Source organism: Cupriavidus sp. 207A1 (assembly GCF_057798955.1).
Genome location: NZ_JBYOJO010000010.1, coordinates 1 through 57,671 on the forward strand (window position 1 = coordinate 1; position 57,671 = coordinate 57,671).

Below are 57,671 nucleotides of genomic sequence, written 5' to 3' on the forward strand. Positions count from 1 at the left end.
CGCACATCGCCCGCCACGCGGCGGCGCGCCCCGATGCCGTCGCCGTGATCTGCGGCGAACAGGTGCTGCGCTACGGTGAACTGCTGGCCCGCGCTGACCGCCTCGCCGCCGTGCTGCACGCCCGCGGCATCGGCGCCGAGCATCGCGTCGGCATCGCCCTGTCGCGCTCGCCCGACCTGGTCGTCGCGTTGCTCGCGGTGATGCGCTGCGGCGCCGCCTACGTGCCGTTCGATCCGGCGTATCCCAGGGACCGGCTGGCCTACCTGTTCGACGACAGCGCCATCCGGCTGCTGGTCACCGAACCGGCGCTGCTCGACGCGCTGCCCGCGCCGGCGGCGCTGCCGGTGCTGACGCTGGATACGCTCGCCGATGGCATCGCGCCGCTGCCCGAGCAGCCGGTCCACCCCGGCCAGCTTGCCTACGTGATCTACACCTCCGGCTCCACCGGCCGGCCCAAGGGTGTTTGCGTCGCGCACGGACCGCTGGCCATGCATGTGGCCGCGACCATCGACGCCTACGAGATGGGCCCGCATTCGCGCGAGCTGCACTTCCTCTCGTTCGCCTTTGACGGCGCCCACGAGCGCTGGCTGTGCGCGCTTGCCTGCGGCGGCTCGCTGCTGCTGCGCGACGATGCGCTGTGGACGCCCGAGCAGACCGCCGCGGCCATGACCCGCCACGGCGTCACCAACGCCGGCTTCCCGCCGGCCTATCTGCGCCAGCTGGCCGAGTACTGCGAACAGAGCGGCGAGCGCCCGCCGGTGGCGCTCTACTCCTTCGGCGGCGAGGCCATGCCGCGCGCCGCCTTTGCGCAGGCGCGCCGCGCGCTGGCGCCGCGCACCTTCATCAACGGCTATGGCCCGACCGAAACCGTGGTCACGCCGATGGTCTGGAAGGTGCGCGCCGATGCGCCCGCAGCCGGCTTCGCCGGCACCTACGCGCCGATCGGGCGCCCGGTGGGCGCGCGCCGCTGCTACCTGCTCGATGCCGAGCTGAACCTGGTGCCGCCGGGCGTGGCCGGCGAGCTGTACATCGGCGGCGAAGGCCTGGCGCGCGGCTACCTGAACAAGGGCGGCATGACCGCGGAACGCTTCGTGCCCGATCCGTTCGCCGGCGATGGCGCGCGCCTTTACCGCACCGGCGACCTGGCGCGCTGGCTGCCTGGCGGCGAGCTGGAATACCTGGGCCGCATCGACCAGCAGCTGAAGATCCGCGGCTTTCGCATCGAGCCGGGCGAGATCGAGGCGCGCATCCTAGCGCAGTCCGGTGTCGCCAACGCGGCGGTGATCGCCGCCGAAGGACCGTCCGGGGCGCGGCTGGTGGCGTATGTGGTGCCCGTTGCCGGCGCAATGCTCGATAGCGCGCAACTGCGGAGCGCACTCGCCGCGGAACTGCCCGACTACATGGTGCCAGCCGCCTTCGTGGTGCTCGATGCCTTGCCGCTGACGCCCAACGGCAAGCTCGACCGCCGCGCCCTGCCGGCGCCCGGGGCGGAAGCGTCAGACCAGCATGTGCCGCCCCGAACCGAAGCGCAACGCTGGCTCGCACAGGTATGGCAGGACGTGCTCGGCGTGCCGCGGGTGGGGCTGGACGACAACTTCTTCGCGCTCGGCGGCGATTCACTGCTGAGCCTGAAGGTGATTTCCCGCGTCCGCGCCAACCGGGCGCTGGGGCTGGACCTGAAGCTGCGCGACCTGATGCGCACGCCTACCATCGGGCAGTTGCTGCCGGACGGCGAGCCTGCCGCCGCCATGCCCGCCGCCACGCTGCGCGTGCTCGCATCGGGACCGGCAAGCGCCACGCTGCCGCCGGTGGCCTGCGTCCATGCGGCGCTGGGCACCTTATTTGACTACGACGCCATCGTCGCGCAATTGGGCACGCAGCGCACGGTCTATGGCTTCCAGGCGCGCGCGCTGGCCGATCCGGCATGGCGCGATGCCTCGCTGGCATCGATCGCGGCGGACTATGTGCGGGAATGGCGTGCGGCGCAGCCGCAAGGGCCTTACTTGCTGCTGGGCTGGTCGCTCGGCGCGGCGCTGGCCACGCTGATGGCGCGCGAACTGGAAGCACAGGGGCAGACGGTCCAGTGGCTGGGCCTGGTCGATCCGTTTGTACCGGAGGCGCGTTCGCACGCCGGCGCGGCGCCCGGCTGGCCCGCCGCCCTGGCGGCATTTGCCGATCGCCTGTTGCCCGCTGCGGAACCGCTGGCGCTGCCGTCCAATGCCGCGCCCGAGCCCGACGCAGAAGCCGTACGCGCCCTGCTGGCGCCGCGCATTGCAACGTCGTCGGCGCCGCAGGCAACGCTGGGTGCCGACGAGCTGGCCCACATGTTCCTGGCAGCGCACCGGCTTGGCTTGCTGGCCGCGGCGCAGCGCGCGTTACCGGTGGTACAGGCACCCCGTGCGGTCTGGTGGCGCACCGGCCGTGACGGCGCAGCCGCGCGGCTGGCCGCCTGGCTGGGCGCGCCGCGCGAAGAGACCGTGCTGGAGGCCGTGGACCACCACGCCATCGTCCGCGACCCCCGTTTGCTGGCGCAGTTGCAGCGCAGCGTCGAGTCCCGCCCGGAGCCGGACACGGAAGCGCGGCACCCGGCTACAGGGGCCACCCTCCCGACGTAGGAGGCTGCGAATGAAATTTTTTAACGCAAATAACAATGATTTGCATTTACACTACGGCCGAAATCAAGAAAGCCGAAATCCAGGAGGAATATGTACACGGGTAGAACGGGTCGCGCGGGCCGGGGTCGGCCAGGCCATCAACCATTTGCGCTGACGGCGCTGGCGCTGGCGGTCTCCATGCAGTGCGCGCAGGCGCAGGACAGCGGCACGGCGCAGGCGGGCAGCACCGCCGTGGTACAGCTGCCGACCGTGAGCGTGCGCGCCGACGGCGTGGAGAACTACGGGCCGGCGAACAAGAAGTCGGTGTCCGCCACCAAATCCGACGTGCCGATCGCCGACACGCCCCAGTCGATCAGCGTCATCACCGCCGACCAGATGCGCGCCCAGGGCGCGCAGCGGGTCGAGGAAGCGCTGCGCTACAGCGCCGGCGTGCGCACCGAGCCGATCGTCGATACGCGGCGCAGCACCTACATGATCCGCGGTTTCACCGTGTCCCAGAACAGCCAGTACTGGGACGGCCTGAAGCTGCCGGCTTCCGGCGGCTACGGCGGCTGGGAACTGGAGCCGTACAGCCTGGATCGCGTCGACGTGGTGCGCGGTCCGTCGTCGGTGCTGTACGGACAGACCTCGCCCGGCGGCCTGATCAACCAGATCAGCAAGCGGCCGCAGGCGGAGACCGCCAACGAGATCAACCTCAGCTTCGGCAACTATGACCGCAAGGAGGTCTCCGGCGACTTCACCGGGGCACTCGACAAGGACGGCAAGGTGCTGTACCGCCTGACCGCGCTGGCGCGCGACAGCGGCACGCAGACCAATATGGCCGGCGACGACCGCTTCTTCATCGCGCCGCAGATCACCTGGCGCCCCACCGATGCCACCAGCTTCACGGCCTACGCGCAGATCTACCACGACAATGCCGGCAACAGCGCCAATTTCCTGCCGGCGCTGGGCACGATCACGCCGCTGGCCAACGGCTCCAGGATCCCGACCGACCTGTTCACGGGCGAGCCGGGCTTCGACCGCTTCAAGCGCGAGCAGTACCTGGCGGGCTATGAATTCTCGCATCGCCTGAACGACACGGTGACGCTGCGCCAGAACCTGCGCTACGGCCACATGTATGTGAGCTACGAGAACATCGGCGGCAACGGCGGGCTGGTGGCGAATCCGCCCAACGGCCCTTACCTGCTGCGCCGTATCGGCTTGCGCTCGAACGAGTCGTTCGACCTGTTCACGGTCGACAACCAGGCGCAGATCAAGGTCAGGCATGGCATCTTCGACCATACCATCCTGACCGGCATCGACTACTCGCGCTCGACCTTCGACCGCCTGCGCGGCCTGACCGGCAACACGCCGGCCGCCCAGCCGCCGCTGAATATCTTCAACCCGGTCTACGGCAATTTTGTCGCGCCGAACTACCAGACCGACGAAGACACCACGCGCAGCCAGATCGGCTTCTACCTGCAGGACATGGTGCGGATCTCCGACCGCTTCATGCTGCAGCTGGCCGGGCGCTATGACAAGGCCAAGGTCAGCACCGACACGCGCGCCCTCTCGACCAACGCGGTCACTCGCACCGGCAGCGACGACGGCAAGTTCACCGGCCGTGCCGGCCTGCTGTGGGAAGGCCCGTACGGCCTTTCGCCCTACGTGAGCTATTCCACCTCGTTCGAGCCGGCCACGGCCGTGCCGCTGTTCGGCGGCGGCACGCCGCAGCCCACCACCGGCAAGCAATACGAGGCCGGGCTGAAGTGGCAGCCCGCGGGCAGCCGCAGTTTTGCCCAGCTGTCGCTGTTCGACCTGACCCAGGCCAACGTGCTGACGACATCCCCGGTCAGCGGCTTCTCGTCGCAACTGGGTGAAGTCCGCTCGCGCGGCGTGGAACTGGAAGGCACGTGGTCGGTCACGCCCAACTTCAACATCCTGGCGTCGTACACGTACACCGACGCCGAGGTCACGAAGGCCGGCCCGAACGCGCCCAACGCCGGCAAGACGCCGCAATACGTGCCGCGGCACATGGCCTCGCTGTGGGCGGATTACCGGCTCTCCAGCGGCTTCCTGGCGGGCGTCTGGCTGGGCGGCGGGGTGCGCTACGTCAGCAAGACCTACGACCAGACCAACGTGACCGAGGTGCCCGGCTTCACGCTGGTCGACCTGGCCGCGAGCTATTCGTTTGCGCGGCACTACACGCTGCGGCTGAACGTCAACAACCTGTTCGACAAGACCTACGTCGCCGCATGCGACAGCGCCACCAACTGCTACTACGGGCGCCGCCGCACCATCATCGGCACGGTGACGTACCGCTGGTAAGCCGGGCATGGCCTGGCATGCCAACCCATGGCGGCAGGCACGGCCCCGCACCCGCAACACGGGTGCGGGGCCGCGGCCTTGCAGGAGTCCCATCACATGAAAGCCCCCACGCTACGCTTCTGGTACGCGATCCACCGCTGGACCAGCCTGCTCTGCACCCTGAACCTGCTGGTGCTGTGCCTCACCGGTCTGCTGCTGATCTTCCACGAGGACATCGACGCGCTCGCCGGCCAGGAACACCACGGCCTGGTGTCGGCCGAACGCACCCTGCCCGTGCCGGCGCAGCGCCCGCCGCTGCAAGGCATGGTCGATGCGGCGCGCGCCGCCCATCCTGGCCAGGCGCCCAAGTCGATTGCCTTCGCCGAGGATGATGCCGATGCCGTCGGCGTGCGCGTCGGCCCGCCCGGCGAGGCCAAGTTGCGCCACGGCACCACGGTCCAGTTCGATGCCGCCACCGGCGCGCCGCGCAAGCCCGGCCCGGCCGGCGAGACCGTCAGCGGCTTTATCCTCAAGCTGCACCTGAACCTGTTCCTGGGCCTGCCCGGCCAGTTCTTCATCGGCTTTATCGGCGTGCTGTTCGCGCTCAGCCTGATCAGCGGCCTGGTGCTCTACGGGCCTTTCATGCGCAAGCTGGCCTTCGGGCTGGTGCGCTTCGGCAAGCCGGTGCGCGTAGTGCAGGCGGACCTGCACAACCTGTTCGGCATCGTGGTGATGGTGTGGGCCCTGGTGGTCGGGCTGACCGGCACCTTCCTGTCGTTCTCGCCGCTGATCATCGGGCTGTGGCAGAAGACCGAGCTGCAGCACCTGATCGCCACCCTGCCCGGCCCGACACCGCCAAAGCTGGTGCCGGTCGACCGCGCGCTGGAGGCGGCCCACCAGGCCGTGCCGGGCAAGGATCCGGCCTTTGTGTTCTACCCCGGCACCGAGTTCTCCACCGGCCGCCACTACGGCGTGGTGCTGCGCGGCCATACCGAGCTGCAGAAGCGCGTCTATGCGATCGCGCTGGTCGACGCCGGCGACGGCAGCGTCGCCGCGGTGCGCGGCATGCCGTGGTACCTGCAGGTGCTGCTGCTGTCGGCGCCTTTCCACTTTGGCGACTATGCCGGCCGGCCGCTGCAGATCCTGTGGGCGTTGCTGACCGTGATCACGGCGGGGGCCACCGTGACCGGACTGATCTTCTGGCTCAAGCGGCCGCGGCGCAGCCGCGAGGAAGCGCGCGCACCGCTGCCGCCGCAACTGTCGGGAGACCAGGCATGAAGCTGATCGACGATACCTGGCCGATGCCGGTGCTGCTTGGCGCGCTGTCGCTGGGCGGCCTGGCGGCCGGCATTTTTGGCGACGGCGCGTGGGATGCGCTGTGCTGGATCGGCCTGGGCGTGCCGGTGGCGGTCACCGCGGGCTGGCTATGGCGGCAGTGGCGCGCACCGGAGCAGTCTGCGCGGCGCTGAGCGGCGCGCGTGCCCGCGCATCCGCCACCAGCGGGCACGTGCCGCAATACCCCTCGCCAGGCAAGCGGTGGTTCAGGCAGCAGATGCGCCGCACCGCCGCCACGCCGGGCAGCCCGGGCTCCGCGCCCGGACGGAAGGCACCGTGGAACGGATTGCCGAAGCCATCGGCGGACACGGCATTGCCGCTCCATGCCAGCACTTCCGCCCGCGGCGCGGCGGCCAGCGCGGGATGTGCGGCCAGTTGCCGCGCCACGCCGGCGGCGGCAACGCCGCCAGTACACCAGAGCAGCCGCGGCGACACGCGCGCGGCGGCGGCAAACGCCGCCACCACCTGCGGCAGGTGCCGCACCAGCAAGGGCGACAGCAGGCATGGCAGCGTCGCCGCGGCCGGCGCGCCGTCATCGGGCAGCACCAGGCGGGCGAGCCGGCCGTCCGCCGCGCCTTGCCATCTGACGGCCGGATGATCGAACGGCAGGCTGCGCCGATGCAGCGTAGCGGCCACCAGCGCGCCCGGCAGCACCGCCAGGGTGTAGTCCCGAAACCATGCCGCGGCCAGCGCGCGCCGGTCATCGCAGCCCAGCGCCTGCGCCAGGCTGGCCAGGCAGGCGTCCGCCCAGCTGCGGTCCAGCGCCATGGCGCGCACTGAGGGCTGCGCCGACTGCGCGGCAATGGCCAGGCGCTCGCCAAACGGGCGCAGCGGTCCGGTAAAAAACGGCGCAAGCAAAGCGATCATCGGGTTCCTGGTACGCATACCCGCGCCAGATGCGGGCCTGCACCACGCATGACGAATGCGCCGGGCGGGAAATTACCGGCGCGCCGGGTTGCCGCTAATTTTCCCGGGCGGCCGCACGTCATCCGGTCAGTAACGACCCTCCCTCCAAGCCCGCATGACGCTATTTGCCTCCCTGCCGCGCACGCTGCGCCTTACCATCGTCCTGGCCGCCGCGGCCAGCCTGGCCGCCGGCCTGTGCGCGGTCAGCATGGTGGCGCTGATCAACCGCGTGCTGGCCACGCAGGGCGCCGAAGCGCCGCGGCTGGCGCTGCCGTTCGCAGCGCTGGCGATCGCCGTGCTGGCGTGCCGCACGCTGGCGTCGACCCTGTTCGTGCGCGTCAGCCAGAGCGCGCTGGCGCGCATCCGCGCGCAGATCTGCGAGCGCTTTATCGGCGCGCCCTATCCGCATATCGAGCAGACCGGCAATGCGCGCGTGCAGGCGGCGCTGGCGGACGACAGCACCCATGTCGCCAACGGCCTGTCGGTGATTCCCGTGGTGCTGACCAACGCCATGGTGGTGCTGGGCTGCCTGGGTTACCTGGCCTGGCTGTCCTTGCCGACCTTCGCCATTGCCTGCGCGATCCTGGGCGTGGGCTCGTGGATCTATCACCTGAACCACCGCCGCGCGCTGGTGCACCTGAAGCAGGCCGGCATTGCCCAGGACTCGCTGCACGGCCAGTTCAAGGCGCTGGTGTCCGGCGCGCGCGAACTCAAGCTCAACCATGACAAACAGCTCAGCTTCCTGCGCGACAGCCTGGGCGCCACGCTGGAAGCGGTGCGCGCGGCGCGCACGCGCGGCCTGTCGATATTTTTCGTGGCGCTGGGGTTCGGCAGCTTCCTGTTTTTCGCGGTCATCGGCGGCGTGCTGTTCGCGCCGCGCGCAACGCCGCTCGATCCGGCGGTGATGACGGGTTTCACCATCATGTTCCTCTACATCATGTCGCCGCTGGAATCGCTGCTGAACGCGTTGCCGGCGCTGAGCATGGGGCGCGTGGCCTACGCGCGCATCGAAGCGCTGGGCGCCGATGCCGATCCCGAAGCGCCGCCGGGCGCCCCGCCCGCGGCGCCGTTCTCGTCGGTCGCGCTCGACGGCGCCAGCCACCGCTATTTCCACGAGGGCGAAAACACCTTCTTCGCGCTCGGACCGGTCGACCTGGTGCTGCGCGCCGGCGAGATCGTCTTCCTGGTGGGCGGCAACGGCAGCGGCAAGACCACGCTGGCCAAGCTGGTCGCGGGCCTGTACCCGCCGCTGTCGGGCCGCCTGCTCCATAACGGCAAGGCGGCCGACCCGGCGCGGCTGGCCGACTACCGGGCGCTGTTCTCGGCCGTGTTCTCGGACTTCCACCTGTTCGACACGCTGCTCGCGCACGATCCGCAGGACGAGGCCGTGGCCAACCGGCTGATCGAGCGCTTCCGGCTCGGCCACAAGGTCAGCGTGCGCGCCGGCCGCTTCACCACGCAGGCGCTGTCGCAGGGCCAGCGCAAGCGGCTGGCGCTGATCGTCGCCTGCCTGGAACGCCGGCCGGTGCTGATCCTCGACGAGTGGGCCGCCGACCAGGACCCGCTGTTCAAGGACATTTTCTATCGCGAGGTGCTGCCGGAACTGCGCGCGCAGGGCAAGGCGGTGCTGGTGATCTCGCACGACGACCGCTACTTCGGCCTGGCCGACCGCGTGGTCAGGATCGAGAACGGGCAGATTGCGGGCGACGCCGCGCCGCACGACGCCACGCCGCTGCCCGCAGTGTCCGCCGCCTGACTCCTTTTTCCCAACCGCATCGATCATGGCACTGCACCCCGATCTCGAAGCGCTGCTCGACATGGTGGAAATCGCCACCGCGACCGGCAAGCGCCCGGTCATCCATCAACTCACGCCGGCGCAGGCGCGGCGCGAATTCGACGCCGCCTCGGCCGCGCTGGACCTGCCGCCCGAGCCGCTGGCGCGGGTCGAAGCGCTGCTGCTCCCCACCCGCGACGGCCAGCAGCTCGATGCCCGGCTCTATGCGCCGCGCGCGCACGGCGACGGGCCGGCGCTGCCGGTGCTGCTGCATTTCCATAGCGGCGGCTTCACCGTCGGCAGCCTGGACTCGCATGCCGCGCTGTGCAGCGCGCTGGCGCAGCGCACGCCCTGCGCGGTGCTGTCGGTGGCGTACCGGCTGGCGCCGGAGCATCGCTTCCCCACCGCGGCCCACGATGCCATCGACGCGCTGGCGTGGCTGGGCGCGCATGCCGCCACGCTGGGACTGGATCCGGCCCGCATTGCCGTGGGCGGCGACAGCGCCGGCGGCACGCTCAGCGCGGTGCTGGCACTGGCCGCGCGCGACAACCCGGCGCTGCCGCAGCCCTGCCTGCAGGTGCTGTGCTACGCGGGACTGGGCGGGCGCACCGACACCGATTCGCACCGCCGCTACGGGCAGGGCTACCTGCTCGATACCGAAACCATCGAATGGTTCTACCGCCAGTACCTGCGCGATGCCGGCGACCGGGGCGACTGGCGCTTCGCGCCGCTGCTCGCGCCCGATCATCGCGGCGTGGCGCCGGCCTTGCTGGTGCTGGCAGAGTGCGATCCGCTGCGCGACGAGGGCCACGCCTACGCGCGCAAGCTGGCCGATGCCGGCGTGCCGGTTACGGTGCGCGAGTATGCGGGCATGGTCCATGAGTTCCTGCGCATGGGCAATGTGGTGGCCGATGCCGCGCAAGCGCATGAAGACATCGCGGAAGCACTGGCGCAGGCATTCGGGAACCTGCCGGGCCGCCCGCACCCGCTCGCGGCGAACCTAAATCCGGCGCCCGCTGCCTCGTCTCGATAGGCATGACGGAAAGCGCCCAGTGCGCCGCCCGCAACGTTCGCTTCGCCTGCACAGGACTTCGATGCCGTCTACGCTCTCTCCCTTCCCTCGCCACGTTTCCTTCGCCGCGGACGCCGCACTGCGTTGCGAAAGCCGCTTCGACGGCGCGCAGCTTACCGTCACGCAAGCCGCCGCCGCGCCGGTCCGTTTTGCGCTCGACGGCGACGCCCTGCGTCTGCTCGATACCGAGGCCGATGCCGCCGCGCTGGCGCATGCCGCGATGGCGGCGCTCGACGCTGCGTTCGCGCACGGCGCGCCGCGTGCGCTGCGCGTCCAGTTCGAGTCCCGCGACGCCGAGCGACGGCTGCATGCGCTCGGCGTGCTGGTGCGCGACGCGTCCGGCGCGCGCGGCAGCGTGGCCCATGCCGAGCTGCTGTGGCAGCGCCCCGAGCTTTACCTGGCGCCATCGGCCGGACCGTATCCGTTGCGCTATGCGCTGACCGACGGCAAGCGCCACCCGCAACGCGCGCCCAAGCCGCAGGGCGTGGTCTATGCCCGCCATATCCCGTGGCTGGACCGCACGCTGACGCTGCGCGCCGCCGAGCTCGAGCTCGACCTGCCCCTGCTGCACCGCTGGATGAACGACCCCGAGGTGGCGTACTTCTGGAACGAGGAAGGCGACGAGACCAAACATCGCGCCTACCTGCAGGGGCTGATCGACGACCCGCACATGATCCCGCTGATCGCCGCGTTCGACGATGCTCCGTTTGGCTACTTCGAGGTGTACTGGGCCAAGGAGAACCGCATCGCGCCGTTCTACGACGCGCACGACCACGACCGTGGCTGGCACGTGCTGATCGGCGAGCCGGCATTCCGCGGCAAGGCCTTCCTGACCGCATGGTTTCCCGCGATCCAGCACTACCAGTTCCTCGACGATCCGCGCACCCAGCGCATCGTGGGCGAGCCGCGCGCGGACCATGTGCGCCAGATTGCCAACCTCGACAAGGCCGGCTTTTCCAAGGTCAAGGAGTTCGACTTCCCGCACAAGCGCGCCATGCTGGTGATGCTGCTGCGCGAGCGCTTCTTTGGCGAACACCTGCTGCTCCCCTCCCTGGCCTCTTCTTCGACTGCTCAGCAAGGACCGAACCCATGACGCTACGCGAGATTTCCCCGGCCACCCATGACCTGATCGGCATCGGCTTCGGCCCCTCCAACCTGGCCCTGGCGATCGCGCTGCAGGAGCAGGCCGCGGCCGGCCGCCCGCTCGACGCGCACTTCATCGAGAAGCAGCAGGACTACCAGTGGCATGGCAATACCCTGGTGGCCCAGAGCGAGATGCAGATCTCGTTCCTGAAGGACCTGGTGTCGATGCGCAACCCGACCAGCCCCTACAGCTTCATCAACTACCTGCACCGCCACGGGCGGCTGGTCGATTTCATCAACCTGCGCACGTTCTACCCCAGCCGCATGGAGTACAACGACTACCTGCGCTGGGCCGCCAGCCACTTTGCCGGGCAATGCAGCCACGGCGAGGAAGTGGCGCGGATCGAGCCGGAAGCCCTGGGCGGGCGCATCGGGCGCGTGCGGGTGGTGTCGGTCGATGCGCAGGGGCGCGAACGCACCCGGCTGGCGCGCGCCATCGTGTTGTCGACCGGCGGCACGCCGCGCATTCCGGAAGCCTTCGCCGGCCTGCGCGGCGATCCGCGCCTGACCCACCACAGCGGCTACCTCAACTGGATCGGCACGCAGCCCTGCGCCAGCGGCAAGCCGATGCGCATCGCCGTGATCGGCGCCGGACAGAGCGCCGCCGAGGCCTTTATCGACCTGCACGACAACTATCCTTCGGCCAAAGTGGACTGGATCATCCGCGGCGCGGCGCTGAAGCCGGCCGACGACAGCCCCTTCGTCAACGAGATCTTCGCGCCGGCCTATACCGATGTGGTGTTCGAACAGGCGCAGGCGGGCCGCGACCGGCTGATCGACGAATACCTGAACACCAACTACTCGGTCATCGACGCCAACCTGATCGACCAGATCTACGCCATGCTGTACCGCCAGAAGGTGTGCGGGCAGTTCCGCGTCAACCTGCTGACCGGCAAGGCGGTGCAGGCCGCGCAATGCGGCGCCGGCGGCATCGAGCTGGCCATTGCCGTCACGGCGCCGGGCGCGCCGGCCGACACCGACACACGCCGTTACGACGCGGTGGTGCTGGCCACTGGCTATGAGCGCGAAAGCCATCGCCGGCTGCTGGCGCCGCTGGCCCGCTACCTGGGCGACTTCAGCGTGGACCGCAATTATCGCGTGCTGGCAGCGCCGGAACTGGCGGTGCCGGTGTACCTGCAGGGCTTCTGCCAGAGCAGCCACGGCCTCAGCGACACGCTGCTGTCGGTGCTGCCAGCGCGCGCCGAGGAAATCGCCAGCGACATCCACGACGCGCTGGCCGGCGAGCGCCCCTGGATGGCCCAGCCGGCTCAGGCGGGCGGCACCCAGGCGATCGCCGCCGCGTAGCCGTCCGGAGCCGCAAGCCGGTACAGCCGCATCCGGGCAAGTGCCGCCGCATGCCCGGCGAGCTGGCCGGCTTCCGGCACCACGGCAAGGCGGCCCGCGCCGCCCCGCCCATCCGCCACCACCGACACATGCTGCAGGTGGTCGGCGATCCCCAGGCCCAGCGCCTTCAGCAGGGCCTCCTTGGCCGTCCATAGCAGGAAAAACGCGCGCGGCCAGGCGTCGGCCGGCAGCAGCGCCAGCCACGCGCGCTCGCGCGGCGTGAGGCAGTGCGCGGCCAGCTCGCGCATCGCCGCCCGCCCCAGGGCCGGATCGATCCGCTCGATATCGACGCCGACCTGCCCGCCTGCCTCCGCCAGCGCAATCCACGCGTAGTCCCCCGCATGCGCGACGTTGAACACCGGTGCCGCGATGCCCTCGAGATAAGGCTTGCCGTGGCTGCCCGTGCGGAAACGCAGGGTGGACGGCAGGCAATCCAGCCGCTGCGCCAGCACGGTTCGCAAGGCCACGCGCGCGCCCGTGAAACGCCGGCGGTCAGCGGCTTGCCGCAGCGTGGCGCAGTGCGCCTGCTCGGCAGGGCAAAGGCAGCTGGCTGCCGCAATCGCCGCCGCATGCACCGGATCGGCCAGATCCACCTGCCATAGCCACAACTGCGGCAGCGGCGCCGGGAGGCGGCGTGGAAACCCGGCTTGGCGAAGTTTTGGACAGTCCATCCGAGTCAGGACGAATGGCGGCGGCAAGGATTTAGGGAGCCTGCACCGGACTGGGAAACCGCCTAGCGCCAACGGGGCTCGCACCTAGACGAAGCATCCCCCGGGAAATTTAATTTCTCTCGTATCCCGAAACCGTGGCATTAATTTCAATCCCGATAACATCTGCGTTACGTTTTTCTTTATTGCGAATCATTCGCATTCGTATTACCGTACGACTCCGCACTGCAGCAATCCGAGGAGCCGCCCGCATGATTTCCATCACCGACCCAGGCTTACGCCCCGCCCCCGTGCTGGCCGGGGACTCCCTGCTCGGATTATTCGTAGCCAACCGGCGCGCCCTGGTGGGTGCCGCCGCCCGCATCGTAGGCACCCGCGACCAGGCCGAGGACGTGGTCCAGGACGCCTTCCTGCGCCTGCGCGGCATGGCCGACGAACCATCGATCCGCTGCCGGCTCAGCTACCTGTTCCAGGTGGTGCGCAACCTCGCCATCGACACCTACCGCCGGCAGACGCTGGAGCAGAAATGGATGGCCCCCGAAGACGAAGGCATCAACGCCCCTTCGCCGACGACAACACCCGACATCATCGCGATGGACCGGCAGGCGCTGTGCGCGCTGGCCGGCGCGCTGGCGGAACTGCCCGAACGCACCCGGCGCGCCTTCGAGATGTGCCGCCTGCAGGGCATGACGCAGAAGCAGATCGCGTCGGAGCTGGGGGTCTCGCCGACGCTGGTGAATTTCATGGTGCGCGACGCCTGCATCCATTGCCGCGCCAGGCTGACACGGCAACAGGCGATCTGACCGTGCGGCGCCGGTCCTGCCGCTAGGCCGATGCCGCGAACCGCTCGGCCAGGAACGCCGCGCATGCCGCCCACGAGCGCCGGTCGGCCGCGGCGTCATAGACAATGCCCCGCTCCGGGAAGTTGGCGCCCTCGAAAGTAAACGCATGGCGCGCATGGCCATAGGCATGCAGTTGCCAGTCGGCTCCGGCCTGTGTCAGCTCGGTGGCGATGGCGAGCACGTCCGCCGGCGGCGCCACGGGGTCTTCCCAGCCATGCAGCAGCAGCACGCTGGCACCGATGGGACCTTGCGGGCCGAGCCGCGGGGGCTGCAGCACGCCGTGGAAGCTGGCCGCGGCCACCAGCCCGGGCGCGGCGGCGCGCGCCAGGTCCAGCGCGCACAGGCCACCGAAGCAGTACCCCACCGCGGCCATCCGCCCCGGATCTACGTCCGGCAGTCGCCTGGCCGCTTCAAACCCGGCCAGCAGCCGCTGCCGCAGCAGCCGGCGGTCGGCCAGCAGCGGGTCCATCAGGTGCGCGTTGTCGCCCCGCTCGTCGCCGCGCACGCCCTTGCCGTACACGTCGGCGGCAAAGCACAGATAGCCCAGTGCCGCAAAGCGGTCGGCGCAGCGGCGCATCGCCGCGTTCAGGCCGCTCCACTCATGGGCCAGCACCACGCACGGCGTGCGTGACGCGGCCATGCCGGCAGGCCTGGCGAGGTAGCCCTCGAAGACCGTGGTGCCATCCGTGTAGGTGATCAAGCCGCGCTCCGGCGGCAACTCTGCAGCGTTCATGGTTTCCTCCATTCAGGCGGCCAGCATGGCGCTGCGCGCAAACGCTGTATTGAACGTTTGGGACGTGGCTGGCACGCGCCGCTCAGAGATAAAAGGCCGGCGCGCCGGCCGGACGCTGCCCGAAGGACACCGCCAGCGGTGACTGACCGCTGCGCGCATACGTGCCCGGCGTCTGCGCCATGCGGCGGCGCCATGCGCGGATCTGGTGGGCCTGGTCGCTGTAGCCGTCCAGCGCATCGCCCGTGCCGCGCTGCAGTGCCTGGATGCTGTGCTGCAGGCGTTCCAGCTCCATCAGCTGCTTTGGCCCCAGCCCCAGCTGCTGCGCGAACCAGCGGTTCAGCTGGCGCCGGCTGACCGCCATCAGGCTGGCGACTTCCTGTACCTGCCGCCCCTCGCGCAACAGCGCGTGGGCCGCGCGCATCGATTGCAGCGCCGCCGGCTCCCGCAGCGCCGCGAGCCGCCGCAGCAGCCACGCATCGAGCCGGGCAACGATCCGTGCCGGCATCCAGGCGGCGCTAAGGTCGGCGCTGAGCGCATGGCTGGCCCGGTCTCCCAGGTACCCCGCGAGGTCCAGCAACTGGTCCTTGCACTCAGGCCCGACGCCGGGAAACAGCCGCGCCAGCCCGGCGCCGCTGAGCATGGCCATGACGAAGTACGTATCGGACCACGACTGCCAGCGCCGGCTGGCCGACTGCAAGCCCAGCAGCGACACCGTCGGCACGGCAGGGCCGCCCACCATCGCGTTCGGACGGCCGAAGTTGACCGACAGCACCGCACCGGGGTACGGACAGGTGGTGATATCGCTGCCGGCGTAGGCGCCTTCCAGGTCCTGTACGAACCAGTAGCCGTCGACATAGGGCGTCAGGGATGGGCACGGGGCGAGGACCTGGAACATGACGGCGGCGCGCATGGGAGGCGCTGGGGTGGGCACGGGCATACCTTTATCACAGGCGCCCCGCTGCCGTCGCAAACACCCGGCCCCATGAAAAAAGCGGGCTTCCGACGAAGCCCGCCTTTTGTTGCTGCGAAAGCCCTGCAATGACTGGCGTCGCCGCCGTCATCCCCGCTCAGGCCGGTACCTGCGATCCGGCTGCCGCCGCCTCCTTCGAGAACAGGCTCCGGGCGTTGGCAACGTGGCTCTTCAGCACCGGCCGCAGCACCATGATCGCCAGGAAGGCCGCGGTCAGGTCCATCGCTGCCACCGTGTAGAGCACGGTGGACCAGGTGCCGGTCGCTTCCATCATCAGGTTGCCGATCGGCACGAACAGTGCGCCGATACCCTTGGCGGTGTAGAGCACGCCGTAGATCTTGCCGATGTGCTTGGTGCCGAAGGCATCGCCGGCGAGCGCCGAGAACAGCGAGTAGACCTCGCCCCAGGCCAGGAACACCACGCCGGACAGGATCAGGAACGCGTACGGGTTGCTGCCGAAGTAGCCCAGCGCGATGATGCCCAGCCCTTCCAGCGTGAAGGCGATCACCATGGTCTTTTCGCGGCCAATGTTGTCCGAGATCCAGCCGAACAGCGGACGCGAGATCCCGTTCATGATCCGGTCCAGCATCAGCGCCAGCGGCAGCGCGGCCATCACGAAGAAGTGGAGGTCGACCTTGAACTCCTTCACGCCGAGGTCCTTGGCGATCACGCCCAGCTGCGCCACGGCCATCATGCCGCCGGTGACCACCAGCACGAACATGATCAGCATCAGCCAGAACAGCTTGGTGCACAGCGCTTCCTTGAGCGTGTAGTCGCGCGTGGCCTGGACCAGCTTGGCCGACGCCTTGACTTCATGCGACTTGGGCGAACGCAGGAACCACGCCGCGACGAAGGCGAGCGAACCCTGCAGCAGGCCGAAGAACAGGAAGGTGTGCTGGAAGCCCTGCGACTCGATCATCGCCGCGATCGGCAGGATGGTTGCCGCCGAGCCCGCGCCGTAGCCGCCGGCGGTCAGGCCCACGGCCAGGCCGCGGCGGTCCGGGAACCACTTGAGGGCGTTGTTGATGCAGGTGGCGTAGATCGAGCCCACGCCCAGCCCGCCCACCGCCGCGCCGACGTAGAAGCCCATCAGCGTGGTCGCCTGCGAGTTGATGCACCAGGCCGCGCCGATGAACACCGCGCCGAACGCCACCATCATGCGTGGCCCGAACTTGTCGATAAAGTAGCCTTCGATCGGTGCCAGCCAGGTCTGCACCAGCACAAAGACGGTAAACGCGATCTGGATGCTGGCGCGGGACCAGCCGTAGGTGTCCTGGATCTCCGGGACGAACAGGGTCCAGGCGTACTGGATGTTGGCGGTGGCGATCATGCAGATCACCCCCACGATCAGCTGCATCCAGCGTGTACCTTCCGGGACCTGGTGATTGACGCCCATCCCCATTGCCGATGGATTACTCATTGCGCGCTCCTTGAATAGATTGGCCATTAACTCGCGACAGGGCGGAGGAATATACGGTCGCGCTGCGCCTCAGCTTAGGGATGGCTGCTGGCATTTCATGTCTCCTAATGTCATTGGCATTTGTTTGCCTCTTATCACGACGCGACCTGAGGTCTCCGCCCTCACCTCTCTCACAAACTAGGAGCGGCGATGGGATACACAGTATGTGATATATCAACGAAGTCAAGCGAAAGCCGGGGCAGGGTTTTCACTGAATTAATGCGGGCCATGGATGGGCGCCTGATATTCACGACAAAACCGCATCAGAAGCTGTATGCAAAACCTGGCGGCGGTAGCGCCCGCCGGCTTCAATCCCTTTGCTGGCGGGGAAATCCGGCGCACCCTCCGACATCAATGAGTATTGCTTCTGAATCCGACGCGGTCACAATGGCGCATTATCATTACAACATTGTCATGATGACGGCAGCGTCATGATGACAGAATTGTCATGATTATCCCCCGCCGCCCCGGCAGATTCAGGCTAAATGCCTCCGATTAATCTCGTGCCGACATATAAAAAAAATGCCCGCAGGCGAACCTGGCGGGCTGAGGCATGGTGCGTGACATCGGCCGCAACATGTAGTTGCAGTTATAGGCGATAAATGGAGTTGGTCAAATAACCGAAATGGGTTTTACGCCGATTAATTGGCAAACTCAGAGAAAACCCTGAGCTACTCCTTGGGCCATGCCGGCGATTATGTGGCAATACGGCTTGATTATGACAAGGCTGTCATTTTCAGGTGACATTTACAAGTCCTTGGCCGCTGGCGGCGCCGGTTGACCCATGTAGACGAAAACGTCATCGCCTGCGCCTGGAATAGACAAAACAGCAAGCGCAGTAGAGCGCCTCGTAAAGCCGGTCTGCTGGCCGGCTGGCCTGCCCCGGTGGCGCGCCGGCTTCATAGATGAAATTGCCAAAAATCCGGCGCGAAGTAGATGTTTTGGTAAGTCCGGTAGAAGCTATGGTAAGCTCCGCGGGCATCAGCCCCACGTTTCACCGACCTCCGCATGGCTCATGCACCACTAGGCTACGACGCCCTGATCCGCCAGTTCGGCCTGCGCGTGCCGCCGCTGCGCTGCACCTCGGCGCTCGGCGACAAGACCGGCGTGCTCAGCACGCATACCGGCCCGGATGGCACCACGCGCACGGTCTACCCCCGCAACCGCTACCGCGGCGGCGACACCACGGTGGACCACCTGACCTTTGCGCTGAAGAAGGAACAGCTCGACCTGACCGTGCTGGCGGCGCTGTTCGAGCAGCCCCAGGCGGTGCAGGATGTGCGCGCCTGGCTGGCAGCCACGCCGACCTCGCGTTATGCCCGGCTGAGCGCCTTCTATGCCAAATGGCTGGCCGGGGCGCAGTTCGATTACAAGCTGCCGGCCGGCGCGCCGCGGGTGCTGGCGCTGGATGAGGCGGAATACGTGACCGGCCCGTCAACGCCGGACCTGCAGTTTGGGATCCAGAACAATCACCTCGGGCCGGCGGCATTCTGCCCGGTGGTGCGCCGTACCGAGAAGCTGGCACGCTGGATTGCCGCCGACCTGCCCGGCCGTGTGGGCAGCGCCATCCGGCGCCTGGAGCCGGAGTTGCTGGCGCGCGCGGTGGATTATCTCTACCTGGCCGAGACCCGCTCCACGTATTCGATCGAGCATGAGATTCCCGATAACCAGCGCGTCGCCAAGTTCCGGCGGCTGCTGGAATATGCCGGCCAGCGCGCGCCGCTGACCGAAGCGCAGCTGTGCGAATGGCAGAACGAGATCATCTCCGGCCTGCGCGCCGAGTACAGCTTCCGCGACCAGCAGAACTGGCTGTCTCGCGGCGGGCGGCTGCGCAATATCGCGGACTATATTCCGCCGCCGCCGGCGCAGCTGGGCGCGATGATGGACGGCATTGCCGCGGTCGCGGCACTGGTCGAATCCCACGCGGCAAACCCGATCGTGGTGGCGGCGTGCGTGTCGTTCGGCTTTGTCTTTGCGCACCCGTTCTATGACGGCAACGGCCGCCTGCATCGTTTCCTGATCCACCACCTGCTGCGCCAGGCCGGCGTCACGCCCGAAGGCGTGGTGCTGCCGGTGTCGGCGCGCATGCTCAAGCAGCTCGACCTCTACGCCGGCCTGCTCAAGGCCTATTCCGCGCCGCGTACCGCGCTGCTCAACTACGCGCTGGATGCGGACAGCGACACCATCCTGATCAAATCGCCGCAGCCCTACTGGCTCTATGCCTCGTTCGACGCCACCGCGCTATGCGAATTCGTGTTCGAGTGCATCGAGCAATGCGTCGAGCAGGACCTGGCGCAGGAAATCCAGTACCTGCGCGCCTACGACGCCAGCGTGACCCGGCTCGAAAGCTGGCTCGACCTGCGCCAGTCGCGGCTGTCCAACCTGATCGACCTGGTCGTGCAGAACCACGGCGAGCTGTCGCGGCGCAAGCGCAAGCTGTTCGAGGACATCACCGACGACGAGCTCGCGCGCATCGAAGCGGTGGTGCGCGACGAGTTCGCGGACTACCTGGAGCGCCACGGCAGCCGCTGAAGCGCGGCGCGCCAGCTGCCCTATCGCGTCACGTCCAGCTCCCAGCCTGGCTCCAGGTGGTCCGGGTTGTCTGCCAGCCGATAGCGCGGATTCAGGTTGATCAGTTCGCGCAGCGCGAAGTTGGCCACCTGCTGGTCCGGCGTCATCGCCTGCGCCCGGGCCTCGGCCTTCTGGCCGTCGGACAGCAGCGTGTCGAGATGCGCGCCGGCGATGCCCCATAGCGTGGAACCGGCGACGTGGTCCGGGCTGTAGGGCTGCACCCGTACCGATCCGGAGGCCGGGCGCTCCCTCGGGGTCTCGCTGGGCGGTTCTGCCGGGGTCTCTTTCGGTGGCTCCTTCGGCGGCGCCGGCGGGGTCGACGGGCCGCCGCTGGGCGTCGGCGTTGGCGTCGGCGTTGGCCGCGGCGCGCCCTTGTCCTCGTCCTTGAGCAGCTCCACCAGGATCTTGGCGCCGAAGTTGACGATCACGCCGCCGCCCAGCAGCACCAGCCCCTTGGGCATGGCGCGGCCGAAGAAATCCCATTTCTGCGCCAGCCATGGCGTGACCGGCTTGTCCACGGCGTCGGGATCGGCGGCCTTCGCCAGCCGGTTTTTCTCGGCATTGATGAGCTTCTGCTCGTTGCGCGACTGCAGGTGCGCACCGATGCCGAACACCGCCAGGCTGCCCGCCTCGATCGCGCCGACCACGCCGCCGGTATGCACCATGTCGGCCACGGCCAGCGGCACCGCGCCGACCGAATAGGCATTCATCACGAACTTGCGCAGCCTTGCACCCAGCAGCGCGGGCTGGGCCAGGCCGGTGTGATAGCCCGCGCGGGCGGCAAAGTTGACCGTGCTCAGCACCGAATTGGCCGCCAGGAACACCGCGCTGCTGTAGGTCAGCGGCTCGCCGATCTGGGTCACGCCGTGCTCGCCGAACCACAGCATGGTGTTGCCGTTGTTGATCGCCAGCGTGGTCAGCTGCAGCGCGTCGTTGACCTGGCCGGCCCGGGTATCGGGCGTCAGCAGCGAGGCGCCGATGGTGCCGATCACCGCCTGCGCCTCGCGGATCTTGTCCGGGGCCTCCGCCAGGTCCTTCTTGTCGGCGTGGTGGGCGTAGGCCTCCAGCTGGTCCAGCGCCTTGGCAAACTTCTGCTGGTTCTTGTCGTTGATGCCCCACACCGCGGTGCCGGGCTTCTCGGTCAGCGCGCGGCGCAGCCAGGCGATATCGGCCGGCGTGTGCGTGCCGGCGCGCCGGATCACCTTGTTGGCATGCACGGTGCGCCCCATCGCCACGCTGCCGCGGTAGATAAAGCAGCCGGCGCTGGTCAGCACCAGGTTGGCACCGGTCTGCGCCGAGATCGCCGCGGCGCCGGAGGCGGCGGCGAAGGTGCCGGCCGCCGACACCGCCAGCGCGGTGCGCACCTTCCACGGCCGCGGGCCATTGCTGCCGGGCGGCGGGGCATTGCCGGCCGGGCCATGCGAGATGGTCGCGCGCACCACTGCGCCCTCGCCGCCCCGGGTGCCGTCGTCACCCCTGGCGCGCCCTGCTTCCTGCATCCGGTCCAGCATGCGGTACACCGCGCTCCCTTGCGACGCATCCGAGCCGGTCTCGACATGGGTCAGGTCGGCCACCTTGACCGTACCGTCCGGGAACAGCGCGAACTCCACGTCGCCCAGGTGCAAATTGCGCGTCTTCATGGTGTCGACCAGCGCAGCGATATCGCGCGCGGAGCGGCCATTGAGCAAGGCGGCATGCTCTGGCCGCAACTGTCCGGCGGCGTCGAACAAGTCCTTGGTGCTGGCCGCGTAGCGTTCATAGCCGATGGCCGGGCGCCCGAACGCCTCGAACGACGCCGGCCCGAAGCTGCGCACGGTTTTGAGCCCGTGCGTGCCGGCGGCCTCGGCCATGGCGGCGCGCTCGCCGTGCACCATGTCGCCCAGCCAGGCTTCGTTGGCAATGCCGACCGCCAGGTCCTTGCCCAGCGCAAACACGGTCTTGGCGCCGCCGCTGCCCAGACGCGGGCCGAGGTAGGTTTCCAGTTGCACCCGTTCGCGGGTGCCATCGGGCCGGCGCAGGAACACGTTGCCGTGGTGGTCGATCTTGAAGCTGTGGCCGGCGTAGGGATCGGGCTGCGGCGACAGGCGGCGCCAGCGGCCCGGCTGCGCCAGGTCGATCTGGCTCCTGGCCGGATCCTGCGCGTAGGCGCCGCGGCGCAGCGCGAACTCCGGCACCAGCACCTCGGTGCCCATCACGTCGGCCACCTGCTGCGCCAGCATGCGTCCCTGCGGTGCATGCGCGCCGTCCAGCGCCAGCACGATGGGCTGGCCGGGCTCCCAGTCGTGCGCCAGCAGGAAGGCAAGCTCATGGGCGCCAACGCCCTCGCCCCCCTCGCCCCGCAGCCCGCCCTCCGGGCGCACGGCGCCGACTACCACCAGATGATCCCTGGGCGCGTTGACGCGCACCGCCGGCTCGCCCAGCGCCAGTTCGGCCCAGCGGTCCGGCACCTGCTGCCAGCCGGCCGGCGCGGGATCGCCCGCGGCACGCGTGCCAGGCTGGCGCACCGGCTTGCCGCCGCCGGTGACGGATACCACCGGCAGCGCCGGCATGGCGCCGTGGAAGCGGCCGCCGTCCCGGACATGCACCGGCGCGCCCGAGCCGGCCATGGTGGCGGGGTCGGCGGCCACGCGCAGGCGCGCGCCATAGGCCAGGTCGCTGCCCGGCGCGCGGAATGCATCCACGTCGAGCCGGCCGTCGGCGCCGTAGACGCGCGCGTTCAGGCCGGTGGCCAGTTCCTGCACCAGCGACACCGCGCCGTCCTGCCCGTAGCAGCCGTACAGCACCACCGGCATGCCCTGCTGGTAGTCCGGATGCGAGCGGATGCGGTCGATCACCGCCGTGGCGTCGATCAACGACGCCGGACCGTCGTCGGCCCGCATCGCGATGCCGCCGAACAGGCCCTCGGCACGCACGGTGAAATGCCCGGGGATCTGCGGCACCGACACCGCCACCGCCTCGTCGCCAAAGGTCTTCTGGCCGGCCTGTTGGGCCAGGTCCAGGTCGGCACGCCCGCGCGGAAACTGCTCCAGCCGGGCCAGCACGTCGATGCGACGGCCGTCCTGCTGGCGCACCAGCGGCAGGCCGGCGCGGAAGTCGTCGGGCAACGCGGCGCGGATCTCGCCGTGGTAATCCGGATTCAGCGCAAACCCGTCCGCGTGCGGCTGGTGCCCGCGCAACGACAGCGGCACCGTGCCGATCACGCTGCGCGCGTCGACCGCGCCGTGCCGCGCCGCCTCGCGCTGCGAAACGATGGCGAGGCGGAAGTTGCCCCCCGCCTGCAGCGCCGGGCCGAGCTCGCGCATGGCCTGCTGCAGCGACAGGAACGATGCTTCCGGCAGCCCCGCGCGCAGCGGCACCGACAGCCCATCGCCATGGGTCACCACGTAGTGCACGCCGGCCAGGCGCCCGCCGGAGGCATGGATGCCGTCGATAGTGGCCGCTATCGCGCCGCGACTTGGCGCGCCGTCGCGCACCGACCAGCTGCCGTCGCGAATCTCCGGCCGCGCCGCGGGCATCGCCGCCGGCTGGCTGCCCGCGTCATCGGCGCGGCTTGCGGAAGCGGCCTTGCGCGGCAGCTGCCCCCCGTGCGCGACCACCGCTTCGGCGGCGTCGGCCAGCGGCGTGCGCGCCAGCGCCGGACCGCCCGGCAACGGGGCGCGCGCGGCACCCGGTCCGCGCGGCTCGCCGCCGGCGGCAGCGCGTCCGTACAGCGTGATCACCGCCTGGTGCACCTCGGTCGAGAAGCCATCCACCGTTGCCACCCGCTCGCGCGAAACGCCGTCGACGGCGCCGGCATCGGCCGCGGCCTGCAGCACGCGGCCCAGTTCCTCGGGGCTCTGGAAGCGTTCCGGCATATTGCCCCGGCGCAGCAGCAGCGCCGAGACCGCGTACGCGCCCCAGTTCGACACGCTGGCGGTGACCACATGGTCCACCGGCACCACCGCGGCGATATCGCTGCCGTCGAGCGCGCGCGGGATCAGCCCGCCGACGCCACCCATGCCGGCCTCGTTGCCGCCATCGCCCACGCCCAGGGTCTCGATGCCGTCGATGGCATTGGCTTCCAGCACGATCTGGTCCAGCGCCGGGTTGAAGTCGTCGATGCCGATGCCGCGCATATTGTGCTTGGTGCCGCGCGCGCTGCGCGACGGCAGCTCGATCGCCATCACCCGGTCGGGGCCGACCTCGCGCAACAGCGCGCGCGCCGGCTCGGCGGCGCTGGCGATCGGTTCATCGAACACGCGGATATTGTCCAGCGGCTCGCCCATCTCGCGCAGGATGCCTTCCAGGATCGGCCGGTTGGCCGAATCCACCACGTAGGTCACCTGCTTGCCGCGCAGCCGCAGCGCGCGCCCCAGTTCCGCGGTGCCCGGGGGGCCGTCGGTTTCGGGCATGTCCTTGGCCACCGAAAAGCCCGTCACCAGCATCACGTTGCCGGCGTCCTCCAGCGACGCGGCCGCGCGTTCGGCGCCGCCCGGCATGTAGAACTCGCGCAGGCCGCGGCCGATGTAGTTGAAGCTGACGCGGTCGACCGGCGACAGGTGGCGCCCGCCGTCGACCAGCGCCAGCGCCGGCGACACGTCGGCGGCCTCGCCGAAGGCGGTCTTGAACACGCGGATATCAGGGCGCCGCCCCATCGCGTGCGCCAGCCCGGACACCCGCGACGGCTGGCCGGTGGTGAAGACGATGGTCGGCAGGGTCTTGTCGTCGGGCACCGCCGACGGGTCCAGCGGCTGCTCCAGCAGTGCGCTGCGGTCGATCAGGCCCTGGTCGACCAGCATCTCCACGCCCTTGCGCGCCTGGTACTGCATCGGGTCGATCAGCCTGACGTCGCTGCGGCCAATGGCATCGAGCTGCTGGCGCACCAGCGTCTCCAGGGCCGGGTAGTGGGTGCAGCAGAACCATAGCGAGGTGGCGTCGGCCGGGATCTGCTCGGCGTTGATGTACTTGGCCACCAGCCCCTTGAGCTGTTCCAGCTGCTTGCCGTCGGCCAGGTGCATCAGGTTGTTGACCGCATCGGCCCACTCGGTCGCGCCGATTTCCTTGACCGTGACGCTGCCGCCGCTGGCCTCGGCCACTGCTTCCAGGTAGGCGTGCAGCTTGACCGTGCCGGGCGTGGCCACCACCACCGGGCGCGCCCCGCCCTCGGTGACGATCTTGGGCGCGGTCTGCATGATCAGGTTGACCACCTTGGCCTGGTGGGTGCCGGCCAGCGCCTCGGGAAACGCCGTGCAGGCGGTGTTGCAGGCAAACAGGTCGACCGCGCCCCTGGCCTTCTGCGCCGCAATCACGCCGGCATGGACCAGGTTCACCAGGTCACCGCGCTCGCGCCCGCCGTAGGTGCCGGCGGCATGGTCGGTAAAGGCCACCACCTGCACTGCCTTGCCGGTCATGGCATAGGTGTGGCGCGCGATGTTCTGCGCGGCCAGCAGGCCGCCGTTGCTGGAATCGAAGGCGGTGATGACGATTGCATCGTCCTGCACGCGGATGCCGAAGTCGGCCGGGTCGATGCCGTCGGGCAGGAAGCGCCGCTGGATGCCCTCGAACAGCTGCGCCATGTCCAGGCCCGCGGGCAGGCGCTCGGACGCCTTCTGCAGCAGCTCGTAGACCCCCTTCTGCACGGTCTTGTCGTAGCCGCGCACGCTGGTGGCGCCGACTTCCAGCGTGACGCCGTCGCGCGCCTTGTGGCGCGCCATGGTGTCGAGCAGCGCGCCCACGGTTTCCACGCTGGGCATGCCACTGTCGCGGCCCAGCGCGCGCTGCACGCCGAAGCCGATCGCCTGCGCCGCCAGGTTGGAATTCATGCCAGTCACCAGGTGGTCGGCGCCGACGTCGGACCAGCTGTCGGCCAGTTGCTCGGTCACCGCCATGTCGCGCAGCAGGCGGTCGCGCGCGGCGCGCATGCCGGCCTCGTTGCCGTGGTCGCCCACGGCAATGGTGACCATGTCGGCGATGTCGTTGGCGTCGATCAGCAACTGGTCGAGCATGGCATTGCCGCGTACCCGCTCGCCGTTCTGCAGCCGGTATTCGTTGTTGGTGTTGCGCCCGGCCACTTCCACCGCCACCACCGCCTGCGGCTTGTGCATCGCCAGCAGCGCGCGCGACTGGCGCCCCGCGCTGGCAAAGTCCCGTGCCGAGAAGGTCTCGACGCGCGCATTGGGCTGGTTCAGGTCCTGGCGCAGCATCTTGCGCAGCGTGCGCGCATGGGCGCGGTCGGTGACATAGACCACGTCCTTGCCCAGCGAGGCCAGGTAGGCGCCCAGCGAGGCCGCGCCGACCGGGCCGTTGGTCTCGGCGCGGCCATGGGCGGTCAGCGGGCCGGTGACGATCATTACCGAGTCCAGGTCCGCCAGCGCGCGCGCGGCCATCTCGGCGCCGTAGGGCACGCCGATGTTCTCCATGCTGCCGTCGATCCACAGCACGTTGTCCAGCGGCGAGATCGCGTTCTGCCGCAGCGACATGCGCGCGGGCGCTTCGGGCCCGTCGGCATGCGCCACCACCGCGGGGCCGTGGCTCACCGTGCGGCGCTGCACGCCGGCCTCGCCGTCGCCCGCGGGGTGGCGCGGCGCGCGCGCCGGCGCCGGCGTGCCGTGCGTGCCACGGCGGCGCGACGCCGCCACCGGCGCGTCGGTGCGGCCGCCGCCGCCGCGCTCGCCCGACGGGTTGCGCGCGGCGGATTCCGTCACGTAGCGCGCCATGGCGCGGCTCATGGCGCGGTCCATCATGCCGTGGATCACGCGTTCCTGCAGCATCGTCCCGCGCGTGACCGCCATGTCGAAGGCCGCGGCGGTGCTGAGCCTGGCCGATTGCCAGGGCGTGAGGCGGTGCGGGGTGCGCAGGTCGCGCGCCGGCGTGGCAGCGCCGTCGGTGGTCGGCCGGCCGCCGTTGCTGCGCGCCGGCGTCGCGGGCCTGGCTGCGCCCGGGGCGGGTTCACCGTCGGCCTGCCTGCCGGAGCGGCCGGACTGGCCGTCGGCATCGGTGCGCGCGAGCGGCTGGCCCTCGGCGTCGCGGCCGGCCGGACCCCGGCGCGTAGTCGGCCGCGTCGCGGCTGGCACGCCATCGCCGTCGCGGTACGCGCCCAGCGCGTCCGGTGCGACGCCCCGCGCCGCTCCGCCGATGCCGGCTGGATCGCCGGCGCCGCGCCCGCGCATGGCCTGGTAGCCGTCGCGCACGGATTCCCCGATACGCTTCTGCACCGCCATCGGCAGCATCTGCGTGGCGCCCATCAGCAGCATGGCGCCGTTCTGCAGCTTCTCCGACACGCTCATCTCGCTGCCATGCTCGGCGAACATGGCGGCCTGCTGCAGCGTCTGCACGCCACCGATGCCGAAGCCCACGCCATTGAGCACGCGGCTGGCGCTGCCGTAGTGGCCGGCGCTGTGGGTCAGCATGCCGCCCGCCATCTGGCGCAGCGGATTGGTGCCGCCGGCCAGCCGGGTGCCGGCGTTCATCGCCAGCGCACCGGTCTTGGCCAGGCCCATGCCACCCATGCCGGCCAGCGAGCCGGCGACGTTGAGCCACTGCGCCATCGCTTCCTGGCTGGCGAAGGGATTGACCGAGCGGCCATGGTCCGAGATATTGTCCAGCGCGGCCCACGAGGTGCCGACGCCGTAGCCCATGCTGCCCACCATGCCAACCCAGGCCGCGGCCACCAGCGGCGTCAGCGTGCCGCCCGAGGCCACTGCCAGCACCCCGCCCGCGACCGCGCCGACCGCGGCCACGCCGAGGTTGACCCAGCCCCACACCTTCTCGCTGGTGGTGACGATATGGGCGTCCATCGCGGCGTAGTCGACGTGGCCGTCACGGCCAAGATCCAGGTTTTCGGCGAAGTAGACCGTGCCCTTGTCGGAGAGCAGGTTGTTTTCCTGGAAATCGCGCTTTGCGTCCAGCTCCTCCTTGCCGTAGACCGCGCCCTGGTCGTCCACCCACAGGGTCTTGCCGTCCTTGCCCTCGAACTCGAACACCGCGGTCTGGTACGGCACCCCGCCGGGGCCGGCCACGTACATCGGGATGGCCTTGACGGTGGTGCCCGGCTTCGCATCGTCGGCGATCTGTTCGCGGATTGCGTTCGCGTCGCCCTGCGGCGCGCCCAGCGCGATGGCTTCGGACAGCCCTTTCTCGTCCGAGGCCTTCGCGCTGAGCGCTTCCTTGCGCATCGCCAGGCTGTCGAAGGTCTGCCGCAGGATCTCGTCCTTGTCGAGCTCGAAGCGCTGGTTGGCTTCCTTCGCCTCGTCGGTGCCGGCGTAGTCCTCGCTGCCGCGCTGCACCGCGTTGCGCAGGTAGACGTCGGACATCACCGGCGCCTCCTTGCTCGACTTCAGCGACTGCTCGAAAGCGGCCGACAGGCCGATGTGGCCCTTGGCGGCGGCGTCCTGGGCCCCGCCGTAGATGCGTCCCTGGCGCGACGAGCCGCCCTGGTTCATCATCATCAGCATGCTGACCTCGTTGTCGCGGTCGGTCAGCCAGCTGGCCGTGCCGGTCGCGGCCGGGGCCGTGCCGGCCTGGGCCTGCGGATTGCGCGCGTAATACCCCGCATCGGCGGCATCGACCACCGCCGACAGGCCATGATAGAAGTCGTCCCAGTCGTTGTAGCCCGGCGACTGGCTGTTGTTGCGCCCGGTCCAGTCGTTGCTGTATTCGGTCTTCACCGTATCGAGCAGCGTGCCGGCGTCTTCCTCGATCAGGTGCGGCGCCACTTCCTGCAGGTAGACGCCGACCTTGTCGGCGTACATCTTCTCCTGGCCGATGATGGGCCGGCCCTGGTCGTCGTGGGTCTTGTTCTTCAGGTCCTTGTCCATCGACGCTTCGATCTGCGCCTTGAACAGGTCGCCGCTGAAGCGGTCGTTGTGCACGTCGACGTAAAGCTGCCGCTCCTCGGGCGTCTGCGCGGCATCGGCACCGGCCTTGCGGATCTGCAGCGCGCCGGTGACGTCGCCGCGGTCCAGCTTCTGCGCGATGCCGCGGGTCATGGCGTCCACGCGCAGCGGCACCGAGCCCTCCATGAAGCCGAGCATCCGGTTCAGGCCGCTGGCGGCCTGGTCACGCTGCGCCTGGCTCAGCTTGGGGTCTTCGCTGCGCGCCTTGAGCTGCTCGACGGTGTAGCCGAGCAGGCCTTTCTCGGCAACGCCCTGGTCGTAGGCGGCCCGGGCCGGGTCGGTCGCCGGCAGGTCCGCGTCCGGCACCAGGCTGTCCGCGCCCAGCGCCTTGTACATGACGTAGCCGGCCGGGTTGTGTTCCATCAGCGCGCGCTCTGCCTGCGGCAGGTCGCGCGGCGTGGCGGCGTTGGGATCGGTCTTGGCCTGGGGATCCAGCGTCAGCCCCTGCGCCTGCGCCATCGCCAGCGTGGTGGGGTCGTTCTGCGCCAGCTTGCGCTCGAACTCGGTGGACGGCGTCAGGTGGTCCATCTCGCCGGCGATGCGGCCGCGCAGGTCGATCCGGTCGATCAGCTGGCCCATGCCGCCGTCGGTGCCGTAGCGCGCCTTCAGGTCCTGCACCGCCTGCTGGCGATAGCTGTCCGGCACCTTGACGCCCTGGCCCGACGCCAGCGCCTGCAGCTGCGCGTCGGCGTCGCCGACCTTGCCGTTGGCCAGGGTCAGGTCGTACGAGCGGTCCGCCATCGAGAGGGTGCGGTCGTGCGGATCGTTGCGCAGGTCCTTCAGCGCCTGGTCGGCGTCCTGCTTGTAGCCGTTCGCCGCGATCGTGTCGATCTCTTTCTGCATGGCGGCGAGGAAGGTATCCTCGGCCTTTACCCGTTCCTGCTGTGCTTGCTCGTGGGCGTCGCGCGCGGCCACCAGCTGGTCGTCGGCCTCGAGCTCGAAGCGCCGGATGCCGCCGGGGATCTTCAGGTAGGCGGCCTGTTCCTGGTCGACCCTGGCGGCGGCCTGCTGCTCTTTTTCCTGCGCCAGCACCACGTTGAAGCGCGCGCCCTGGGTGTCGCGCGCCTGCTGCGTGCTCTCGTTCTTCAGGAATTGCGTCTTGGTTTCTTCGATGTTCAGCGCGACGTTGGGATCGTCATAGCGCTTGCGGATCTCCTCGGCCTTGGCCTCGACCGCGGCCTTGACATCCCCGCCGTTGGCCGCGGCGTTGTTGGCGGCCACGCGCAGCTCGTTCTGCGCGCCGCCCATCACGTTGCCGTACTTCAGGCCCAGCGGCTGCCACTGCTTGTCGGTCATGGCGCGGCCGTCGAGGTCGGCCACCACCTTGTCATAGGCGTCCTGCGCTTGCTGCTGCCAGCCATCGGTCAGCGCCCTGGCATCGTTTTCCTTCTTCTTGCGCGCTTCATCGGCGGGGTCGGTCTTGGGCTTTTCCGGCGCCGGCGCATCGACCTGCGTCGCCTTGGGCGACTGTGCGCCTGGGGCGTTGGCGGTGTAGAGCGCCGGCGTCACCACCACCGCCTGCGGCTTGTCGGGCTGGTCCGCGGGCCTGGCCTGCTGATTTTGTTGGGTTTGTTGCGACTGTTGCGACTGTTGCGCCTGCTGCGTGTTCTGGGTGTCTTGCTGGCGCTGGGTCTCGCGCGCCTCGGCGGCGCGCTGGGCGCGTTCGGCGGCTTCGCGGGCGGCGCGTTCGGCCGCCTCGCGCGCGGCTTCGGCGGCGGCGCGGGCCGCGGCCTCGGCGGCCGCGCGCGCGGCAGCCCGGATGGCATCCATGAAATCCAGCATGACGCAAGTCTCCTGGCGAGGCCGGCGCGTGCCGGCAGGTCAGACGGTTGCCGATGCCCTGGCACGCGGCCGCGGCCACGCGCCAGCAGCGGGCAAGCCGCGGGCATCATGCGCGCCGATTCTGCGCGCGTCGGCGGCGCAGGCCAACTATGGGAATTCGTAGGGCCTGCGCGGGGCAGGTTGGCTACAGGCGGTTGTTGTCGAGGTCGGTCACCAGCATGCAGCCGGGCGCATGGGTGATGCAGATCTCGGGCCGCGCCTCGCGGATCACCGCCTGGGGCGTGACCCCGCAGGCCCAGAACACCGGGATTTCATCGGCGTCGAGCGGCACCGCGTCGCCGTAGTCGGGCGATTCGATATCCTCGATGCCGATCAGCCGCGGGTCGCCGATATGCACGGGCGCGCCGTGCACGTCGGGGTAGCGCGCGGTGATCTCGGTGGCCAGGATCGCATCGGCGGCCTTGAGCGGGCGCATCGACACCACCAGCTTGCCCGACAGCCGGCCGGCCGGGCGGGTCTCGATGGCGGTGCGGTACATGGCGACGTTGCGGCCCAGGTTGATATGCTTGAGCGGCACGTTGGCCGCCAGCAGCGCCTGCTCGAACGAGAACGAGCAGCCGATGGCAAAGGCGACGAAGTCGTCGCGCCACAGCTCGGTGATGCCGGTGGTCTCGTGGTACGCGCTGCCGTTGCGATAGACCCGGTACATCGGCACGTCGGTGCGGATATCGACATCGCGCCCGAGGTTGCGGAACACCGGGTCGCCCGGATCGGTCACGTCGATCAGCGGGCAGGCCTTGCGGTTGAGCGCGCAGAACTGCAGGAAATCATAGGCCCAGTCGCGCGTCAGGATCACGATATTGGCCTGCACGTGGCCGCGCGCCAGGCCGCTGGTATGGCCGTGGTAGCGGCCCGCGCGGATCAGCTGGCGCAATGCGGCGGGGTCTTCGGGCAGGAGCGAGGCGGCGTGCTGGAGCGGCTGGTTCATGGTCGGCAGGCAGGCGCCGGGCGGCGCGCAAAGTCGGGTTGACCTGCCGATTCTGGGCGCCCGCCGGCGCCGGCGTCCAACAAATCTTTCGGATCGAGCGCGATAAAGGAATCCGATGACTACGAGCCCGCGTGGGGCCCCGCGGCTTGCGGCTGCGCCGCCACCGCCATGTCTTCGCCCACCTCGGCACAGAACTCCGCCACCACGCCGGTGGCCAGCCCGACGATCGACTCGTTGACCTCCAGCCCTGCGCCGATGCGCCACGAGGCGACGATGTCGAGCGCGGGCGGATGGTTCTCCACGTCCACCACCGACAGCGCGCCGTCGGCCAGCTCCTTGCGCACCAGTGCCGGCGGCACCGCGCCGATGCCGAAGCCGTCGCCGATCAGCCGGGTCATCGCCGCCACCGAGTTCACGCAGTTGATGCGCGGCGAGGCCACGCCGTTCAGGTGGAACAGGCTCAGGATGTCCTGGTGCGGGCGCGAGTTCTTGACGAAGGTGATGACGCGTTCGGCGGCGAGTTCTTCGAGCGAGGCATAGGGCCGGTCGCAGGCCGAGCCGGTGGCGACGATCCAGCGGATCGGGTAGCGCGCCAGTTCGATATTGCGCACCGTTTCCAGCCGCAGCAGGTCGGTCTGGAAGATCACGTCGAGATAGCCCTTCTGCAGCTGGTCGCACAGGTTCAGCGCGGCATCGGCGGTCAGTTCGATCTCCAGCGCCGGGTAGGCCTGCATCGCGCGCTTGACCACGGTGGACAGCCAGGTATGGATCACCGAGTCCATCGCGCCGATGCGCACGCGCCCCGCAATGGCGCGCGAACGGTCCAGCGACTGCCGCATATGGTGCATGGTGTTCACCATCTTCTCGGCGTACTCCAGCACGCGCTGGCCCTCCGGCGTCAGCGTGACGCCGCGCGAATCGCGCAGGAACAGCTTGACCCCCAGGTCTTCCTCCAGCACGGCGATACGGCTGGAGATCGAGGCCTGCGTGCTGAACAGCTTCTCCGCGGTCAGGCGGAAGCTGCGCAGGCGGGCCACCCAGACGAAGGTTTCGAGAAAGCGCAGGTTCATGGGCGATGGGAGGCGGGACAATCGCTGCGGCGGCGCATCAGGACAGAATCCAAGCCACAGAATCTACGCGATGGCACGGCGGCAAACAAGCGTTTGATAGCGGCGCTCGGGAGCGTGCCATGCTGCCGAGCAGCATGGCCGGCGCGCCGCGCTCACGCCCCCAGCGGCGACGGCTGCGACGGCGTCGGCGGCTGGCGCGGCGGGATCAGTGCCGGACCGCGCGCGGCCTCCTCTTCGGCCTCATGCTGCGCCGCTTCGGCCTGCGCCTTCAGGCGCTGCAGCGCGGCCAGCATGTCGTCGCCCAGCGCCGCCGGATACTCGGCGCGCGCGCCGTCGGGTACGGCCGACGGGTCCAGCCACATCTGCCAGGTCACGTGCGTGGTGCCCACGTCCTGCCCCGGCGTGGCCTGCAGCCGCCCGCGCGTATGGCTGGAGAGCTTGCGGTAGCTGTAGGAGAACGGCCCCCTGTCGGTCAGCACGTCGACCGCAGGCAGGCCGCCGGCCTTGTGGGCCATGCGGCGTACCGTGCCCGGGCTGCCGCTGCCCAGCACCACGCGGCAGTCCTTGTAGAGGCTGTCCCAGTCCGGCACCGCGCAGTAGCCGCCGGCCAGGTCCCAGACGCGCGCCGGATCGGCCAGCACCTCGACCGAGCGCTCCACGGGGATCAGCTGCGCGTGCGCCGGCGCCTGCCACGCCAGCAGCAGCGCAGGCACGGCGAGCCGGAGCGTGGACGGGGTCAGGCGGGCAAGCATTGACATAGGCTAGGCGGCACGCGCACGGTCGGGGCAATGGGTGCAAGCCTAGCCGAGCGCGGCGGCATGTGCCATTACCGAAGGCTCGTAGCGGCCGCGCCGCGCACCGACCGGCCCTACGTGTTTCCGTAGGGCCGCGGCCAACCCGTGCGCGCTGGCGCGCCGTATGCTTATGCCCTCGCGGCTGCGCCCCGCGCACGCCGCCCCGGCATCGGGGAAAACCCGCGGGCCGTGGCGATGGCGCCACGGGACGAAACGGCGCCAGCCGCGCATTCACGGGCGTTCAGCACAGGAATCAATTTTTCTTATCGGCCGCCGCCCGAAAAACTAGTTGGACGCGGGCCGCCGTGCCTTTCAAGAATGCTGTCAGCGGGCGCACCACAGGAGACGCTGCAACCGCGCACTGCCGCGCCATCGATGCGCGCCGGCGGCAAGCCGGCAGCGCACGCCGGGACATCAAGGCTGGCGCCGCGCCCAGCGCGCCCCGCCAGGGCCGAGCCAGAGATACCACGAGAGGAATGCATGGAAACGCAGATCGGCAGTATCCAGAGCCCCCAGCCATCATCACCCGCCAGCGCCGAGGCCGCACCGTCGCGCGGCTTTTTCTCCTGGTACCGCGACATCACCGCCAATGAGCGGCGCACCTTCTGGAGCTGCAAGGTCGGCTATGCGCTCGACGCCATGGACACGCAGTTCCTGAGCTTCGTCATCCCCACGCTGATCGCCACCTGGGGCATCAGCCGCGCCGATGCCGGCTTTATCGGCACCGCCACGCTGCTGACTTCCGCCGCGGGCGGCTGGGTCGCGGGCATCCTGTCCGACCGCATCGGCCGGGTGCGCACGCTGCAGCTGACCATCCTGTGGTTTGCCTTCTTCACCTTCCTGTGCGGGCTGGCGCAGACCTATGAGCAGCTGCTGGTGGCGCGCGCGCTGATGGGCTTCGGCTTCGGCGGCGAATGGACCGCCGGCGCCGTGCTGATCGGCGAGGCCATCCGCGCGCAGGACCGCGGCAAGGCGGTGGGCATGGTGCAGGCCGGCTGGGCCGTGGGCTGGGGCCTGGCGGCGCTGCTGTATGCGCTGGTTTTTTCGCTGCTGCCGGCCGAAACCGCATGGCGCGTGCTGTTCCTGATCGGGCTGCTGCCGGCGGTGTTCGTGATCGTGCTGCGCCGCCTGGTCAAGGAGCCCGAGGTCTATACCGAGCACAAGGCGCGCGAGGCCCAGGCCAGCGAAAAGACCTCGTTCGCGGCGATCTTCTCGCCGCGCCTGCTCAGCATCACGCTGCGCGCGGCGCTGCTGACCACCGGCGCGCAGGGCGGCTACTACGCCATCACCACCTGGCTGCCGACCTTCCTCAAGACCGAGCGCGGCCTGACCGTGCTGGGCACCGGCGGCTACCTGGCGATGGTCATCGTCGGCTCCTATATCGGCTACGTCACCAGCGCCTACCTGACCGACCGCATCGGCCGCAAGCGCAATTTCATCCTGTTCGCGCTGGGCTCGATGACGATCGCGCTGGCCTACACGCACATCCCCGTCAACGACACCGTGATGCTGCTGCTGGGCTTTCCGCTGGGCTTCTTTGCCTCGGGCATCTTCGCCGGCATGGGCGCGTTCCTGACCGAGCTGTTCCCGACCAGCGTGCGCGGCTCGGGCCAGGGCTTCTGCTACAACGTGGGCCGCGCCATCGGCGCGTTCTTCCCGTTCCTGATCGGCCATGTCAGCCAGCAGATGTCGCTGGGCCACGCGATCGGCATCTTCGCCGCGGCCGCGTATGGCGTGCTGATCCTGGCCGCGCTGACCTTGCCGGAAACACGCGGCAAGGCGCTGGAAGCATAGTGGCGCGAAAAACCCTACCTGCGGCAGGGATGCCGCCGCAGGAGATCGACAACCGCCGGCGACAACTGCCAGCATGACACCGCCGCGGCCTGGCGCCGCGGGCGGCACAGATCACAACAACAATCACGGCGGCCCCGCACGGGGCCAGCCCAGTCTTCTTCCGACGGGAATCGGGTCAGCAGTATGTCGGGCTTGCCAGCTCGACGGCAATGCAGCGCAGCAGCGATACGCGCTGGCGATGGCCAGCCGCCGTGCAGTACCGGCGGGCGGCCACGACCGGCACGACGCGCCGCGCCCCGCAGCGCCGCCGCGCAGGCCAGCCCCATTTGCACGCGTGGACCGGCTCACAAGGCCGTGCTCGCACGCCAAGACTCGTTGTCGGAGGCCTACATGATCAAAGATGTGGAAGTCGTGCCGTACCGTGACGCGGGGGCGTCCGGGCATGGCACCGCAGCAACCGCCGCACGCCCGGCCACCGCGCCTGGCAGCGCCCCGGCACTGGTGGCCAACAACGGCATCAAGGTATTCGGCGAGCGCCACCTGGTGCCGGTCAGGCAGCGCGTGCGCCATGGCGCCACCCCCGGACTGGTGACCGCGCTGCAGGCCGAGCCGACCCACGAAGGCCGCAGCGCCGTGATGCAGTCCGCCATCCGCGCGATCGGCTTCGACTGGCTGGGCTACGCCACCGCCGCGCATGTCGGCGGCCAGCTGCAGCCGCGCACCTTCTTTGAAAGCTATTCCCCGCCGGGCTGGCGCGAGCGCTATTTCCGCGAGCGCTACTACGAGATCGACCCGCGCACGCCGCAGCCGGGCACGTTCTGCCTGCCCACCGTGTGGGACGCCGACGACCTGGCGCAGACGCCGCTGGGCAACGTGCCGCCGCTGCGCCGCCGCCGCTTCCTGGAGGACCTGCGCGACGCCGGCGTGCGCAGCGGCATCTTCCTCAACCTGCCGATGCCGGGCAACAGCGAGTTCGTGCTGATCAGCTTTATGTCGGGCATCGAAAGCCGGCGCTGGATCGGCGATTCCGTGGTGGGCCAGGCGCTGGCGATGGGGCTGGCGCTGCATGAATTCCTGACCTGCCACGTCGAGATCCCCGCATTTGCCGGCCGCCATCGCGAAGGTCTGTCGGAGGTGCAGCGCGATATCCTCGCCTGCCTGGCGCAGGGCCTGTCGGACAAGGAGATCGCGCGGCGCATGGACATGTCGATCTTCAACGTCGACTACCACATGCGCCGGCTGCGCAGCCACTTCGGCGTGCGCAACCGCGTGCAGCTGGCCAGCGCGGCGACATTGCTGCGGCCGCCGGGGGCACCGCTGTCGGTGGACAGGGACAAGGATGCGGCGGGGGTGATCGCGGCTTAGTTTGCTGGTTTTCGTTTTGGCATTGGCATTGGCATTGGCATTGGCGTTGCCTCCACCGACGGTGTACTCCCTCTCCCGCTAGCGGGAGAGGGTTGGGGTGAGGGCCGGAGCATCAACGAAGTGAAGGCCGTCGCTATTGGACGCGCCCGCCCTCACCCCCGCCCCTCTCCCGCTCGCGGGAGAGGGGAGAAAACCGGCAGCGTCGACATGCCCCCCCTCACTCCCCCTTCGCCCACCGCATCAACTCCGCCACCCGCTCGAACAACGTCCGGTCGATAAACCGGTCCAGCGGAACATTCAAGTACAGCCGCTGCGCCAGGTCCGAATCGAACGCCGACGGCACCAGGTAGTCCGCCGCGGCCTGGCGGATGCGGGCCGCCACCTGGCCGCTGCCCTTGGCCACCACCCGCGGCAGCGTGCCGGGGCCGTCATAGCGAAGCGCCACCGCGTACTGGGTGGAATACACCACCGCGGTCGAGACCCGCACCCGTTCGCTGACGCCGAAGAACGCGGCCTCGAAGAAGGCCGCGCGGCGGCGCCCGGCCATGATCGGGTCGCCCTGGGTCTCCTTGTATTCGCGGCGGTACTCGTCGACGCTCATGCGCTGGCGCTTCATGAACTGGTGGCGCTCGTGCACGTAGTCCACCACCGCCATCACCAGGTAGATCACCGCGGCCCAGCAGCACATGCGCAGGATGATGTAGGCGACCAGCAGCAGGATTTCGGCGGGGCGGGCATAGCCGGTGCGCACGCCATCCTCGATCGCGCCCAGCGCCAGCACATAGACCAGCCCGGCCAGCAGCGCGATCTTGACCAGGATCTTGGCCAGGTTCACCAGGTTGCGCACGGCGAACATGCGCTTCAGGCCCTCGGCCGGGTTCAGCCGCGCCAGGTCCGGCTTGATCTGCTCGAACGCCACCAGCGGGCCCACCTGCAGGAACGCGCCGACGATGCCGCATACCAGCGCCAGCGCAACGATCGGCAACACGCCCATCAGCAGGAAGCGCGCCGCGGCCTCGCCCAGCACCAGCATCTGCTGGTCCGCCAGGTGCTGCGGCACGCTGCCCATGGCGCTGTGCCACAAGGCCTGGAACAGCCGCACGAAATAACGGCCCAGCAGCCACAGGCCCGCCAGCACGCCGAGAAACACCACCGCCGAAGTGACGTCGCTGCTGCGCGGCACCTCGCCGCGCTTGCGCGCCTCGTCCAGCTTGCGCCGCGTTGCCTCGAGGTTCTTTTCGCTGTCGCTCATCGGGTGTCGATATGCCGCCGCCGATGCTAGCGTGCCGCGCCCCGGCGCAGCATCTCGATCAGGATATTGTCCGGGCGCAGGAAGCCCTGCAGCGTATCCACCATCACCGCCAGCATCAGCACCAGCATCAGGAACGCCACCGAGATCTTGACCGGCTGCGCGAACTGGAACACGTCGAACTGCGGCACGAAGCGCGCGATCAGCGCAAAGCCCAGCTCGACGATCACCAGCAGCAGCAGGATTGGCGCGGCCAGCTTGACCACCCACGAGAACAGCGTGCCGGCGTAGAGGTTGGCAAAGCCCATCGACGCCAGCGACATCTCCGGCCCGAACGACATCACCGGCCAGAACGCGAACGACTCCACGATCACGCCGGTCATGGCGATAAAGCCGCCCAGCGCCGCGAACAGGGCGATGCCGAAGTGCGACAGCAGGTTCTCCATGGGCCCGTCCTCCTGCTGCGTCACAGGATCGAAGAAGGTGGCGTTGCCCGAGCCGGTCTGGAAGTCGATCAGCTCGCCGATCATCTGCAGGGCCACGAAGAACAGGCCGAACGCCATGCCCAGCAGCAGCCCGATAAAGGCTTCCTTGAAGATCAGCACCAGCCACAGCCCACCGGCGACGGCGTCCAGGTCGATGCGCGCGCCGGGCGACACGAACAGCGCGATGGCCAGCACGATGCCATTGCGCGCCACCCCGGGGATGGCCTGCTGCGACAGGAACGGCAGCACCGTAAACGCCGTCAGCAGCCGCGGCATCACCATCACGATCGGCATGATGACCTCGCGTCCCCACTGGAACAGCAAGGCGGGATCGAGCAGTTCGCCTTGCATCTCAGGCATGCCGCGCGTCGTGCCGGGCAGCGTGCCAGCGGCGCGCCGCGGCTTCGTCGATGGCCTCGTCCTCGCGCCGCCCGGCGCCCGCGCGCAGCGCGCGGCGCTCGCGCAGCGCCAGTTCGCGCGCGCCGTCCAGCCGCGCCTGCGCGCGCAGCAGCGCGCGGCGGGCCGCGTCGAAGGCGGCGCGCCGCTGTGCCACGTGGTCGAGCACCGTGGCCAGGTTGGCATTGGCGCGGGCAATGCGGGCGTCGAACGCACTCTGCCAGCCTTGCGCATCGAGCAACCCCGATACCGACACCCCGCCCTGCGATGCGCCCTGGCGCAGGCGTTCGATGAACGCCGCGCGCTCGGCCAATGCGGCCTGCACCGCCTGCTGTGCGGCCTCGGCCTGCTGCAGCCCGGCCATCACCTGCGCGCGATGCTGCTGCAGCGCACGCAGCGCCTCTTCCTGGCGGCGCTGGCGCACCGCCTCGAGCTGGCCCAGGCGCGGGTCGGCGCCGGCGGCCGTCATTGCGCGGCTCCGGCAAGCGGTGCGGGCTCGCGCACGCGCAACGCCTGCGCCAGCTTGTCGACGGCGCCGGCGAAGGTATCGAGCCGCGCCGCCGGCTGCGCCAGGTAGGCGCGGATATCCGGCATCGCGGCCACGGCGGCGTCGGCGACCGGGTCGGCGCCGGGCCGGTACTCGCCGATCTGCAGCAGCAGCTCCAGCTCCTGGTACCGGGCCAGCAGCTGGCGCAGCCGCGCCGCGTCGCGCGCGTGCGCGCCGGCCGCCACCTGCGGCATCACCCGGCTGACCGACTGCAGCACGTCCACCGGCGGATACTGGCCGGCGCTGGCCAGCTTGCGCGACAGCACGATATGGCCGTCGAGGATCGAGCGCACCTCTTCGGCAATGGGATCGCTGTCGTCCTCGCCTTCGGTCAGCACGGTATACGCCGCGGTGATCGAGCCCTGCACGCCGGTGCCGGCGCGCTCCAGCAGCTGCGGCAGCATCGAGAACACGGACGGCGGATAGCTGCGCCGCGTCGGCGGCTCGCCGCTGGCCAGGCCGATCTCGCGCTGCGCGCGCGCCAGCCGCGTCAGCGAGTCGACCAGCAGCAGCACGCGCCGGCCCTGGTCGCGGAAATGCTCCGCGATCGCGGTGGCGGTATAGGCGCAGCGCACGCGCTCCATCGGCGAGCGGTCGGAGGTCGAGACCACCAGCACCGTGCGCGCCATCCCTTCGGGGCCCAGGTTGTATTCGATGAACTCGCGCACCTCGCGGCCGCGCTCGCCCACCAGCGCGACCACGTTGACATCGCTGGACGCGCCGCGCGCCAGCATCCCCAGCAAGGTGCTCTTGCCCACGCCCGGCGGCGCGAAGATGCCCACCCGCTGGCCCTCGCCCAGCGTCAGCAGTCCGTCGATGGCGCGCACCCCGGTGGCCAGCGGCTCGCGGATCAGGCGGCGCGTGAGCGGGTCGGGCGGCTCGTTGTCCACCGGCACCCGCGCCACGCCGTCGAGCGCGCCCTTGCCGTCGATGGGCTCGCCCAGCGCGTCGAGCACGCGGCCCAGCAGCGCGGCGCCGGCCGGGCACTGGTGGCCATGGGCGGATGGGATGACCTCGGTCAGCGCCGATACGCCGGTGGTGCGCCCCAGCGGCGTGAGCAGCGCGGTCTGCTGCACGAAACCGACCACCTCGGCCAGCAGCGGCGGCTCCCCGGGCGTGACCAGCTGGCACAGCTCGCCCACGTGGGCCTGGATGCCGGTGGCGTTGATCAGCATGCCAACCGCCTTGCTGACGCGCCCGCGCATCGCCACGGGCGTGAAGTGTTCGAACGCGCGTTCGAGGTCGGCGGCGGCATGCTGCAGCGCGGCTTCGATATCGGAGGCAGGGAGTTCGCTGGACATGGGTATCAACGTAGGAATCAGCCCGCCCGCAGCCGGCGCGCAAAGGCTTCGAGCTGGGCCTGCAGGCCCACTTCCATGGTGCCCGAGGGGGTCTGGATACGGCAGGCATCGGGTTCCAGCCCCGGCTCGACCACCACGTTGGCGCGGCGCGGCCACTCCTGCGTCTCGGCCAGCCGGTCGAGCAGGCTGCGCACGGCCTGCTCGCGGCCCAGCGGGATCTGGATGGTGATGAAGGGCTCGGCCCGCACCAGCGCCTCGACGCGCTGCAGCGCCACCTCCAGGATGATGTCGGGGTCGAGCTCGCCGGCGATCTGCTGCACCGCCTTCATCACGATCTCGGCCATGGTGCGGCGCATCGCGCCCAGCTGGCGCTCGGCCTCGGCGGCGGTGCTGACCTGTGCGGCGGCATGGTCGGCGTGCGCCCGCGCCCAGCCTTCGCGGTAGCCATGCTGGCGCCGTTCCTCGGCCTCGCGCTGGGCTTCGCTGCGGATGCGCACGGCCTCGCTGCGCGCGGACTCGATCACCGCGGCGGCGTCGAGCAAGGCGGCATACTCGGCCTCCTTGAGCACCTTGCGCTCGGACAGCAGCTGCAGGTTTTCGCTGGTGATCAGAAAAGCCAGTGCCATGCCGGGAACCGTTCGGGGATCAGGTTGAGCAGCAGCAGTTCGCGCAGCTGCGCGGCCTGCGCCGGGGTCAGCGGTGCCGGCGACAACGCCGCCAGGCGCCGGGGAAACTTGCGCCGCAGCGCTTGCAGCAGCGGCGCCGCACAGGCTTCGTGGCGCGCCTCGGCGGCCAGCAGCCCGCACAGGAGCCGATAGCCGCGCTCGGCCATCAGCCGGCCGGCGCCGGGCGGGTGTGCGCGCAACGGTGCCAGGTTCATCGGCAGCGCCGGCAGGGCCGGCACGCGCTTCAGGATAAAGGCCACGGCGTGGCGGTCGAGCCGGCGCGCGGCACGGCGCATCGCGCGCGGCGCGCTGCCGATCAGCGGCGCTGCCAGGGCCCCGGGCAACGGCGCGATGCTGTCGGCCAGTTGCGCCGGCAGCATGCGGCGCTCGCTGGCAAAGCCCGCCTGGTGCACCGCCAGGCCCAGCCACCACGCCAGCAGGCGCAGGTCGCTGCGTGGCATCAGCACCAGCCGCGCCAGCGAGGGCGGCGCCTGGAGCAGGCGGTGGATCGCGGCGTCACGGTCGCCCTCCGCGCCGAGGCCCAGCGGCTGCGCCAGCACGTCGGCGGCGGCGGGGCCGAAGCGGTCCGCGCGGCGCCAGGCCAGCGGCCAGTCCGCCGGCAGCCAGCTGGGATGCAGATGCGCCAGCGGCCGCTGCGCCAGGTCGGCCACCGCGCGCGCCAGCGCCGGATCCGGCAATGCCGGCGGCGCGGGTGCCAACGCGGCGGCCAGCGCGCCGGGCAGGTAGGCGCCAGGCGCAGCCTCGGCGGCGGCAACGGTGGATAGCAGCGTCAATTTGCGCTCCGCGGCGTGCCGCGCCGCTGCGGCCAGCGCAGCACGCCGCGCTGCCATGCCACCACGGCCGCGACGGCCAGTGCAATCGCCACCGCCGCGCCGACCGCGATCGCGGCGAAGCGTCCCACTGCAAAGCCGGGCGCCGGCCCGGGTGCGCCCGCCTGCGGCGCGAACGGGCGCGCCTCGACCAGCGACAGCGACACGTTGTCATGGGTCACGCCTTCGATGCTGTGCGCCACCATGTCCTTCACGGTCGGCACCAGCAGGCGCAGGTCGGTATCGGCGCGGTGCTTGATGAACACCGCCGCCGACGACGGCCGGATCTTGTCCGAGAGCGGATCGGTGGCGGGGATCACCACATGCACGCGCGCGGTGACTACGCCGTCGATATTGCGCAGCGTCTCCGACAGCTCCTGCGACAGCGCGAAGATATAGCGCATGCGCTCTTCGGTCGGCGTCGCCACCAGCCCCTGCTTCTGGAACACCTGCCCCAGCGACGCAAAGCGTTCGCCCGGCAGGCCTTCGCTGCGCAGGATCTCCAGCGCGGCGGGCAGTTGCGATTCCTCGACGCGCACGCGCCACTGGCCCTCGCCGGTGCCGCCGCTGGTCTCGGCGCGCGCCTTCTCCGCGTCGATGCCCTCCGCGGTCAGCGCGGCCAGCACCTGGTTGGCCTCGGGTTCGTTCAGCGACGCGTACAGGTCGACCTTGCATGCGGCCAGCGCCAGCGCCATCAGCGCCGGCGCCAGCCGGGCCGCGCGCGCAAGGCGCCGGCACAGCGGTGGCGTGGACATCATTGCTGGTTCTTCAGCAGGCTGTTGAACAGGTTGGTGCCGGCGCTGCCGATGCTGGAGGTCACGTGGATCGACGAGAACAGCTCCAGCGACTGCGTCTGCAGCAGCATGGCCTGGTAGACCACCTCGCTGGTGCTGCCCTCGTAGATCGACGCGAACATGCCGTCGCGCAGCTCCTGCAGGCGCGCGGCCTGGCGCGCCGATTCCTCGCCGGCGGAGACGTAGCTGGCGCGGATGGCGTTGCCGAGCGTGGTCGAAGTCGGGTCTGCCGCCTGGGTCACGTGCGCGGTGCGCGAGCCGTCGGCGGCGCGGCCCTGCTGGACCATCTGCGCGAACTGCCGGGCATCGGCCGGGTCGGGCTGCGCGGCGGGGGCCGCGGCCGGCGACTGGTGCGCGGCGACGGTGGCGCTGTCGGGCGCGGCGCCGGCGGCGGTGGCGGCATTGGCGGCGGCAATGGCGGCGGTCGGGTCCATCATGGCTCTCCTTGCAAGGCGTTGGGCGCCCCGGCATGCCGGGGCGCGTGGCGGCGTGCCGTCAGTTGGTGCGCGAGGTCTGCTTGACGTCCTGCATCGCGCCCTGGACCAGGTTGGCCTTCTGCGTGTTGTGGGCCATCTCGCTGCTGACCACCGCGTTCTGGCGCGTCAGCGTGTCCTGCAGGCCCAGGATGTTCACCGAGAACTCCTGCGCTTTCTGCTGGATTTCCTGCATCTTGGCATTGAGGTCGACTTCAGCCATGACAATCTCCTTCAGGTAGGTTGGCGTCAAACACCTGCCCTCCGGGGGCAAGCGGCATCTGCGCCCGCGGGCGCAAATCCAGTGGCACGGCGCCGGCGTGCGCCGTCATCGCCGTGCCTGCGGCGGCACCGGGCTGTCCTTCAGCACCACGCCGTCCGCGTCGATCCGTTCAATCTCGGCGCCGTTCTTCAGCACCGCCCCTTCGAAATAGCGCGCACCGTTGGCCAGCTGCACCGAGCGCGTGCCGTTGCCGTCCTCGGTAATGCTCACCACGCGCGCCGGGAACACGCCCTGCCAGTTTTCCATGTGGCCGTCGCGCACCTGCCGGCGACGGCTGTCGGCGGTTTCGCGGTAATCGATCTTGTCGGACACCAGCACGCCCGGGTGCAGGTCCTCGATCACGCGCCGCACCTTGTCGCGTCCGTGCACCGGGTCGGCGGTGCCGCTCAGCAGCACCCGGCCCTGGCCCTGGTAGGCAATGCCCACGCCGGGCTCGTCCAGATAGCGCTGGATATGCTCGATCAGGTCGTCGGCCGAGCGCACCTGCTGCTGCACGCCGCGGCCGAACGGCGCCAGCGCCTGCACGATGCGTTGCCGGTCCACGCGCGAATTGACGAAGCCCTTGACCGTGACCGTGCCGTTGGGCAGCGACACCACCTCCAGCTCCGGATAGGCCGCCACGGTCTTGCGCACCGCGGCGGGATCCGCCTGCTGCGTGCGCGGTGCGAGCCCGCCGTTGGCATAGGTGGCGGCAAGCCAGCCGGCGCCGATGAGGCCCACCACGCCGGCCACGCCCAGCGCCGCCAGCAGCGCGCGCCCGGGCCGGCGCCCGCCCTGCTGCTGCGCGTCGGCATCGCGCGCGGCGCGCCGGCCGGATTCGGCCCAGGCGAAGAGCGTGTCGGTGGCCTCTGACATGCCCGGCTGCGCGCGCAGCAGCTCCACGTCGAGCGCGCCGATGGTGAGGATGTCGCCGCCCGCCAGCGCGAACGCGCGCTGCGTGGTGGCACGGCCGTTGACGTTGACCGCGGCCTCGCCGACACGTTCGGCCGAAACCGCCAGCTCGCCCACATTGAGCACCAGGTGGCGCGGCTGCACCTCGGCGCCGGGGACGCTGATGTCCACGTCCGCCGCCGTGCCCAGCACATTGGCGCCGCGCCGCAGCGTGACCTGGCGGCCGTAGACGTCGCCGCCGAGAAAGCGCAGCGTCCAGCCCGAGGCGTGAGAGTCGTGCAGGTCGGCCATCAGCTCATCCCCGGGATCACCAGGCGCGGCGTCAGCAGGTAGAAGCGCTCCATGTTGTTCTGGCGCTTCTCCTGGTACTTGAACAGGCTGCCGATGATCGGCACGTCCTGCAGCAGCGGCACGCCGGACGAAGCGTTGATCTTCTCTTCGGTGGTGTAGCCGGCGATCAGCAGGCTCTTGCCCTCTTCCACCATCGCCTGCGTGGTGATGGAGCGGCGCCGCACCACCGGGATACGGTCGACGGTCTCGCCGGACAGGTTGCCGTCGGCGATGTCGATGGTGAGCATCACCGCGCGGTTCTGCTGCTCGTCGACCACCAGCGGCGTCACGCGCACCGCCGTGCCGGCGGTGACGTTGAACAGGCCCGCGTCCTGGAAGCCGTCGACGCGCACATAGAACTCCTGCAGGTTCTCCAGCGCGGCTTCGGTGTTGTCGAGCGTCAGCACCTTGGGCCGCGCCACGAAGTTGGCCTGCCCGCGCTCGGCCAGCGCCTTGACGCGCGTGAGCAGGTAGCGGGTGACATCGCTGCCGATGGCGCCGGTGAACTGCAGCCCGCTGCCGATCGTCGCCGCGGTGGTGCCGGCCTCGTTGGCGAGGTTGCCGAAGCTAAGCCCGGCGTTGCCGTTGCCGCCCCCCAGCTGCAGGTCGACATGGGGCGTATGCAGGCGCCAGTCGACGCCCAGGCTGTCCAGGTCGGCCTGGCTGATGTCCATGATGGTGACCTCGATCTCCACCAGGCGCGGCTTGACGTCGAGCGATTCGATCAGGCGCCGGTACTGCGCCATCTTGTCCGGGGTGTCGCGCACGATCACCGCATTGAGGCGGGTATCGGCCTGGAACTGCGGCAACTGGCCGCCGCCCCAGTTGTTCTGCATGCCAGGGCCCAGGCCGACGCCGCCGCCGCCCATGGCATCGAGCATCTGCGACGGGTCCGCGCTGGGGATGCCCATGCCGCCCCCGCCGCCCTCACCCATGCGCAGCTTGGCCTGGCGCGTGGCGCCGCGGCTGGTGCCCAGGCTGGGGCCGGTGCCAGTGGCCAGCGTGCGGTTGCGGCCGTACAGGTTGCGCAGCACGGTGACCACGCCGGGCACGGTCATCTCCTTGCCGGCGCGGTTGATGCGGAAGTCCGAGGCCCACGAGTACTTGAGCGGGAACAGCTGGATCTCGGCGCGCTCGTCGGCGATGGAGCGGTCGTCCACCGCGCGCACCGCGGCGCGCACGGTCTCGACGTAGCGCTTGGGGCCCGACACCATCAGCGTGCCCTCCGCATCGTTGATGGTGATGGGGTAGCGCGAGTCGGGCACCTGCATGCGTTCCAGCGAATCGCGCAGGCGCGCGCCGGAGCCGCGCGCGATCGGCAGCACCTCGCTGCGCGCCTCGCTGGCGACGTCGATATAGAGCAGCGAACCGTCGTAGTAGTAGGTCAGCCCGAACATCGAGCACACGCTCTTGAGCACGTGCTGCGCGGACTCATTGAACTTGCCGCTGATGGTCCCTTCGACCTTGGGATCGATCACCGCCGTGGTGCCCTGCGAGGCGGTCAGCTCGCGCAGGAAGTCGGCCAGCCGCTTGTCGCTGGCCGACGCCTGGAACGGCTTGCTGGGCCAGCGCAGGTCCGCCGCGCGCGCCGCCTGCGGTCCGCACAGCAGTGTCCCCGCCAGGCACAGCAGCGCCGCGGCGGCGCGCCATGGCCGCCGTGGCGCGCCTTGGCGCCATGCCGGCCGGCGCATGGCGCGGCCCGTCGATCCGTGTTCCCCGTGGTGCCCCAGCATCATGTCCGTTTGCTTGTCCGTTGTTCCTGCGTGGTTGCCTGCATGGATTCCGCCCCTTACAGGAAGGTCAGCATGGTCTGCAGCGCGCGCTGCGCGAAGCGCATCACCTCGCCGCCCAGCCAGCCGCCCAGCAGCACCAGCGACACCAGCACCGCGATCAGCCGCGCCGAGGTGCCGATGCTCTGGTCCTGGATCTGCGTCACTGCCTGCAGCACCGCCACCACCAGCGCCACCAGCGTGCCGATCAGCACCACCGGCAGCGTGACCCACAGCACCACCAGCAGCGCCTGGCGCGTGATGTCGAGGATGGTGTCGGCGCCCATCTCACTCTCCGGCCGGGTTCTGGATCCAGCCCACCGGCACCAGCGTCACGTCTTCATCGACCTCCTGGTATGACAGCACCGGGATGCGCGGCGCGACCGGCTCGATCAACCGCTTGATATAGCGGCGCACGTCGACGCTGACCACCACCACCACGCGCGCGGCGCCGGCACCGCCCGCCGCACCGGCCTTCTCTGCCGCCTTCTCCAGCAGCACGCGCAGTTGCTCGCGGATATCGCGGGTGACGTCGTGGCTGAGCAGCAGCAGGTTGCCGCGCGCCGCCTTCTCGATCGCGCCCTGCACGCGCGCCTCCAGCGCGGGCTCGAACAGCACCGCGTCCAGCGAGCGGTTGGCGCCGACATGGCGGCTGGTGATCAGCCGGCCCAGGTCCACGCGCACCAGCTCGGTCAGCGCGATCGCATCGGTTTCCTTGGGCGCCCAGGTCACCAGGCTTTCGAAGATGGTGCGCAGGTTGCGGATCGGCACGCCCTCCTGCAGCAGCCGGCGCAGCACGTCGGTGACGCGCTGCAGCGGCACCACCCGCGCCAGCTCCATCACCAGGTCCGGCGCCTCGGCCTGGATCACGTGGATCATCGCCTGCACGTCCTGGATGCCCAGCAGCGGCGCGGCATGCTGCTTGATCACCGCGCCCACGTGCACCGCCAGCACTTCCTCGCACGACAGCGTGCGCACGCCGTCGGCGGCGCCAGCCTCGGCCGGCACCCACACCACTTCCGCAAACGGCCCGAACGGCGCGCCGGCCTCGGCCACGCCCTGGTCGACGCGCGCGCGGGCGCCCGGCTCCAGTAGCCGCTTGCCGGGGCGCAGCACGCCGCCGGAAGCCACCACGTCCTGCACGCGGATGGCATACGCATCGGGCTCGCCCAGCGCGCGGTGCTGGATGCGCAGCCGCGGGAACACCATGCCCAGTTCGGCCTCGACCTCGCCCTTGGCGGTGGTCATGCGCTGCTCGAACAGCCGCAGGTCGATGCGCCCGCGCAGCGCTTGGTCCAGCTCCAGCGCCAGCGCCGGCGCCACCGCCGCCTGGGTGCCGGCCGCCGCACCGTCGTCCGCGTCGGCCATCTCGATCCAGGTGACGGTGCCGGTGCTGCGCCGCGCGCGGCGCAGCAGCAGGTAGCCGCCGCCGGCCACCACCAGCGCCATCAGCCCGAAGGTCCATTTGGGAAAGCCCGGCACCACCAGGAACACCGCAATGGCCAGGCCCGATACCACCAGCGCCTTGGGCTGGGCCAGGATCTGCTTGCCGATGACTTCGCCCAGGTTGGGCGCGCGGGTGCGCTCTTCGTCGGACGACACCCGGGTGATCACCACCCCGGCCGCGATCGAGACCAGCAGCGACGGGATCTGCGACACCATGCCGTCGCCGATGGTCAGGATGGCATAGCGCTGCAGCGCCTCGCCGATGCTCATGTCCTTCATCAGCGTGCCGATGGCGATGCCGGCCAGGATATTGACCAGCGCGATCACCACGCCGGCGATGGCATCGCCCTTGACGAACTTCATCGCCCCATCCATGGCGCCGTGCAGCTGGCATTCCTGCTCCAGCGCGCGGCGGCGCTCCTGCGCCTGGCCGGCGGTGATGGTGCCGGCGCGCACGTCGGCGTCGATGCTCATCTGCTTGCCCGGCATCGCATCCAGCGCAAAGCGCGCGCCTACCTCGGCCACGCGCTCCGAGCCCTTGGCGATGACGATGAACTGCACGATGGCGATGATCAGGAACACCACCCCGCCCACCACCACGTTGTTGCCGACGATCAGCTTGCCGAAGGTATCGATGATGTGGCCCGCGTCCGCATGCAGCAGGATCAGCTTGGTCGAGGCGATGTTCAGCGACAGCCGGAACAGCGTGGTGAACAGCAGCAGCGACGGGAAGGTCGACAGCGACAGCGCCGACGGGATATAGGTGGCGACGATCAGCAGGGTCAGGCTCATGCCCAGGTTGATCGTCAGCAGCAGGTCCAGCAGGAAGGTCGGCAGCGGCAGCACGAACAGCGCGATCACGGCAAACAGCAGCAGCGTCAGCGCCAGGTCTGACTGGCGCGACGCCGCCGCCGCCATCTGCTGCAGCCCCGGCGCGCCGGGGCCGAGGCCGCGCGGGAACGCTGGGAGGTTTGCCGGGAGTTTCGCCATCGTCCTTGCCGGTGGGATCAGTGGGGGGCAGTGTATGGCCGCCCCTGCACAGCGACCAGTACCGAGGATTCGTAGCGCGTGCCGCACATCCGGCCTGCGCGGCCGGGGCCTGGCGGTTTCGGGCGCCGGCCTACAAGGCTTCGTAGTGGACGCGGCTGCACCCCGCTGCTTATCGTTGCGTCTCGAGCAACCGAGCCTCCCAACATGTCTTCCGTCCTGCCTCGCCCTGGCCGCGCCCCGTCCGCCCAGGCGCCCGCCGCGGCGCCGCGCGGTGACGCGCGCGTGCTGGTGCACAGCGCTGCGGCGGCGGCACGGCTGGCCACCGCTGGGCTCGATGCCACCCCGGCGCTGCCGCATATGGAGCCCGATACCGCGCGGCTGTCCGGCTGGCTGGCCTGCCGCGCGGCCGCCGTGCCGGTGCGGGCGGGCGGGCACGACTGGCAACTGCGTTTTGTCCCTGCAGACCCGCAGATCGCGGCGCGGCCCGGTGCCGGCTATGCCTTCACCTTTGGCGCCAGCCACGGCGTGCTGCGCTGGGATGTGGCCAGCGAACGCCTGCTGCTTGCGGCGCCCGGCGCCGCCGAAGCACTGCCTGCGCTGCTGCGCTACGCGCTGATGGCGGACGCGCTGGCCGAAGCGGTGGCGGCACTGGGCCATGCCGTGCCCGACGCCTTCAGCTGGCAGCCCGATGGCGCCCGGGCGCAGGCAGTGGCTGCGGCCCATGCCTTTGGCTTCGAGCTGCGGCGTGAGGCATCGCCGGCGCGGCTGCGCGGCACCCTGCTGCTGGACCAGCCCGAGCGCCTCGCGGCGCTGCCCGCAGGGTTGCCCGCGCCGGCACCGGCGTGGATGGAGCGCCTGCCGGTGCCGCTCGCGGTGCGCATCGGCACCACGCGGCTGGCGCTGGGCGAGATGCACGGCATCGAGCCCGGCGACATCGTCGGCATCGACGACTGGCATTCGCAGGGCAGCGCGCTGGTGGTGCGCTGTACCACCGGGCGCCACGGCCCGGGCTGGACCGCGCTGGCCGAGGGCCGGCGCCTGGTGGTGCAGGCCGGCGCCGACAGTACGGACGTTTCAAACGGAGCGCATATGGAAGAGCAAGATCCCGCACGGCAAGACCAGCCCATGCCCCATCCGGACGCGGCGCAGCCGACCTTGTCGCGGCTGGACCGCCTGGAGGTGACGCTGCGCTTTGAAGTCGGCGACGTCGCGGTGCCGCTGGCCGAACTGCGCGCGGTGGCCCCGGGCTATGTGTTCGAGCTGCCGCAGCCGCTCAAGCAGAGCGAGGTGCGCATCGTCGCCAACGGCAACCGCATCGGCACCGGCACCCTGATCGCGGTCGGCAACCGCCTGGGGGTGCGCATCACCACCTTTGCCGGCGGCGACGCATGAATCGCGGCAGGCCGCCTCATCCCGTTCCGGCCGGGTGCATGCGATGAACAGCGGACTCTACAATCCGGTCCTGATCCTGACCATCATCCTGACGTTCGGCATTGCGCCCTTCGTCGCGCTGATGGTCACCAGCTACACCAAGCTGGTGATCGTGTTCGGCCTGCTGCGCGCCGCGCTGGGCCTGCAGCAGGTGCCGCCGAACATGGTCCTGAACGGCATCGCCATCATCCTGACCGCCTACATCATGGCGCCGATCGGCTCCGATGCCTTCGATGCCATCAAGCGCCGCGCCGACGCCAACGCCGCCTTCAACGTCAACGACGTGGTCACCGTCTACGACTCGGTCAGCGGCCCGCTCAAGGAATTCCTGGTCAAGCACACCGAGGAGCGCAACCGCACCTTCTTCGTCCAGTCCGCCAAGCGCATCTGGCCCGAGGGCCGCGCCGACGACCTCAAGTCCGACGACATGATGGTGCTGATCCCCAGCTTCACGCTGTCGGAGCTGACCCGGGCGTTCCAGATCGGCTTCGTGGTCTACCTGGTATTCGTGGTGGTCGACCTGATCGTCGCCGCCATCCTGCTGGCGCTGGGCATGTCGATGGTGGCGCCGACCACGATCTCGGTGCCGTTCAAGCTGCTGCTGTTCGTGATGCTGGAGGGCTGGACGCAGCTGATCCAGGGGCTGGTGCTGTCGTATCGGTGAGGGTGGGTGCCGTCGCGTCTATACCACTCTCGTCACCGGGTGGTAGCCCGCCATTTTCGCGTCGGCCGTCAGCAAGGTCATGCCTTCGCTCAGTGCCTGGGCCACCAGCATCCGGTCGAACGGGTCTTTATGCTCCGCGTGCAGAATGAGGCCGTCGAGCGTTCGTGGGTGCTGTTTGCTCAGATCCAGGCTCTTGTAGCCGCACAAATCAAACACCGCAGATGCCTGTGTCGCCGTGACCGGAAGCTTGCCAAGCGAAGCTTTGATGCCGATTTCCCACAGGCTGACCACGGAAACAAAGATCTCGTTGGCCGGATCCGCGATGACTTGCCGGGCGACGGCCGGCAATTGCGGGCTGGCCAAGGCCGCCCAAAGCGCGATATGCGTGTCGAGCAGAACTTTCAACCGTGTTCTCCCAGGAAGAGCTTGCCGACCTCCTCGTCGCTCTCGTTGAACCGGTCAAGCGTCAGATCATCGAACGCATCGCCAAGAAGCGCCCTGCCTCCACCGATACGTTGCGACTGCGGCGACGGGACCGGTACCAGTTGGGCAGCCGGCTTGCCGTTGCGGGCAATGATCACGACCGATTCCGCGCCCGACTCGACCGCGTCGACCAGTCGGGAGAGCTGGCTCTTCGCGTCATGCATGTTGATCGTCAGCATATAGCCTCCTAGCTAGGACAGTTAGCTAAGTATAGCCCAGGCGAACCCCATCCGGACCGTGTGCTCTTGCCCCGATCCTGCTCCGGAGCTAGCTTTTCACGCCAAATGACTCGTGATACCTGACCACGCCCGAGGGCACGTGCGGGCCGAGCGCAATGGCTTGAAAGTACTCCGCCGGAACCCCGGGTAATACGAGCGTCGACTGTGCCGAAAATCCAAAGCGGGAATAGTAGGCCGGCTCCCCGAGTACTACGCAGCCTTGCGCGCCTGACTGTCGGAGGCGATCCAGGGCCGCACGTATGAGCTGCGAGCCAACCCCAATGCCTTGATGAGCAGGCAGCACCGATACCGGACCAAGTCCGTACCATCGCGCACTTCCGTCTGAGATTTCGATCGGGGAAATGGCGACATGCCCGACAACCTTGCCGGACAGTTCCGCGACAAGCGAGATCTCCAACTGTCCGGCCGCCCTCAGGGCCGTGATGATCAGTGGTTCCGTGCCACTGGCGTGGGTGGCGACGGCGAAGGCGGCCTGTGTCACCTCGGTAATTGCGTGTGCGTCGTCCGGACGCTCGCTCCTGATCAGGAGCGCATCAGTCGTGGTCATTCAGTTTCCTAAAATCGATACGCAGGAAGCCCAACCGAAAGGCACTGAGTGTTGTACCGAACGTTTATCGCCTTCGCGATCCCGTTTGGGGCCTGATACCGGGCGCATTGTCATCAGCATGGGCGGCGCCCTGCATAAAGAAATCCAGGGCTTTGCCAAGCTCGTCCTCCAGGTGCACGTCCAGGCCGCTCAACCAGGCCATGACGGCCCCAAGGTATAGGAAATGCAGATAGTGCGCCAGGCGCTCGGCCGCAGTATCACGCCGGAGCTCTCCGGCCTGTTGTGCCTGTTCGATGAGTTGCACGTACAAGGGGAGCATGTCCGAACTGGTCTGCTGCTCCATGCCATCGCGCACTTGCTGGAAGCGGAAGCGGATATACGGCGCCGCATACTGGCGATGGTGTTCCCACCAGTTGGCCGAGCCATGCCACAGCGTTGCCACGCGTGCGACGAAGGACTCGCGACTCAGAACGTAGTCCTCCACCGCCGCTTGCAGGTCTTCCTCGAGTTCGTTGTGCATCCAGTGCACCAGCACCGCCTCTTTGACGGGGAAGTGGTTATAGAGCGTGCCTCTCGCAACATCCGCCTCTGCCGCGATCTGTTCCATCGTGACCGCTTCATAACCGTCGCGTTCAAATAACGTATGCGCGATGGCAGCGATGCGGTCACGCGTCTGCTTTCTTTTACGGGCAATGCGATCGTCTTCGCTCATGGCAGTTGCGACTTAATTGGACATTGTCTAGGATTGTACATTGTCCAATCTCGCAAGGGGAAGTCGTCGATGCGCGCAAGGAAGGAAGTTCCCACGGTGGTCATCGGGGCTGGGCTGTCAGGACTGGCCGCCGCGCTTTCGCTGTCTCGTCGTGGCATCCCGGTGATGGTCGTGGAGGCGCAGCAGAGCGCGGGCGGATGCTGTTCCACCGAGCTGTCCGACGGATATACCTTCAACAATGGCGCGGTATACGTGGCCGTGCCCTCATTGCTTCATGCTGCCTTCGGGCGCCTGGGCCTGAGCTTCGATGAAGAAGTCGAACTCGTCGGCATAGCCAGGCCCCACGCGACTTATCTGGACAATGGCACTGCAGTGCACCTCTCGACAGCGGAACACTCGTACGTGGACGGCGCCGACCACCACCGCCGCACGCAGGCGCTGCGGGACGGGCTGGCCAAGCTACGGGACGATTGGCGTCCGATCTACGCAACCTTGGTCCGCGACGTGCTTCCGGAAGAACCGTCGCTGCTACGTACGATCGGCAAACTCTGGAGGCACCTGCCGCGAATGGGCGGGCACGTAAACGGCCTGATCGCGTCCTATTTTCCGGACGGGGATCTGCAGGCTGCTGTCGCGTCCACGTTGCTCTACACGGGCCTCGCACCCGACCGGCTACCGGCGACACAGATCATCGGCTTGCTGGCCTTGCTGGAGGAAGGCTTTCACCTGCCGCGCGGCGGCATGGGCGCCATTAGTGCTGCCCTGCTGCGAGCCCTGCAGGGTCAATCCGTCTCGGTGCGTTTCGGTACCAAGGTCAGGGAAATCGTCGTCAGCGACGGTCGGGTGCATGGCGTTGTGCTAACCGACGGAGAACACATCCCGGCCTCGCACGTCGTCGCCACGTGTTCGGGATTGGGTGTCGTGAAGAACCTGCTGCGTGCCGCCGATATCCCGCGAAGCCTGGCCGCAAAGGCGGATAAGGCTCCGTTGTCACACAGAGCCATCTCCATCCAGATCGGATATTCCGGTGCTGCGGCAGCCGACGCGTTCATCGTCAACCATGTACCGGCGATGGAAAAACAAGGCGCCATGCACGTTCCGAGATCCGACGTCCCGCCATGGATTGCGTACACGCAGCCTACGCGGGTGCTACCGGAACTGGCACCAGGAGGCAGGCATATCATCGAGCTGTACGCGCCCGCCAGCGATATTCGCTCGGTATCCGAATGGAATCCGGCATGGAGCGATTCGGCACTGGAGAGATACCTGGACGCGTTGCAGAAGCGAGTCCCCGGCATGGCCATCGAAAGGACCCGCGTGCTCGACCCGCAGGACTTTGCCCGGGAACGACAACTGTATGAGGGTGCGCTGTATGGAATTGCCCCGGGTTCTCCACCCCACCGCTTCCTTCCGCATCGGACATCGATCAGCGGGCTATACCTGGGCGGACAGACGACGTTCCCGGGCTATGGCGTGCCGTCGGCAATGCTGTCTGGCATTCAGTGCGCGGAGTCGCTGGTTGCGGACTTGTCTCGGTCGAGCTGACTTCATTGTCCAGGGTGCGCCGGCCAGGCGCGCGGACGCCTGGGAAAGATGCGAGACGTCAGGGCGCTGCGCTGTTCGAGCGCTGCTCCCGGGTGTGCACAGCCGTTGCAAGGGGGATCCACTGCAGATCCCGCCCCACGATCACCTTCCCCGAAAAGCCCTTGCTGGCTGACTCCCACCGACTGGGATCGTTGTCGGCAGGCGCGAGATGGGACAGAACAAGCGTTTTGACGCCAGCGGCTTCCGCCACGGCGCCCACTTCGGTCGCCGCGGTATGGGAATGCACCAGGTGGTGCGCCTTAGCCTCTTGTGCGGGGTTTCGAGGCTTTGGATACAAGGCGTCAACCCACGCGGTGTCGATCACTTCGTGCACCAGTATGTCGGCACCGCGCGCCAGCCTGATCAGGTTCGCATGCGGACTCGTGTCGCCGGAGAAGACAACGGAGCCGTGAGCCGTATCGAACCGGTACGCGAATGCCGGAAATACCGGTGCATGGTTGACTAACGTTGCTGTGACCTTGACGTTCTCGTCACGGTAGACCTCGAAAGGTTCCATCACAGGGGCGGGATCGCGGTCAGGATCCACCCTGAGACTGGCCGGCAGCGCGATGTCCATCACGTCGACACGGCTATGAGGATTCGGTTTGCGACTATCCAGGATGTTGTCATTGATGTCCGCCGCAAAGGCCCGATAAAGCGCCTCCGTCATGGCAACGGTGCCCGGCATCGGCTGCTCGGGGGCAACGATTTCCGACACCCCTTCTTTGCCTCCACTCGCAGGCGGCAACTTCCCCCGTGGGCCCGGACCGAACACCTTGAGTTTCTGACGTCGCTCCGCCAACCCGTCGGATGCACCGAACAGTACCAGCGACGGATAGTCCACGATGTGGTCCGCATGCATATGGGTGATAAACGCGGCCCGCAGCGATTCAAGCCCGCGCCCCGGCGGCGGTGCTCCCAGGCCCGCCTGGAAATAGCGTCGCAGCCATCCCGCTCCGAAGTCGACAAGGTAAACCTGGCCGTTGACTGCCAGGGCGGATGAGATGCCCGCCGATTGCGAGCCCCGCCATGATGTCCGACCGCCTGCCGTTCCCAGAAGGACAAGATTGGGACCAGGATCGGCCAACGATGGCGTCTTCGGTTGGCTGGCTGGATCGGCATGGGAAGCCGAGGCCAGAACGCCGAGCGCCACCGTGGCCGCGGCACAAAGTTGACGAAGGTAGAGAGCCCGGCCAGCCAGTACCCGGGTTAGAACGATAGGCATATGTTCTCCGAAGGAAGGTTTAGTGGTGGCGTACCGTCATTCCGGCTTTACGCCGGCATCGGCAATCACCTTTTCCCAACGGAGCTTCTCGGCCTCGATGAACTTCGCGCCTTCCGGCCGCGACATCGGCATCGGATAGGTGCCCAGATCCTTGAGCCGATCGACAAATGGTTGCTGCTTCAAGGTCTGATTGACAGCCGAATTGACGCGATCCAGCACTGACACCGGCGTTCCCTTTGGCGCAAAGATCGTGAACCATCCCTTGGCCACCAGCCCGGGCGCGACATCCTTTGCAAGCGGAATGCCTTCCAATCCCGGCAAACTGGCGTCCGACGTCACGGCAAGCGCCTTCAGGCGTCCGCCACGCACCAGAGGCACCAGCGGCGCAATGCCGTCGACGTAGACGGGGATATCGCCCTTGACCACCGCCTGGATCGCCTGCGTCGTTCCGCTGAAACTAACCTGGCGGAACCTGGCCTGATGCAACTGCCCCATCATTTCCGCCGTGAGATGCGGAACAGAGCCACGCGTCGGACTGCCGATCACAACATCGTCCGGCCGCCCTTTGGCGTCCTTGATCACCTCGCCAAGGCTCTTGTACGGAGTGGCCGGTCCCGCCACGAACATCATCGGCGTGTACGCCAGCGTGGCAGCCACTTCCGTATCACGCTGGATATCGAACTTCGCTTCCTTGTACATCACCGGCGTCGTGACGGCCGCCGCTGCGTGAAACAGCACGAGCGTATAGCCATCGGCCGGAGCCTGCTTCAGCGCGCTCATTGCGACGATGCCATTGCCACCGGGCTTGTTCTCGACGATGACCTGTTGCTTCCAGGTATTCGCGAGGCGCTCGGCAACCTGGCGCGCAATGATGTCCGGCGCGCTGCCCGCGATGGATGGCACGAGCAGCCGAACCATCTTGTCGGGGTAGGTGCTGGCTGCGGCCGGAAGCGCCATAGCCAACAGCGTCAATGCGAGAAAGGGGCGTTTCATGTTGTCTCCGCGTCTGGCGTGCCGGCGACCCCATCGTCGCGGCACTTATTTGATACACAATCAAATAAGCATTGTAGTTTTATTGACTGCATCTCAAATAAGGAGATACCACTAGGGACGCGGTACTGCGCGCGATCTACCCCCTCGGGCGCTAAGCGGAACGAACGCTTTTCTTCCTTGCAGGCTTTGCGTCGCGTTGCCAGGCTTCGATGCCGTCAAGGGTGATGCGCAGCCCTTCCTCGAACGCCGTATCAGACGACAGTTGGGAAAACGACTTGCTCACGAAGCGCGCGCCGGGATACTGCTCGGCGGAGACGGAATCCAGCTTCTTCTGTATGAAAGCCTGATGGTATGCCGGTAGCTGGCGTGAGGCTTCCGCCATGCTTGCCGCAACCAGGTACTGGGCGAGCAAGTGGTAGCCCAGCGCGACCTGTTCGGCGGAAAAGCCCCCCTGCATGATGGCCGACGTCATGCGGTTGAAGAACTCCAGGCCGTAATCGGTTTCGCCCGGTTGCACATCCTGGAACAGGCGATACCTGTTGTGCGACGCCACATAGTTGCTGACGCCCGGATTTTCCACAGCGACCTGGAAGCTGAGGCGCGCGATGCGCTCGACATCCGCGCGCCAATCGCCTGTCAGCGGCGGAATGCGCAGCGTGCGCTGGCGATAGTAGTCGTTAAGGACGCCCGAAACCAGTTGATCACGGCCACCCAGGTAGTAGTGAATCAGCCCGGGCGCCACGCCAAAATCCTTGGCAAGCTGGACCATCGAGATCTGGTCCAGCGGCACCGTTTTCGTCAACTGAATCGCATGCTGCAGGATTGTGGTGCGGCTGAGCATCGGCTCGGCACCGATCGGCGATTCTGTCTTTGGCGGACGGCCACGGCGGCGCGGTGCCGCGGTGGTCGTTTGCTGGGGGGCGGCCTTTGAGACGGGCGACTTGCGGGCGGCAGGCATGA

General features: G+C 69.0%; 44 protein-coding genes. 15 read left to right on the plus strand and 29 right to left on the minus strand.

Annotation, left to right across the window (positions count from 1 at the left end; all coding sequences use genetic code 11):
- From AC3FMM_RS18755 to AC3FMM_RS18770, 4 genes are all read left to right on the plus strand, one after another.
- Window positions 1-2,615: amino acid adenylation domain-containing protein (locus tag AC3FMM_RS18755; RefSeq protein ID WP_488687262.1), on the plus strand; the 2,615-nt coding region annotated here is incomplete at its 5' end.
- Between the two features lie 177 nt (window positions 2,616-2,792).
- Entirely contained in the window at window positions 2,793-4,922 is a 2,130-nt protein-coding gene (locus AC3FMM_RS18760; RefSeq protein WP_240987829.1) for a TonB-dependent siderophore receptor, read from the plus strand.
- Window positions 4,923-5,018: 96 nt separating this feature from the next.
- Window positions 5,019-6,179 (plus strand): PepSY-associated TM helix domain-containing protein, encoded by a 1,161-nt coding sequence (locus tag AC3FMM_RS18765; RefSeq protein ID WP_414248817.1) that lies wholly within the window; start codon window positions 5,019-5,021, stop codon window positions 6,177-6,179.
- Complete coding sequence (locus AC3FMM_RS18770; RefSeq protein ID WP_115713255.1) at window positions 6,176-6,370, plus strand: hypothetical protein; 195 nt, start codon at window positions 6,176-6,178, stop codon at window positions 6,368-6,370. The genes AC3FMM_RS18765 and AC3FMM_RS18770 overlap by 4 nt, the downstream gene beginning before the upstream one ends.
- Here the strand turns inward: AC3FMM_RS18770 and fhuF are convergent.
- Complete coding sequence (gene fhuF / locus AC3FMM_RS18775) at window positions 6,312-7,103, minus strand: siderophore-iron reductase FhuF (protein WP_414248816.1); 792 nt, start codon at window positions 7,101-7,103, stop codon at window positions 6,312-6,314. The genes AC3FMM_RS18770 and fhuF overlap by 59 nt on opposite strands.
- 154 nt (window positions 7,104-7,257) lie before the next feature.
- On the opposite strand from fhuF, the gene AC3FMM_RS18780 reads away from it, so the two are divergent.
- From AC3FMM_RS18780 to AC3FMM_RS18795, 4 genes are all read left to right on the plus strand, one after another.
- Complete coding sequence (locus tag AC3FMM_RS18780) at window positions 7,258-8,898, plus strand: cyclic peptide export ABC transporter (RefSeq protein WP_488687263.1); 1,641 nt, start codon at window positions 7,258-7,260, stop codon at window positions 8,896-8,898.
- Window positions 8,899-8,923: 25 nt separating this feature from the next.
- Window positions 8,924-9,949, plus strand: a complete 1,026-nt coding sequence (locus AC3FMM_RS18785) for an alpha/beta hydrolase (protein WP_488687264.1) — start codon at window positions 8,924-8,926, stop codon at window positions 9,947-9,949.
- Between the two features lie 61 nt (window positions 9,950-10,010).
- Window positions 10,011-11,081 carry a GNAT family N-acetyltransferase gene (locus AC3FMM_RS18790; RefSeq protein ID WP_488687265.1) on the plus strand — a complete coding sequence of 357 codons (1,071 nt, stop codon included), beginning with the start codon at window positions 10,011-10,013 and terminating at the stop codon, window positions 11,079-11,081.
- Window positions 11,078-12,436 carry a lysine N(6)-hydroxylase/L-ornithine N(5)-oxygenase family protein gene (locus AC3FMM_RS18795; RefSeq protein WP_115713250.1) on the plus strand — a complete coding sequence of 453 codons (1,359 nt, stop codon included), beginning with the start codon at window positions 11,078-11,080 and terminating at the stop codon, window positions 12,434-12,436. The genes AC3FMM_RS18790 and AC3FMM_RS18795 overlap by 4 nt, the downstream gene beginning before the upstream one ends.
- On the opposite strand, the gene AC3FMM_RS18800 is transcribed toward AC3FMM_RS18795, so the two are convergent.
- Window positions 12,400-13,173: a 4'-phosphopantetheinyl transferase family protein gene (locus AC3FMM_RS18800; protein ID WP_488687266.1), complete on the minus strand. Its 774-nt coding sequence runs from the start codon at window positions 13,171-13,173 to the stop codon at window positions 12,400-12,402. The two genes, AC3FMM_RS18795 and AC3FMM_RS18800, sit on opposite strands and share 37 nt — an antisense overlap.
- A gap of 221 nt (window positions 13,174-13,394) precedes the next feature.
- Between AC3FMM_RS18800 and AC3FMM_RS18805 the strand changes: the two genes are divergently transcribed.
- Window positions 13,395-13,946, plus strand: coding sequence for an RNA polymerase factor sigma-70 (locus tag AC3FMM_RS18805; RefSeq protein ID WP_488687267.1), 552 nt, complete (start codon window positions 13,395-13,397; stop codon window positions 13,944-13,946).
- 22 nt (window positions 13,947-13,968) lie between these two features.
- On the opposite strand, the gene AC3FMM_RS18810 is transcribed toward AC3FMM_RS18805, so the two are convergent.
- The 3 genes from AC3FMM_RS18810 to oxlT form a co-directional block, all read right to left on the minus strand.
- Window positions 13,969-14,718 carry a dienelactone hydrolase family protein gene (locus AC3FMM_RS18810; protein WP_115713247.1) on the minus strand — a complete coding sequence of 250 codons (750 nt, stop codon included), beginning with the start codon at window positions 14,716-14,718 and terminating at the stop codon, window positions 13,969-13,971.
- 82 nt (window positions 14,719-14,800) lie between these two features.
- Entirely contained in the window at window positions 14,801-15,628 is an 828-nt protein-coding gene (locus AC3FMM_RS18815) for a helix-turn-helix domain-containing protein (RefSeq protein ID WP_414248810.1), read from the minus strand.
- Window positions 15,629-15,785: 157 nt separating this feature from the next.
- The gene (gene oxlT / locus AC3FMM_RS18820; RefSeq protein ID WP_116314442.1) at window positions 15,786-17,108 is read right to left on the minus strand and encodes an oxalate/formate MFS antiporter; all 1,323 of its coding nucleotides are present in this window, start codon (window positions 17,106-17,108) and stop codon (window positions 15,786-15,788) included.
- A gap of 1,047 nt (window positions 17,109-18,155) precedes the next feature.
- Here oxlT and AC3FMM_RS18825 point away from each other — a divergent pair.
- On the plus strand, window positions 18,156-19,679 hold the full coding sequence (locus AC3FMM_RS18825) for a Fic family protein (RefSeq protein ID WP_488687268.1): 1,524 nt from the start codon (window positions 18,156-18,158) through the stop codon (window positions 19,677-19,679).
- Between the two features lie 20 nt (window positions 19,680-19,699).
- On the opposite strand, the gene AC3FMM_RS18830 is transcribed toward AC3FMM_RS18825, so the two are convergent.
- From AC3FMM_RS18830 to AC3FMM_RS18845, 4 genes are all read right to left on the minus strand, one after another.
- Window positions 19,700-30,373, minus strand: a complete 10,674-nt coding sequence (locus AC3FMM_RS18830; RefSeq protein ID WP_488687269.1) for an LWXIA domain-containing protein — start codon at window positions 30,371-30,373, stop codon at window positions 19,700-19,702.
- Window positions 30,374-30,557: 184 nt separating this feature from the next.
- Entirely contained in the window at window positions 30,558-31,361 is an 804-nt protein-coding gene (locus AC3FMM_RS18835; protein ID WP_115682471.1) for a putative hydro-lyase, read from the minus strand.
- 119 nt (window positions 31,362-31,480) lie between these two features.
- Window positions 31,481-32,431 (minus strand): LysR family transcriptional regulator, encoded by a 951-nt coding sequence (locus AC3FMM_RS18840; protein ID WP_488687270.1) that lies wholly within the window; start codon window positions 32,429-32,431, stop codon window positions 31,481-31,483.
- Window positions 32,432-32,583: 152 nt separating this feature from the next.
- A complete protein-coding gene (locus AC3FMM_RS18845) occupies window positions 32,584-33,189 on the minus strand; it encodes an SRPBCC family protein (protein WP_488687271.1) in 606 nt (201 codons plus the stop codon).
- A 537-nt stretch (window positions 33,190-33,726) separates the two neighbouring features.
- Here AC3FMM_RS18845 and AC3FMM_RS18850 point away from each other — a divergent pair.
- Window positions 33,727-35,019 (plus strand): MFS transporter, encoded by a 1,293-nt coding sequence (locus tag AC3FMM_RS18850; RefSeq protein ID WP_115714237.1) that lies wholly within the window; start codon window positions 33,727-33,729, stop codon window positions 35,017-35,019.
- A 390-nt stretch (window positions 35,020-35,409) separates the two neighbouring features.
- Window positions 35,410-36,384 (plus strand): helix-turn-helix transcriptional regulator, encoded by a 975-nt coding sequence (locus AC3FMM_RS18855; RefSeq protein ID WP_116314445.1) that lies wholly within the window; start codon window positions 35,410-35,412, stop codon window positions 36,382-36,384.
- Window positions 36,385-36,601: 217 nt separating this feature from the next.
- Here AC3FMM_RS18855 and AC3FMM_RS18860 read toward each other — a convergent pair whose 3' ends face one another.
- The 13 genes from AC3FMM_RS18860 to sctV all read right to left on the minus strand — a co-directional run bounded on the left by AC3FMM_RS18860 (window position 36,602) and on the right by sctV (window position 48,833).
- Entirely contained in the window at window positions 36,602-37,636 is a 1,035-nt protein-coding gene (locus tag AC3FMM_RS18860) for an EscU/YscU/HrcU family type III secretion system export apparatus switch protein (RefSeq protein WP_116314446.1), read from the minus strand.
- A gap of 26 nt (window positions 37,637-37,662) precedes the next feature.
- The gene (sctT, locus tag AC3FMM_RS18865) at window positions 37,663-38,478 is read right to left on the minus strand and encodes a type III secretion system export apparatus subunit SctT (RefSeq protein ID WP_025584980.1); all 816 of its coding nucleotides are present in this window, start codon (window positions 38,476-38,478) and stop codon (window positions 37,663-37,665) included.
- Complete coding sequence (locus AC3FMM_RS18870) at window positions 38,471-38,983, minus strand: flagellar FliJ family protein (RefSeq protein WP_488687272.1); 513 nt, start codon at window positions 38,981-38,983, stop codon at window positions 38,471-38,473. Before AC3FMM_RS18870 ends, sctT begins: the two co-directional genes overlap by 8 nt.
- On the minus strand, window positions 38,980-40,362 hold the full coding sequence (locus AC3FMM_RS18875) for a FliI/YscN family ATPase (protein ID WP_115713238.1): 1,383 nt from the start codon (window positions 40,360-40,362) through the stop codon (window positions 38,980-38,982). Before AC3FMM_RS18875 ends, AC3FMM_RS18870 begins: the two co-directional genes overlap by 4 nt.
- 17 nt (window positions 40,363-40,379) lie before the next feature.
- On the minus strand, window positions 40,380-40,988 hold the full coding sequence (sctL, locus tag AC3FMM_RS18880; protein ID WP_012356073.1) for a type III secretion system stator protein SctL: 609 nt from the start codon (window positions 40,986-40,988) through the stop codon (window positions 40,380-40,382).
- On the minus strand, window positions 40,970-41,821 hold the full coding sequence (locus AC3FMM_RS18885) for a type III secretion system protein SctK (protein WP_240991333.1): 852 nt from the start codon (window positions 41,819-41,821) through the stop codon (window positions 40,970-40,972). Before AC3FMM_RS18885 ends, sctL begins: the two co-directional genes overlap by 19 nt.
- Complete coding sequence (gene sctJ, locus AC3FMM_RS18890; RefSeq protein ID WP_115713236.1) at window positions 41,818-42,615, minus strand: type III secretion system inner membrane ring lipoprotein SctJ; 798 nt, start codon at window positions 42,613-42,615, stop codon at window positions 41,818-41,820. Before sctJ ends, AC3FMM_RS18885 begins: the two co-directional genes overlap by 4 nt.
- Complete coding sequence (locus tag AC3FMM_RS18895; protein ID WP_115713235.1) at window positions 42,612-43,088, minus strand: hypothetical protein; 477 nt, start codon at window positions 43,086-43,088, stop codon at window positions 42,612-42,614. The genes sctJ and AC3FMM_RS18895 overlap by 4 nt, the downstream gene beginning before the upstream one ends.
- Window positions 43,089-43,146: 58 nt before the next feature.
- On the minus strand, window positions 43,147-43,347 hold the full coding sequence (locus AC3FMM_RS18900) for a hypothetical protein (protein ID WP_018007336.1): 201 nt from the start codon (window positions 43,345-43,347) through the stop codon (window positions 43,147-43,149).
- A 105-nt stretch (window positions 43,348-43,452) separates the two neighbouring features.
- Window positions 43,453-44,589 carry a type III secretion system protein SctD gene (locus tag AC3FMM_RS18905; protein WP_115682482.1) on the minus strand — a complete coding sequence of 379 codons (1,137 nt, stop codon included), beginning with the start codon at window positions 44,587-44,589 and terminating at the stop codon, window positions 43,453-43,455.
- The gene (sctC, locus tag AC3FMM_RS18910) at window positions 44,589-46,364 is read right to left on the minus strand and encodes a type III secretion system outer membrane ring subunit SctC (RefSeq protein WP_115713233.1); all 1,776 of its coding nucleotides are present in this window, start codon (window positions 46,362-46,364) and stop codon (window positions 44,589-44,591) included. Before sctC ends, AC3FMM_RS18905 begins: the two co-directional genes overlap by 1 nt.
- A gap of 53 nt (window positions 46,365-46,417) precedes the next feature.
- Complete coding sequence (locus tag AC3FMM_RS18915) at window positions 46,418-46,684, minus strand: EscS/YscS/HrcS family type III secretion system export apparatus protein (protein ID WP_018007333.1); 267 nt, start codon at window positions 46,682-46,684, stop codon at window positions 46,418-46,420.
- Window position 46,685: 1 nt separating this feature from the next.
- Window positions 46,686-48,833 carry a type III secretion system export apparatus subunit SctV gene (sctV, locus tag AC3FMM_RS18920; protein WP_115713232.1) on the minus strand — a complete coding sequence of 716 codons (2,148 nt, stop codon included), beginning with the start codon at window positions 48,831-48,833 and terminating at the stop codon, window positions 46,686-46,688.
- Window positions 48,834-49,037: 204 nt separating this feature from the next.
- On the opposite strand from sctV, the gene sctQ reads away from it, so the two are divergent.
- The gene (gene sctQ, locus AC3FMM_RS18925; protein WP_488687273.1) at window positions 49,038-50,225 is read left to right on the plus strand and encodes a type III secretion system cytoplasmic ring protein SctQ; all 1,188 of its coding nucleotides are present in this window, start codon (window positions 49,038-49,040) and stop codon (window positions 50,223-50,225) included.
- 43 nt (window positions 50,226-50,268) lie between these two features.
- Window positions 50,269-50,928 carry a type III secretion system export apparatus subunit SctR gene (gene sctR / locus AC3FMM_RS18930; RefSeq protein ID WP_115682486.1) on the plus strand — a complete coding sequence of 220 codons (660 nt, stop codon included), beginning with the start codon at window positions 50,269-50,271 and terminating at the stop codon, window positions 50,926-50,928.
- Between the two features lie 18 nt (window positions 50,929-50,946).
- On the opposite strand, the gene AC3FMM_RS18935 is transcribed toward sctR, so the two are convergent.
- The 4 genes from AC3FMM_RS18935 to AC3FMM_RS18950 form a co-directional block, all read right to left on the minus strand.
- On the minus strand, window positions 50,947-51,333 hold the full coding sequence (locus AC3FMM_RS18935; RefSeq protein ID WP_115713230.1) for a type II toxin-antitoxin system VapC family toxin: 387 nt from the start codon (window positions 51,331-51,333) through the stop codon (window positions 50,947-50,949).
- A complete protein-coding gene (locus AC3FMM_RS18940; protein WP_115713229.1) occupies window positions 51,330-51,590 on the minus strand; it encodes a type II toxin-antitoxin system Phd/YefM family antitoxin in 261 nt (86 codons plus the stop codon). Before AC3FMM_RS18940 ends, AC3FMM_RS18935 begins: the two co-directional genes overlap by 4 nt.
- Before the next feature lie 88 nt (window positions 51,591-51,678).
- Entirely contained in the window at window positions 51,679-52,197 is a 519-nt protein-coding gene (locus tag AC3FMM_RS18945; RefSeq protein WP_116314454.1) for a GNAT family N-acetyltransferase, read from the minus strand.
- A gap of 64 nt (window positions 52,198-52,261) precedes the next feature.
- Complete coding sequence (locus AC3FMM_RS18950) at window positions 52,262-52,909, minus strand: TetR/AcrR family transcriptional regulator (protein WP_488687274.1); 648 nt, start codon at window positions 52,907-52,909, stop codon at window positions 52,262-52,264.
- 69 nt (window positions 52,910-52,978) lie between these two features.
- On the opposite strand from AC3FMM_RS18950, the gene AC3FMM_RS18955 reads away from it, so the two are divergent.
- A complete protein-coding gene (locus AC3FMM_RS18955) occupies window positions 52,979-54,454 on the plus strand; it encodes a phytoene desaturase family protein (protein WP_488687275.1) in 1,476 nt (491 codons plus the stop codon).
- Between the two features lie 58 nt (window positions 54,455-54,512).
- Here the strand turns inward: AC3FMM_RS18955 and AC3FMM_RS18960 are convergent, their stop codons facing one another.
- The 3 genes from AC3FMM_RS18960 to AC3FMM_RS18970 form a co-directional block, all read right to left on the minus strand.
- Window positions 54,513-55,718, minus strand: coding sequence for an MBL fold metallo-hydrolase (locus tag AC3FMM_RS18960; RefSeq protein WP_488687276.1), 1,206 nt, complete (start codon window positions 55,716-55,718; stop codon window positions 54,513-54,515).
- Between the two features lie 36 nt (window positions 55,719-55,754).
- Complete coding sequence (locus AC3FMM_RS18965; RefSeq protein ID WP_488687277.1) at window positions 55,755-56,711, minus strand: Bug family tripartite tricarboxylate transporter substrate binding protein; 957 nt, start codon at window positions 56,709-56,711, stop codon at window positions 55,755-55,757.
- A gap of 151 nt (window positions 56,712-56,862) precedes the next feature.
- On the minus strand, window positions 56,863-57,669 hold the full coding sequence (locus AC3FMM_RS18970; protein WP_326347454.1) for a TetR/AcrR family transcriptional regulator: 807 nt from the start codon (window positions 57,667-57,669) through the stop codon (window positions 56,863-56,865).
- Window positions 57,670-57,671: the final 2 nt, after the last annotated feature.

Excerpts from the sequence above, each read along its gene's own strand:
- AC3FMM_RS18760 (WP_240987829.1), top strand. The coding sequence starts at position 2,793 with ATGCAGTGCGCGCAGGCGCAGGACAGCGGCACGGCGCAGGCGGGCAGC.
- AC3FMM_RS18765 (WP_414248817.1), top strand. The coding sequence starts at position 5,019 with ATGAAAGCCCCCACGCTACGCTTCTGGTACGCGATCCACCGCTGGACC.
- AC3FMM_RS18770 (WP_115713255.1), top strand. The coding sequence starts at position 6,176 with ATGAAGCTGATCGACGATACCTGGCCGATGCCGGTGCTGCTTGGCGCG.
- fhuF (WP_414248816.1), bottom strand. The coding sequence starts at position 7,103 with ATGATCGCTTTGCTTGCGCCGTTTTTTACCGGACCGCTGCGCCCGTTT.
- AC3FMM_RS18780 (WP_488687263.1), top strand. The coding sequence starts at position 7,258 with ATGACGCTATTTGCCTCCCTGCCGCGCACGCTGCGCCTTACCATCGTC.
- AC3FMM_RS18785 (WP_488687264.1), top strand. The coding sequence starts at position 8,924 with ATGGCACTGCACCCCGATCTCGAAGCGCTGCTCGACATGGTGGAAATC.
- AC3FMM_RS18790 (WP_488687265.1), top strand. The coding sequence starts at position 10,011 with ATGCCGTCTACGCTCTCTCCCTTCCCTCGCCACGTTTCCTTCGCCGCG.
- AC3FMM_RS18795 (WP_115713250.1), top strand. The coding sequence starts at position 11,078 with ATGACGCTACGCGAGATTTCCCCGGCCACCCATGACCTGATCGGCATC.
- AC3FMM_RS18805 (WP_488687267.1), top strand. The coding sequence starts at position 13,395 with ATGATTTCCATCACCGACCCAGGCTTACGCCCCGCCCCCGTGCTGGCC.
- AC3FMM_RS18810 (WP_115713247.1), bottom strand. The coding sequence starts at position 14,718 with ATGAACGCTGCAGAGTTGCCGCCGGAGCGCGGCTTGATCACCTACACG.
- AC3FMM_RS18815 (WP_414248810.1), bottom strand. The coding sequence starts at position 15,628 with ATGCGCGCCGCCGTCATGTTCCAGGTCCTCGCCCCGTGCCCATCCCTG.
- oxlT (WP_116314442.1), bottom strand. The coding sequence starts at position 17,108 with ATGAGTAATCCATCGGCAATGGGGATGGGCGTCAATCACCAGGTCCCG.
- AC3FMM_RS18825 (WP_488687268.1), top strand. The coding sequence starts at position 18,156 with ATGGCTCATGCACCACTAGGCTACGACGCCCTGATCCGCCAGTTCGGC.
- AC3FMM_RS18830 (WP_488687269.1), bottom strand. The coding sequence starts at position 30,373 with ATGCTGGATTTCATGGATGCCATCCGGGCTGCCGCGCGCGCGGCCGCC.
- AC3FMM_RS18835 (WP_115682471.1), bottom strand. The coding sequence starts at position 31,361 with ATGAACCAGCCGCTCCAGCACGCCGCCTCGCTCCTGCCCGAAGACCCC.
- AC3FMM_RS18840 (WP_488687270.1), bottom strand. The coding sequence starts at position 32,431 with ATGAACCTGCGCTTTCTCGAAACCTTCGTCTGGGTGGCCCGCCTGCGC.
- AC3FMM_RS18845 (WP_488687271.1), bottom strand. The coding sequence starts at position 33,189 with ATGTCAATGCTTGCCCGCCTGACCCCGTCCACGCTCCGGCTCGCCGTG.
- AC3FMM_RS18855 (WP_116314445.1), top strand. The coding sequence starts at position 35,410 with ATGATCAAAGATGTGGAAGTCGTGCCGTACCGTGACGCGGGGGCGTCC.
- AC3FMM_RS18860 (WP_116314446.1), bottom strand. The coding sequence starts at position 37,636 with ATGAGCGACAGCGAAAAGAACCTCGAGGCAACGCGGCGCAAGCTGGAC.
- sctT (WP_025584980.1), bottom strand. The coding sequence starts at position 38,478 with ATGCCTGAGATGCAAGGCGAACTGCTCGATCCCGCCTTGCTGTTCCAG.
- AC3FMM_RS18870 (WP_488687272.1), bottom strand. The coding sequence starts at position 38,983 with ATGACGGCCGCCGGCGCCGACCCGCGCCTGGGCCAGCTCGAGGCGGTG.
- AC3FMM_RS18875 (WP_115713238.1), bottom strand. The coding sequence starts at position 40,362 with ATGTCCAGCGAACTCCCTGCCTCCGATATCGAAGCCGCGCTGCAGCAT.
- sctL (WP_012356073.1), bottom strand. The coding sequence starts at position 40,988 with ATGGCACTGGCTTTTCTGATCACCAGCGAAAACCTGCAGCTGCTGTCC.
- sctJ (WP_115713236.1), bottom strand. The coding sequence starts at position 42,615 with ATGATGTCCACGCCACCGCTGTGCCGGCGCCTTGCGCGCGCGGCCCGG.
- AC3FMM_RS18895 (WP_115713235.1), bottom strand. The coding sequence starts at position 43,088 with ATGATGGACCCGACCGCCGCCATTGCCGCCGCCAATGCCGCCACCGCC.
- AC3FMM_RS18900 (WP_018007336.1), bottom strand. The coding sequence starts at position 43,347 with ATGGCTGAAGTCGACCTCAATGCCAAGATGCAGGAAATCCAGCAGAAA.
- AC3FMM_RS18905 (WP_115682482.1), bottom strand. The coding sequence starts at position 44,589 with ATGGCCGACCTGCACGACTCTCACGCCTCGGGCTGGACGCTGCGCTTT.
- sctC (WP_115713233.1), bottom strand. The coding sequence starts at position 46,364 with ATGATGCTGGGGCACCACGGGGAACACGGATCGACGGGCCGCGCCATG.
- AC3FMM_RS18915 (WP_018007333.1), bottom strand. The coding sequence starts at position 46,684 with ATGGGCGCCGACACCATCCTCGACATCACGCGCCAGGCGCTGCTGGTG.
- sctV (WP_115713232.1), bottom strand. The coding sequence starts at position 48,833 with ATGGCGAAACTCCCGGCAAACCTCCCAGCGTTCCCGCGCGGCCTCGGC.
- sctQ (WP_488687273.1), top strand. The coding sequence starts at position 49,038 with ATGTCTTCCGTCCTGCCTCGCCCTGGCCGCGCCCCGTCCGCCCAGGCG.
- sctR (WP_115682486.1), top strand. The coding sequence starts at position 50,269 with ATGAACAGCGGACTCTACAATCCGGTCCTGATCCTGACCATCATCCTG.
- AC3FMM_RS18940 (WP_115713229.1), bottom strand. The coding sequence starts at position 51,590 with ATGCTGACGATCAACATGCATGACGCGAAGAGCCAGCTCTCCCGACTG.
- AC3FMM_RS18945 (WP_116314454.1), bottom strand. The coding sequence starts at position 52,197 with ATGACCACGACTGATGCGCTCCTGATCAGGAGCGAGCGTCCGGACGAC.
- AC3FMM_RS18950 (WP_488687274.1), bottom strand. The coding sequence starts at position 52,909 with ATGAGCGAAGACGATCGCATTGCCCGTAAAAGAAAGCAGACGCGTGAC.
- AC3FMM_RS18955 (WP_488687275.1), top strand. The coding sequence starts at position 52,979 with ATGCGCGCAAGGAAGGAAGTTCCCACGGTGGTCATCGGGGCTGGGCTG.
- AC3FMM_RS18960 (WP_488687276.1), bottom strand. The coding sequence starts at position 55,718 with ATGCCTATCGTTCTAACCCGGGTACTGGCTGGCCGGGCTCTCTACCTT.
- AC3FMM_RS18965 (WP_488687277.1), bottom strand. The coding sequence starts at position 56,711 with ATGAAACGCCCCTTTCTCGCATTGACGCTGTTGGCTATGGCGCTTCCG.
- AC3FMM_RS18970 (WP_326347454.1), bottom strand. The coding sequence starts at position 57,669 with ATGCCTGCCGCCCGCAAGTCGCCCGTCTCAAAGGCCGCCCCCCAGCAA.